The 55,488-nt window shown below is 62.9% G+C and carries 58 protein-coding genes (2 of these 58 cut by a window edge); 18 read left to right on the top strand and 40 right to left on the bottom strand.

Going from position 1 to position 55,488, the window contains the following annotated elements:
* Both NKI17_RS06300 and NKI17_RS06295 read right to left on the bottom strand, forming a co-directional pair.
* Nucleotides 1–192 carry the beginning of a cytochrome b gene (locus NKI17_RS06300; protein ID WP_352619378.1) on the bottom strand. It extends 387 nt beyond the left edge of the window, so 192 of the gene's 579 nt are visible here — the first part of the coding sequence; its start codon is at nucleotides 190–192; its stop codon lies off the left edge, out of view.
* Nucleotides 193–252: 60 nt separating this feature from the next.
* A complete protein-coding gene (locus NKI17_RS06295) occupies nucleotides 253–1,143 on the bottom strand; it encodes a LysR family transcriptional regulator (RefSeq protein WP_023677581.1) in 891 nt (296 codons plus the stop codon).
* A gap of 105 nt (nucleotides 1,144–1,248) precedes the next feature.
* Between NKI17_RS06295 and NKI17_RS06290 the strand changes: the two genes are divergently transcribed.
* Complete coding sequence (locus NKI17_RS06290; RefSeq protein ID WP_352540001.1) at nucleotides 1,249–2,244, top strand: aldo/keto reductase; 996 nt, start codon at nucleotides 1,249–1,251, stop codon at nucleotides 2,242–2,244.
* A 268-nt stretch (nucleotides 2,245–2,512) separates the two neighbouring features.
* On the opposite strand, the gene NKI17_RS06285 is transcribed toward NKI17_RS06290, so the two are convergent.
* From NKI17_RS06285 to infC, 9 genes are all read right to left on the bottom strand, one after another.
* Nucleotides 2,513–3,115 carry a nucleotidyltransferase family protein gene (locus tag NKI17_RS06285; RefSeq protein WP_352905524.1) on the bottom strand — a complete coding sequence of 201 codons (603 nt, stop codon included), beginning with the start codon at nucleotides 3,113–3,115 and terminating at the stop codon, nucleotides 2,513–2,515.
* 108 nt (nucleotides 3,116–3,223) lie between these two features.
* Complete coding sequence (locus NKI17_RS06280) at nucleotides 3,224–3,595, bottom strand: hypothetical protein (RefSeq protein WP_352568468.1); 372 nt, start codon at nucleotides 3,593–3,595, stop codon at nucleotides 3,224–3,226.
* 28 nt (nucleotides 3,596–3,623) lie between these two features.
* Complete coding sequence (locus NKI17_RS06275) at nucleotides 3,624–4,217, bottom strand: prolyl hydroxylase family protein (RefSeq protein WP_352568469.1); 594 nt, start codon at nucleotides 4,215–4,217, stop codon at nucleotides 3,624–3,626.
* Nucleotides 4,218–4,227: 10 nt separating this feature from the next.
* Complete coding sequence (pheT, locus tag NKI17_RS06270) at nucleotides 4,228–6,636, bottom strand: phenylalanine--tRNA ligase subunit beta (RefSeq protein WP_352576304.1); 2,409 nt, start codon at nucleotides 6,634–6,636, stop codon at nucleotides 4,228–4,230.
* A gap of 106 nt (nucleotides 6,637–6,742) precedes the next feature.
* A complete protein-coding gene (gene pheS / locus NKI17_RS06265; protein ID WP_352451635.1) occupies nucleotides 6,743–7,828 on the bottom strand; it encodes a phenylalanine--tRNA ligase subunit alpha in 1,086 nt (361 codons plus the stop codon).
* Between the two features lie 96 nt (nucleotides 7,829–7,924).
* A complete protein-coding gene (rplT, locus tag NKI17_RS06260; protein WP_006201247.1) occupies nucleotides 7,925–8,326 on the bottom strand; it encodes a 50S ribosomal protein L20 in 402 nt (133 codons plus the stop codon).
* Nucleotides 8,327–8,472: 146 nt separating this feature from the next.
* Nucleotides 8,473–8,676 carry a 50S ribosomal protein L35 gene (gene rpmI / locus NKI17_RS06255; protein WP_006201248.1) on the bottom strand — a complete coding sequence of 68 codons (204 nt, stop codon included), beginning with the start codon at nucleotides 8,674–8,676 and terminating at the stop codon, nucleotides 8,473–8,475.
* A 191-nt stretch (nucleotides 8,677–8,867) separates the two neighbouring features.
* The gene (locus tag NKI17_RS06250; protein ID WP_352795594.1) at nucleotides 8,868–9,509 is read right to left on the bottom strand and encodes a methyltransferase family protein; all 642 of its coding nucleotides are present in this window, start codon (nucleotides 9,507–9,509) and stop codon (nucleotides 8,868–8,870) included.
* A 202-nt stretch (nucleotides 9,510–9,711) separates the two neighbouring features.
* Nucleotides 9,712–10,248 carry a translation initiation factor IF-3 gene (infC, locus tag NKI17_RS06245; protein WP_023677573.1) on the bottom strand — a complete coding sequence of 179 codons (537 nt, stop codon included), beginning with the start codon at nucleotides 10,246–10,248 and terminating at the stop codon, nucleotides 9,712–9,714.
* 215 nt (nucleotides 10,249–10,463) lie between these two features.
* Here infC and NKI17_RS06240 point away from each other — a divergent pair, with 215 nt between their 5' ends.
* The gene (locus NKI17_RS06240) at nucleotides 10,464–11,231 is read left to right on the top strand and encodes an alpha/beta hydrolase (RefSeq protein WP_352472561.1); all 768 of its coding nucleotides are present in this window, start codon (nucleotides 10,464–10,466) and stop codon (nucleotides 11,229–11,231) included.
* 2 nt (nucleotides 11,232–11,233) lie between these two features.
* Here the strand turns inward: NKI17_RS06240 and NKI17_RS06235 are convergent, their stop codons facing one another.
* On the bottom strand, nucleotides 11,234–12,247 hold the full coding sequence (locus NKI17_RS06235) for a 1-aminocyclopropane-1-carboxylate deaminase (protein ID WP_023677571.1): 1,014 nt from the start codon (nucleotides 12,245–12,247) through the stop codon (nucleotides 11,234–11,236).
* Nucleotides 12,248–12,417: 170 nt separating this feature from the next.
* Between NKI17_RS06235 and NKI17_RS06230 the strand changes: the two genes are divergently transcribed.
* The 3 genes from NKI17_RS06230 to NKI17_RS06220 all read left to right on the top strand — a co-directional run bounded on the left by NKI17_RS06230 (nucleotide 12,418) and on the right by NKI17_RS06220 (nucleotide 14,485).
* Complete coding sequence (locus NKI17_RS06230; RefSeq protein ID WP_023677570.1) at nucleotides 12,418–12,882, top strand: Lrp/AsnC ligand binding domain-containing protein; 465 nt, start codon at nucleotides 12,418–12,420, stop codon at nucleotides 12,880–12,882.
* Between the two features lie 258 nt (nucleotides 12,883–13,140).
* On the top strand, nucleotides 13,141–13,629 hold the full coding sequence (locus NKI17_RS06225) for a DUF2852 domain-containing protein (protein WP_352905523.1): 489 nt from the start codon (nucleotides 13,141–13,143) through the stop codon (nucleotides 13,627–13,629).
* Between the two features lie 97 nt (nucleotides 13,630–13,726).
* The gene (locus NKI17_RS06220) at nucleotides 13,727–14,485 is read left to right on the top strand and encodes a M48 family metallopeptidase (RefSeq protein ID WP_352905522.1); all 759 of its coding nucleotides are present in this window, start codon (nucleotides 13,727–13,729) and stop codon (nucleotides 14,483–14,485) included.
* 73 nt (nucleotides 14,486–14,558) lie between these two features.
* Here NKI17_RS06220 and NKI17_RS06215 read toward each other — a convergent pair whose 3' ends face one another.
* Entirely contained in the window at nucleotides 14,559–14,777 is a 219-nt protein-coding gene (locus tag NKI17_RS06215) for a hypothetical protein (RefSeq protein ID WP_023677566.1), read from the bottom strand.
* A gap of 167 nt (nucleotides 14,778–14,944) precedes the next feature.
* On the opposite strand from NKI17_RS06215, the gene NKI17_RS06210 reads away from it, so the two are divergent.
* From NKI17_RS06210 to NKI17_RS06185, 6 genes are all read left to right on the top strand, one after another.
* Nucleotides 14,945–15,604, top strand: a complete 660-nt coding sequence (locus tag NKI17_RS06210; RefSeq protein ID WP_352576379.1) for a phosphoribosylanthranilate isomerase — start codon at nucleotides 14,945–14,947, stop codon at nucleotides 15,602–15,604.
* A 33-nt stretch (nucleotides 15,605–15,637) separates the two neighbouring features.
* The gene (gene trpB / locus NKI17_RS06205) at nucleotides 15,638–16,888 is read left to right on the top strand and encodes a tryptophan synthase subunit beta (RefSeq protein ID WP_352576311.1); all 1,251 of its coding nucleotides are present in this window, start codon (nucleotides 15,638–15,640) and stop codon (nucleotides 16,886–16,888) included.
* Between the two features lie 2 nt (nucleotides 16,889–16,890).
* Nucleotides 16,891–17,730 (top strand): tryptophan synthase subunit alpha, encoded by an 840-nt coding sequence (trpA, locus tag NKI17_RS06200; protein ID WP_023677563.1) that lies wholly within the window; start codon nucleotides 16,891–16,893, stop codon nucleotides 17,728–17,730.
* A 37-nt stretch (nucleotides 17,731–17,767) separates the two neighbouring features.
* The gene (accD, locus tag NKI17_RS06195) at nucleotides 17,768–18,694 is read left to right on the top strand and encodes an acetyl-CoA carboxylase, carboxyltransferase subunit beta (RefSeq protein WP_352576313.1); all 927 of its coding nucleotides are present in this window, start codon (nucleotides 17,768–17,770) and stop codon (nucleotides 18,692–18,694) included.
* A 55-nt stretch (nucleotides 18,695–18,749) separates the two neighbouring features.
* Nucleotides 18,750–20,075 carry a bifunctional folylpolyglutamate synthase/dihydrofolate synthase gene (locus NKI17_RS06190; protein ID WP_352472565.1) on the top strand — a complete coding sequence of 442 codons (1,326 nt, stop codon included), beginning with the start codon at nucleotides 18,750–18,752 and terminating at the stop codon, nucleotides 20,073–20,075.
* A gap of 61 nt (nucleotides 20,076–20,136) precedes the next feature.
* Complete coding sequence (locus NKI17_RS06185) at nucleotides 20,137–20,556, top strand: VOC family protein (protein WP_352576315.1); 420 nt, start codon at nucleotides 20,137–20,139, stop codon at nucleotides 20,554–20,556.
* 47 nt (nucleotides 20,557–20,603) lie between these two features.
* Here the strand turns inward: NKI17_RS06185 and NKI17_RS06180 are convergent, their stop codons facing one another.
* The 13 genes from NKI17_RS06180 to NKI17_RS06120 all read right to left on the bottom strand — a co-directional run bounded on the left by NKI17_RS06180 (nucleotide 20,604) and on the right by NKI17_RS06120 (nucleotide 38,530).
* Nucleotides 20,604–20,885, bottom strand: a complete 282-nt coding sequence (locus NKI17_RS06180; RefSeq protein ID WP_023718287.1) for a cupin domain-containing protein — start codon at nucleotides 20,883–20,885, stop codon at nucleotides 20,604–20,606.
* Nucleotides 20,886–21,017: 132 nt separating this feature from the next.
* On the bottom strand, nucleotides 21,018–21,341 hold the full coding sequence (trxA, locus tag NKI17_RS06175; RefSeq protein WP_023677558.1) for a thioredoxin: 324 nt from the start codon (nucleotides 21,339–21,341) through the stop codon (nucleotides 21,018–21,020).
* Between the two features lie 73 nt (nucleotides 21,342–21,414).
* On the bottom strand, nucleotides 21,415–24,927 hold the full coding sequence (gene addA, locus NKI17_RS06170) for a double-strand break repair helicase AddA (protein ID WP_352905521.1): 3,513 nt from the start codon (nucleotides 24,925–24,927) through the stop codon (nucleotides 21,415–21,417).
* Entirely contained in the window at nucleotides 24,924–28,061 is a 3,138-nt protein-coding gene (addB, locus tag NKI17_RS06165; RefSeq protein WP_352905520.1) for a double-strand break repair protein AddB, read from the bottom strand. Before addB ends, addA begins: the two co-directional genes overlap by 4 nt.
* Complete coding sequence (locus NKI17_RS06160) at nucleotides 28,058–28,801, bottom strand: nucleotidyltransferase family protein (RefSeq protein ID WP_352635048.1); 744 nt, start codon at nucleotides 28,799–28,801, stop codon at nucleotides 28,058–28,060. Before NKI17_RS06160 ends, addB begins: the two co-directional genes overlap by 4 nt.
* A 56-nt stretch (nucleotides 28,802–28,857) precedes the next feature.
* Nucleotides 28,858–30,369, bottom strand: a complete 1,512-nt coding sequence (gene tsaE, locus NKI17_RS06155) for a tRNA (adenosine(37)-N6)-threonylcarbamoyltransferase complex ATPase subunit type 1 TsaE (RefSeq protein WP_352576322.1) — start codon at nucleotides 30,367–30,369, stop codon at nucleotides 28,858–28,860.
* 8 nt (nucleotides 30,370–30,377) lie between these two features.
* Nucleotides 30,378–32,939: a sensor histidine kinase gene (locus NKI17_RS06150; protein WP_352905519.1), complete on the bottom strand. Its 2,562-nt coding sequence runs from the start codon at nucleotides 32,937–32,939 to the stop codon at nucleotides 30,378–30,380.
* Nucleotides 32,940–33,127: 188 nt separating this feature from the next.
* Nucleotides 33,128–34,528: an adenosylhomocysteinase gene (gene ahcY, locus NKI17_RS06145; protein ID WP_023677552.1), complete on the bottom strand. Its 1,401-nt coding sequence runs from the start codon at nucleotides 34,526–34,528 to the stop codon at nucleotides 33,128–33,130.
* A 156-nt stretch (nucleotides 34,529–34,684) separates the two neighbouring features.
* A complete protein-coding gene (locus tag NKI17_RS06140) occupies nucleotides 34,685–34,981 on the bottom strand; it encodes an HPr family phosphocarrier protein (protein ID WP_023677551.1) in 297 nt (98 codons plus the stop codon).
* Entirely contained in the window at nucleotides 34,978–35,379 is a 402-nt protein-coding gene (locus NKI17_RS06135) for a PTS sugar transporter subunit IIA (RefSeq protein WP_023677550.1), read from the bottom strand. The genes NKI17_RS06140 and NKI17_RS06135 overlap by 4 nt, the downstream gene beginning before the upstream one ends.
* Nucleotides 35,380–35,543: 164 nt before the next feature.
* Nucleotides 35,544–35,990, bottom strand: coding sequence for an HPr kinase/phosphorylase (locus tag NKI17_RS06130; protein ID WP_023677549.1), 447 nt, complete (start codon nucleotides 35,988–35,990; stop codon nucleotides 35,544–35,546).
* A gap of 31 nt (nucleotides 35,991–36,021) precedes the next feature.
* Nucleotides 36,022–37,806: a sensor histidine kinase gene (locus NKI17_RS06125; protein WP_023677548.1), complete on the bottom strand. Its 1,785-nt coding sequence runs from the start codon at nucleotides 37,804–37,806 to the stop codon at nucleotides 36,022–36,024.
* A gap of 22 nt (nucleotides 37,807–37,828) precedes the next feature.
* Nucleotides 37,829–38,530 carry a response regulator transcription factor gene (locus tag NKI17_RS06120; RefSeq protein ID WP_023677547.1) on the bottom strand — a complete coding sequence of 234 codons (702 nt, stop codon included), beginning with the start codon at nucleotides 38,528–38,530 and terminating at the stop codon, nucleotides 37,829–37,831.
* A gap of 342 nt (nucleotides 38,531–38,872) precedes the next feature.
* Between NKI17_RS06120 and NKI17_RS06115 the strand changes: the two genes are divergently transcribed.
* The 3 genes from NKI17_RS06115 to NKI17_RS06105 all read left to right on the top strand — a co-directional run bounded on the left by NKI17_RS06115 (nucleotide 38,873) and on the right by NKI17_RS06105 (nucleotide 41,749).
* Nucleotides 38,873–40,483, top strand: a complete 1,611-nt coding sequence (locus NKI17_RS06115; RefSeq protein ID WP_352568486.1) for a phosphoenolpyruvate carboxykinase — start codon at nucleotides 38,873–38,875, stop codon at nucleotides 40,481–40,483.
* 79 nt (nucleotides 40,484–40,562) lie between these two features.
* Complete coding sequence (gene arfB / locus NKI17_RS06110; protein WP_023677545.1) at nucleotides 40,563–41,000, top strand: alternative ribosome rescue aminoacyl-tRNA hydrolase ArfB; 438 nt, start codon at nucleotides 40,563–40,565, stop codon at nucleotides 40,998–41,000.
* Between the two features lie 131 nt (nucleotides 41,001–41,131).
* The gene (locus NKI17_RS06105; RefSeq protein WP_352905518.1) at nucleotides 41,132–41,749 is read left to right on the top strand and encodes an alpha-ketoglutarate-dependent dioxygenase AlkB family protein; all 618 of its coding nucleotides are present in this window, start codon (nucleotides 41,132–41,134) and stop codon (nucleotides 41,747–41,749) included.
* Here NKI17_RS06105 and NKI17_RS06100 read toward each other — a convergent pair.
* From NKI17_RS06100 to hisB, 14 genes are all read right to left on the bottom strand, one after another.
* Nucleotides 41,712–43,325: a hypothetical protein gene (locus NKI17_RS06100; protein ID WP_352576332.1), complete on the bottom strand. Its 1,614-nt coding sequence runs from the start codon at nucleotides 43,323–43,325 to the stop codon at nucleotides 41,712–41,714. The genes NKI17_RS06105 and NKI17_RS06100 overlap by 38 nt on opposite strands.
* Nucleotides 43,326–43,416: 91 nt before the next feature.
* The gene (locus NKI17_RS06095; RefSeq protein WP_352576333.1) at nucleotides 43,417–44,991 is read right to left on the bottom strand and encodes a hypothetical protein; all 1,575 of its coding nucleotides are present in this window, start codon (nucleotides 44,989–44,991) and stop codon (nucleotides 43,417–43,419) included.
* The gene (locus NKI17_RS06090) at nucleotides 44,981–45,376 is read right to left on the bottom strand and encodes a GtrA family protein (protein WP_023677541.1); all 396 of its coding nucleotides are present in this window, start codon (nucleotides 45,374–45,376) and stop codon (nucleotides 44,981–44,983) included. The genes NKI17_RS06095 and NKI17_RS06090 overlap by 11 nt, the downstream gene beginning before the upstream one ends.
* Before the next feature lie 7 nt (nucleotides 45,377–45,383).
* On the bottom strand, nucleotides 45,384–46,154 hold the full coding sequence (locus NKI17_RS06085) for a class I SAM-dependent methyltransferase (RefSeq protein WP_352576335.1): 771 nt from the start codon (nucleotides 46,152–46,154) through the stop codon (nucleotides 45,384–45,386).
* The gene (locus NKI17_RS06080) at nucleotides 46,154–47,161 is read right to left on the bottom strand and encodes a glycosyltransferase family 2 protein (RefSeq protein ID WP_352454814.1); all 1,008 of its coding nucleotides are present in this window, start codon (nucleotides 47,159–47,161) and stop codon (nucleotides 46,154–46,156) included. Before NKI17_RS06080 ends, NKI17_RS06085 begins: the two co-directional genes overlap by 1 nt.
* 77 nt (nucleotides 47,162–47,238) lie before the next feature.
* Complete coding sequence (gene coaA, locus NKI17_RS06075; RefSeq protein WP_023677538.1) at nucleotides 47,239–48,198, bottom strand: type I pantothenate kinase; 960 nt, start codon at nucleotides 48,196–48,198, stop codon at nucleotides 47,239–47,241.
* 18 nt (nucleotides 48,199–48,216) lie between these two features.
* Nucleotides 48,217–48,543, bottom strand: a complete 327-nt coding sequence (locus tag NKI17_RS06070) for a phosphoribosyl-ATP diphosphatase (RefSeq protein WP_352576337.1) — start codon at nucleotides 48,541–48,543, stop codon at nucleotides 48,217–48,219.
* Nucleotides 48,544–48,579: 36 nt separating this feature from the next.
* A complete protein-coding gene (gene hisF / locus NKI17_RS06065) occupies nucleotides 48,580–49,374 on the bottom strand; it encodes an imidazole glycerol phosphate synthase subunit HisF (RefSeq protein ID WP_023677537.1) in 795 nt (264 codons plus the stop codon).
* Nucleotides 49,371–50,207, bottom strand: coding sequence for an arginase family protein (locus tag NKI17_RS06060; RefSeq protein WP_352905517.1), 837 nt, complete (start codon nucleotides 50,205–50,207; stop codon nucleotides 49,371–49,373). Before NKI17_RS06060 ends, hisF begins: the two co-directional genes overlap by 4 nt.
* A 3-nt stretch (nucleotides 50,208–50,210) precedes the next feature.
* Nucleotides 50,211–50,954, bottom strand: a complete 744-nt coding sequence (gene hisA / locus NKI17_RS06055) for a 1-(5-phosphoribosyl)-5-[(5-phosphoribosylamino)methylideneamino]imidazole-4-carboxamide isomerase (protein ID WP_352454816.1) — start codon at nucleotides 50,952–50,954, stop codon at nucleotides 50,211–50,213.
* A 2-nt stretch (nucleotides 50,955–50,956) separates the two neighbouring features.
* Nucleotides 50,957–51,247, bottom strand: a complete 291-nt coding sequence (locus NKI17_RS06050; protein WP_023677534.1) for a DUF1330 domain-containing protein — start codon at nucleotides 51,245–51,247, stop codon at nucleotides 50,957–50,959.
* Between the two features lie 3 nt (nucleotides 51,248–51,250).
* The gene (hisH, locus tag NKI17_RS06045) at nucleotides 51,251–51,901 is read right to left on the bottom strand and encodes an imidazole glycerol phosphate synthase subunit HisH (RefSeq protein ID WP_352576343.1); all 651 of its coding nucleotides are present in this window, start codon (nucleotides 51,899–51,901) and stop codon (nucleotides 51,251–51,253) included.
* A gap of 1 nt (nucleotide 51,902) precedes the next feature.
* Nucleotides 51,903–52,376 (bottom strand): DUF2628 domain-containing protein, encoded by a 474-nt coding sequence (locus tag NKI17_RS06040; RefSeq protein ID WP_352576345.1) that lies wholly within the window; start codon nucleotides 52,374–52,376, stop codon nucleotides 51,903–51,905.
* Nucleotides 52,377–52,380: 4 nt separating this feature from the next.
* Entirely contained in the window at nucleotides 52,381–52,980 is a 600-nt protein-coding gene (hisB, locus tag NKI17_RS06035; protein WP_352576346.1) for an imidazoleglycerol-phosphate dehydratase HisB, read from the bottom strand.
* A gap of 226 nt (nucleotides 52,981–53,206) precedes the next feature.
* Between hisB and hslV the strand changes: the two genes are divergently transcribed.
* The 4 genes in view from hslV to hslU are tightly spaced (at most 38 nt apart) and all read left to right on the top strand, a layout consistent with a single transcriptional unit that may run on beyond the window.
* Entirely contained in the window at nucleotides 53,207–53,758 is a 552-nt protein-coding gene (hslV, locus tag NKI17_RS06030; RefSeq protein WP_023677530.1) for an ATP-dependent protease subunit HslV, read from the top strand.
* Nucleotides 53,748–54,257, top strand: coding sequence for a GNAT family N-acetyltransferase (locus NKI17_RS06025; RefSeq protein ID WP_352576348.1), 510 nt, complete (start codon nucleotides 53,748–53,750; stop codon nucleotides 54,255–54,257). The genes hslV and NKI17_RS06025 overlap by 11 nt, the downstream gene beginning before the upstream one ends.
* Nucleotides 54,258–54,295: 38 nt before the next feature.
* Nucleotides 54,296–54,892 carry a DUF2585 domain-containing protein gene (locus NKI17_RS06020; protein WP_023677528.1) on the top strand — a complete coding sequence of 199 codons (597 nt, stop codon included), beginning with the start codon at nucleotides 54,296–54,298 and terminating at the stop codon, nucleotides 54,890–54,892.
* A 4-nt stretch (nucleotides 54,893–54,896) separates the two neighbouring features.
* A protein-coding gene (gene hslU, locus NKI17_RS06015; protein ID WP_352454824.1) for an ATP-dependent protease ATPase subunit HslU crosses the window boundary here: on the top strand, nucleotides 54,897–55,488 show its beginning. The gene runs 722 nt beyond the window's last position; the window shows 592 of its 1,314 coding nt (coding positions 1–592); its start codon is at nucleotides 54,897–54,899; its stop codon lies beyond the right edge, outside the window.

Raw genomic sequence — 55,488 nt, 5'->3', positions numbered from 1 at the left:
GACCAGTCCAAGCAGCAGGAAGCCGAAGGATTTATGCAGCTGGATCAGCTCGAAGGCGGTGCGCTGGCTGGACAGCCGCACCATGACGAAGCCGAGCACGAACTGGCCGATAAAGAGCGCCGCGATCAGCCAGTGAAGGATGATCGCCGTCCAGCCGTAGCCGGCCGTCTGGTTTTTGGGCAGTGCTGACATGGTCGGTGAACGAATGCCAGGTCGGCTTTCTTCCACCTCTCCCTTGTGGGGAGGGTTGGCTTACTCGCCGACCTTGAAAAAATCGACAAAGGCCCTGAGCGCCGGCCGCATCTGGCGGCGGCTGGGGTAATAGACGAAGAAGCCGTCGAAGCGCGGGCACCAGTCCTCCAGCACGCGAACGAGCTTGCCGGCGGCGAGCGCGGCGCGGACATAGTCCTCGAACACGAAGGCGAGCCCGGCGCCGTCAACCGCGGCATTGGCAATCAGATGGTCCTCGTCGAGGATCAGCGGCCCTTGCACCGCTATCTCGATCTCCTCGCCGTTTTGCTCGAATTCCCAGCGGTAGAGAATGCCGCTGGAGAAGCGGAAGCGGATGCAGCGGTAAGCGGCGAGATCGCGCGGATGCTGCGGCTTGGGCACGGTCTCGAAGTAGGCTGGCGCGCCGACCACGGCGCCGCGAAGGTCTGGTCCGATGCGCACCGCGATCATGTCGCGCTGCAGGCTCTCGCCCAGTCGCACACCGGCATCGAAGCCGCCCTCGACGACGTCGGTGAAGCGGTCCTCGATGACGATCTCCAGCACGATGTCGGGATAGGCAGCCGCAAAGGCGCTGAGCCTCGGCGTCAGCGCCAGGTGGGCCGCGGTGCGCGGCACGGTCAGCCGGAGATTGCCGGCCGGCCGGTCGCGCGCCTCGATCGCCGATTCCAGCGCCAGGTCGATTTCCGACAGCGCCGGCCTGAGGCGCTCGAGCAGTTGCGCGCCCTCCTCGGTCGGAGCGACGCTGCGCGTGCTGCGCGCCAGCAGGCGAACGCCAAGACACGCTTCCAGGCTGGACACCGCATAGCTGACCGCCGATGGCGCGATCGCCAGCTCCTTGGCGGCGCCGCGAAAACTGCCGCATTGGGCGACCGTTGCCAGTACCGCGAGCTGTGAAAGATGGGTTCGCTTCATTGATCTATTTCTTGGAACAGCCCGTGCAAATGAGAGCCGATTATCGAACGCAGGGCAAGACGCTATCTCTGCGGCATCACAACCATCACAACAAGGAGACACGTGATGCAAACCCGCAAGCTTGGCAATGAACTTGACGTCTACCCGGTCGGCCTCGGCTGCATGGGGATGAGCTTTGCCTATGGTGGCCAGCCGGAGGCGGAGGCGATTGCCACGCTGCGCCATGCCGTCGAGATCGGGGTCAATTTCTTCGACACGGCCGAGGTCTATGGCCCTTACGAGAACGAAATCCTGGTCGGCAAGGCGCTGAAGCCGGTGCGTGACAAGGTGACGATCGCAACCAAATTCGGCTTCAAGATCCTCGAAGAAGGCAGCGGCATGGAGCGCATGGCCGGTGTCGATAGCCGCCCGGAGCATGTCAAGGCGGTGGCCGAAGCGTCATTGAAGCGGCTGGATACGGAGGTGATCGATCTCTATTACCAGCACCGCGTCGACCCCAACGTGCCGATCGAGGATACGGTCGGCGCCATGGCCGAGCTGGTGCGCGAGGGCAAGGTGCGGGCGCTCGGCCTGTCGGAGGCGAGTGCGGCGACCATTCGTCGGGCGCATGCCGTGCATCCGATCGCCGCCGTGCAGAGCGAGTATTCACTGTGGAGCCGCGATCCGGAGGAGGAGGTGTTTGCTGTCTGCCGTGAGCTCGGCATCGGCTTTGTCCCCTATAGCCCGCTCGGCCGCGGCCTGCTCACCGGCACGATCGCCAAGCCCGATGTTCTCGGCGCCGACGACTGGCGCCGCGGGTTGCCGCGCTTCCAGGCCGACGCCATGGCGGCCAATGCGGCGGTCGTCGCCGTGCTGGAAAAGATGGCCGCCGGGAAGGGCGTGACGCCGGCGCAGCTGGCGCTCGCCTGGGTGCTGCATCAGGGCGACTTCATTGTCCCGATCCCTGGTGCGCGAAAAATGCGCCATCTGGAGCAGAATACGGCGGCAGCCGATATCGTGCTGAGCCAGGCCGAGGTGGCATCCATCGGCGACGCCCTGTCGCCGGAAAAGGTGGTCGGCAAGCGCTATACCGAGGAGCTGCTGGCGCTGGTTAACGGGTGAACGGCAATCGACGGCCTAATCGAAACGGGGCGTTTCGGCACCCCTTTTTGACTAATACGGTGCGATGCAAAGCGTTGTGGGACCTCGGCGCGAGGCACCCCCCTCTGTCCTGCCGGACATCTCCCCCTTAAGGGGAGATTGGCAGTTCCCGCGCCCTGCCCGCCCTTCCGGCGCCTGTGATTGGCGAAAGCCGAGGCGACATCCGATCTCCCCCCTTGAGGGGGAGATGCCCGGCAGGGCAGAGGGGGGTGCTTCGCGCCGACATTTCCTACCAAGGCACGACACTGATCTCCGGCCAGTTCTCCCTGGCACGCGCGCCCTTCATCTCGTGCGTCTGCCGATTATCCAGTGCACGGTTCGGGGTAACGCGAAACGAGAAGATGTCGTCGAGCCCGAACGGCGCCACGAGCGCGAGTTGCCCATCGATGCCGAATCTAACGCCGACCGCATGGGTTTTCGAAGCGAAATAGGACAGCGCCTCGGCGGACGACGACAGTCTGGGATAGGAACCGCCAAAGCGCGCCTCAAACCACAGAGGCACCCGCGCCTGGTTGCGCACTTCGACCGGCAGCGTCAGTCCTTCGAACTGCTTCGCCGCCCGGCGGATGACCGTGTCCTCGGCTTCATAGGACAGATCGCTCTCATCGAAATAGAACAGGTCGACATCCCGGATGCCGTACCCCGAGGGCTTTCCGGTCAGGTGATTCCAGACGCTGTTGTAAAGCGCGCCGGACACGACCAGCCAGTCCCGCAGGTCAAGCGCCCGCACTCGCGACAGCGTCTCGCCAATCAGCGGATCGGCCGAGACGATATCGAGAAAGGCTGCACGCTGTTCCTCAAAGGGCAGCCCTGAATAGCGCAAATGGTCCATCGCCCTTTGGACGGCGATTCGTCACCTGCCGGCAACCCCTCTAGGTCCTCAGCGCGCCATGCGTTGTGCAATTATCGGAAAGGGCGTCGTGACGCCCATTTCTGCAGGCTAGTTTCCCTCCCGCCCAAGGCTCATTGTTCGGTCGGTCTCGGACCAGAAGACTGGCTCCTCGATTGACGGCCATTCTTCGCCATACACAAAGCCTTCGATCGCATCTAGCTTTCCTTCAATCTCATCGAAGAACAGCACCATGCCGCAAAGAAGCTGGTCAGGTCCAACGCACGCTACCCGAAGCGAACTGAACACTCGACTCTCAAAGCGCAATTCCGGGGGAACCGATGAGGGAGTGACTCTGGTCATGAATCCTACAGGATCGCGGCTGCGTACTTTGACTTTCAGCGCACGCATCATGTCAGGAGAAACGCCGGCGGAACGGCAGAACTCCTTGACGAAAAACACTTCCAGCGGGGTCAGGTGCATTTAGCTCAGCGGCAGAACGGACAGCGTTTCATTGGCGCTTGTACATCACGTCCGTCCGGATGACGTACTTGCGCCCCGACAGCACCTCGTCGCCGCGATGCTCGATCGGATGGTAGAACGCCAGTGCCATTCCTTTCTTCGGCTTCACCAGAAGACTGCTACCGGCATAGCCCGGCATCTCGCCGCGAAACGAGGTTCCTCCCCCTTCAAATCCATCTGATAGATAAATCATGAACGTGAACTGACTGCGCTCCAAGGCGTGGCGCTCGAAATAGCCGTCATGGTGCCAATCGAACTTCTGGCCCGGCCCATAGCGATAGAAACGGAAACGCTCATTCAGCCCGGTCAAGCGCCAGTCGCCGAGACCACGATAGAGCAGAGGCCGCGCCCGTGCGAAGAGCAAATCCGCAAGGTCCTCGTCATCGAAGACAACCCGGTCGTTATTGCGAAGCTCCTTCAGGACGGTGGCGCCGCCGGAGCTGTTCACCTTGGCCGCCTCGAAACCGCGCCGTTCACTGTCAGCGATCAGATCGGCGCATTCCTGGTCATCCAAGAAGCCGTCGATCGTCCCGATGTGAGTTGCCAGCCAGGTGATGGAGAGTTTGCTGGTGTGAACCATCATCGCATCCGTTCTAGGTTCTGAGCACGCCGCCGGTCTGCTTGCCGACATTCTCGACGATGCGCTTGGCCAGCGCCTCGAAATCGTCGTCGGTCAGCGTCTTTTCGACCGGCTGGATCGACACTTCAATGGCGATCGATTTTTTCGCCGCGCCGAGCGCTGCACCCTCGAAAACATCGAACACCGAGACGCCGGAAATCAGCTTTCGGTCGGCGGCAAGGGCGGCGCGAACGAGTGTGCCGGCTTCGACCGCCTTGTCGACAACGAAGGCGAAATCGCGCTTGACCGCCTGGAAGGCGGACAGATCAAGCCTCGGCTTCGTCCGCGTCGGCTTGGCCTTCGGCTCGGGCACCGCATCGATGAACACTTCGAAGCCGCAGAGCGGGCCGGAGACGTCCAGCCCCTCCAGTGTCTTCGGGTGGAACTCGCCAAACGTGCCAAGGATTACCTTCGGCCCAAGCTTGATCGTGCCGGAGCGGCCGGGATGATACCAGGCCGGGCCGCCAGCCTCGATCTGCAGCCGCTCGACCGGCGCGCCGCAGGCTTCGAGTGCTGCGATCGCATCGGCCTTGGCATCGAAGACGCCGACGGCGCCGGCGTTGCCGGCCCAATGGCGGCCGGAGCCCTCGAGCTTGGCGGTGCCGCGCCGCACGCCGGCGGCAACGCGCCGCTGCTGGTCGGCGCCGTCGCCCTCGTAAGTGCCCGACACTTCGAAAAGCGCGATATCGCCGATGCCCCTGTCGGCATTGCGCTGTGCTGCCGCAATCAGCCCCGGCAGCAGCGACGGCCGCATGTCCGACATATCGGCGGCGATCGGGTTGGCAAGCTTCAGCGCCTGCTGGCCGCCGCCGAACAATTCGGCGTGTTTTGCCGGAATGAACGACCAGGTGACGGCCTCCATCATGCCGCGCACGGCAAGTGCCCGCTTGGCGGCGCGGGTGCGGATCTGCAGCACAGTCAGGATCCTGGCGTTGACCGCATCGTGCGAACCGAGCGGCTGCGGCGCGATGTTGTCGACGCCGTGGATGCGCATGACCTCCTCGACCAGGTCGGCCTTGCCGTCGACATCCGGCCGCCAGGACGGGACCGCCACATTGACGACATCGCCCGTGCCCTCCGGCCTGAAGCCGAGGCGGGCAAGAATGTCGAGGCTTGTCGAGCGCGGCACTTCGATGCCGGTCAGCCGCTTCACTTCCGACAATGGGAACGAGACGATCTTCGGCTGATGGCCGGCATAGCCGACGACTCGGGTTTGGGCCGGCGTACCACCGCAGAAATCGAGCACCAGCTTCGTTGCCAGCTCCAAGCCGGGAACCATCATTTCCGGGTCGACGCCACGCTCAAACCGATAGCGCGCGTCGGTGATGATGCCGAGTGTGCGGCCGGTGCGGGCGGTGGTGATCGGGTCCCAAAGCGCCGACTCGATCAGCACGTCTGACGTGTTCTCGTCGCAGCCGGAATGCTCGCCGCCCATGATGCCGGCAATCGATTCGATGCCGTCCTGGTCGGCGATGACGCACATCTCCGGCGTCAGCGTGTATTCGCGGCCGTCGAGCGCCAGCACCTTTTCGCCGTCATGCGCCCGGCGCACGGTGAGATTGCCGGTGACCTTCGCAGCGTCAAAAACATGCAGCGGCCGACCGCGGTCGAAGGTGACGTAATTGGTGATATCGACGAGCGCGCTGATCGGCCTCAAGCCGATGGCGAGAAGCCTTTGCTGCAGCCATTTCGGCGACGGTCCGTTCTTGACGCCGCGTACCAGGCGCAGCGCAAAGCCGGGACAGAGCTCCGGCGCTTCGATCGTCACCTTGACCGGCGTCTCGCCCTTGCCGGGGATCGGCTCTATCGGCGCGATCTTCAGCGTGCCGAGCCCGCTCGCCGCCAGATCGCGGGCGATGCCATGGACACTGGTCGCATCCGGCCGGTTCGGCGTCAGATTGATCTCGATCAGCGGGTCGTCGAGATGGGCATAGGCGGCGAAGCTGGTACCGACCGGCGCATCGGCCGGAAGGTCGATGATGCCGTCATGCTCCTCGGACAATTCGAGCTCGCGCTCGGAGCACATCATGCCGTGGCTTTCAACGCCGCGGATCTTGCCGACGGTCAGCGTCACGTCGATGCCGGGAATATAGGTGCCCGGTGCTGCAAAGGCGCCGATCAGGCCCGCGCGGGCGTTCGGCGCTCCACACACGACCTGCACCGGCGGCTTGCCGTCGCCGGTGTCGACGGTCAGCACGCGAAGCCGGTCGGCGTCGGGATGCTGGACCGCCGTCAGCACCTTGGCGATGACGAAGGGGGCCAGGCTCGCCCGGTCGTCGACATGCTCGACCTCGAGGCCGATCGAGGTGAGACGCTCGACGATTTCCGCCAGCGAGGCGTCGGTGTCGAGATGATCCTTGAGCCAGGAGAGGGTGAGTTTCATGACTGTGTTCCGTCTGGTCTGGGCACGCTGCACTTGAAGCTATGCGTCCGCGCGTCGCACATGTGCAGGAAGGCGAGCTGCCCGCGGATTTGCTGCGGCCCGGTCGTCACGCGCTCAAGCCCCCGAACAGCGTCGGCATGTCAAGCGGCCTAAAACCGTAATGCGACAGCCAGCGCACATCGGCGTCGAAGAAGGCGCGCAGATCCGGCATGCCGTATTTCAGCATGGCGATGCGGTCGATGCCCATGCCCCAGGCGAAGCCCTGGTATTCGTCGGGATCGAGCCCGCCGTAACGGAGCACATTGGGGTGGACCATGCCGCAGCCGAGGATCTCCATCCAGTCCGAGCCCTCGCCGAAGCGCACCTCGCCGGGCCGCGAACGGTCGCACTGGATGTCGACCTCGAGGCTGGGCTCGGTGAACGGGAAGAAGGACGGCCGGAAGCGCATCTTGACGCTCGGCACTTCGAAGAAGGCCTTGCAGAACTCCTCCAGCACCCATTTCATGTTGGCGACGTTGGCCGATTTGTCGATCACCAGCCCCTCGACCTGATGGAACATCGGCGAGTGGGTGGCATCGGAATCCTGCCGGTAGGTCTTGCCGGGAATGACGATGCGGATCGGCGGCTTCTGCATCTCCATGGTGCGGATCTGCACCGGCGAGGTGTGGGTGCGCAAAAGCTTGCGCTCCCCCTGCTCGTCCGGCTGGAAGAAGAACGTGTCGTGCATCTCGCGCGCCGGGTGGCCTTCCGGGAAGTTCAGCGAGGTGAAATTGTAATAGTCGGTCTCGATGTCCGGACCTTCGGCGATGGCAAAGCCGAGATCGCCGAAAATCGCCGCGATCTCGTCGATAACCTGGCTGATCGGATGGATGCGGCCGCGCTCGGCCGGCGATTGCCTGACCGGCAAGCTGACGTCGACCTTCTCGGCGGCAAGCCGTGCCGTGATCGCCACATCTTTCAGCTCGGCGCGGCGCGCCGAAAGTGCCTCGGTGACGCGGTTCTTGAGGCCGTTGATTGCCGGGCCTTTGACCTGTCGCTCCTCGGCGCTCATCGAGCCGAGCGTCTTCAGCATCTCGGAAACCGAGCCCTTCTTGCCAAGGGCAGAGACACGCACCGCCTCGATCGCCTGCTCGTCGGCGGCCGAGGCGATCTCGGCCATCAGGGAATTTTCGAGAGTTTCCATGTCACTCATGTTCCAGATCCGATTGGAAGCAAAGAAAAACCCGCGCCAGCCCTGCCAGCGCGGGTTTCCCAAATCAAGTGTCGAATAGCTTGGGAAGCGCTGGTCTTAAGCGACAGCGCTTTCAAAAGCATTCGGCGTGGTGTTCTTCAGGTATTCGAGCGCGACCTTGGCCTTGGCCACGAGTGCGGCGAAGGCCTGCGGCTCGTGGATGGCCATGTCCGACAGGATCTTGCGATCGATCTCGATCCCGGCCTTGTTGAGACCGTCGATGAAACGGCCATAGGTCAGGCCATGCTCATGCGTCGCCGCATTGATGCGCTGGATCCACAGCGCGCGGAACGAGCGCTTGCGGTTCTTGCGGTCGCGATAGGCGTACTGCAGCGACTTTTCCACCGCCTGCTTGGCGATGCGGATGGTGTTCTTGCGACGGCCGTAAAAACCCTTGGCGGCTTTCAGGACCTTCTTGTGCTTGGCGTGCGAGGTGACGCCTCTCTTTACGCGTGCCATGTCATGATCTCCTTAAAAGCAATTCCAGGAAAGTGCCTGGCGGTTTTCCGTTCGGAATTGCGTAAAACAAATGCGTGCCCAGACCGAATGCTCTTATTTTGGCGCATGATGTTTCCAAAAAGTCTGCAACTTTTTGGCATCATGCCCTAGAGGCCGTTCGGCAGAAAATTCTTGATGACCTTCTTGCCATCCGGTTCAGCCAGAACCATCGTGCCGCGGGCATTTCGAATGAACTTGTTGGAACGCTTGATCATGCCGTGACGCTTGCCGGCCGCAGCCGACAGAACTTTACCCGTACCTGTGATCTTGAACCGCTTCTTGGCGGCCGATTTGGTCTTCATCTTGGGCATTTTGCTACTCCGTTTATATGCGCACCAATGCGCTTTTTGTTCGCTTCAGGCCGACCAAAGCCCGAAAAGCAAATGAAACCGCCACGGCATGCCCTGCCGGGCGGTTTTTTGGGAACGGCGGTCCTATACGTCAAAGCGGGCTGGCGCGCAACACCCCGTGCTCAGCAACACTGTATTCAGCAACACTGTACTCAGGGGAAACGGAACAGCACCGGCAATATGCCGGACTGCTGGGCGCCGTCGATCAGTTCGAAAGCCGGCAAGGCAACGAGGAAGACCAGCCCGTCCAGCAGCGTGGTTCGCAGCAGGCGCGGCTTGAAGCTGCCGGTGTCGCCTTCCTGATACAGCGACAGTTTCGGGAAGAAGCGCGGCACTTTCGCCAGGTAGGCCTGGTATTGCGCGCCGAGAGCCTGCTTGAGGAATTTCTCCTCGCGCAGGATAACGATGTAAAAGGCACCCGCGCAGAGCGCTCCAAAGCCGATCGTGGCGGTGATGGAGCCGATCTGTGCGCCGACACCGGCGGCAGCTAAAGTAGAGAAGACATAGAGCGGGTTGCGGGTGATCGAATAGGGTCCGCCGGTCACCACTTCGGAGGATTTGCGACCGCCGATATAGAGCGTCGACCACAAGCGTCCGACGATGCCGAGAAAGATCAGCACGACGCCAACCATTTCGATCGTTTCATGCACAGGCGTATCGGGCGGAAAAACCGACTGCCCGAACAAAAGCATCGCGAACAGGACGACGACGACGACGGCAAGCACCATCCTGCGCGTGTGCTGGTAGCTGCCCAGCCCATATCTGGCTTCCGAATGCTTGACGTCATTGACCATGTCGGGAATCCGATCGTCGAGGGAACCAGAGCGTCTTTGCTCTCGCCGGCGATCGCAGCGTCTGGCCAAGAAAACAGGCGCCCCGCCGATCGCCGGGACGCCTTGCAACATGATTCAGGCGGATTTTATGCACGTCGCCCAAAAGTGCGCAGCGGTTTTGCGACAACGACATGCACAAAACAGAACTAAAGCGCAACGCGCTTTAGCGGGGCGCCAGCACCATCATCATCTGACGGCCTTCGAGCTTCGGTTCGGCTTCGACCTTGGCGATGGGCGCCACTTCCTCGCGAACCTTGTTCAGAAGCTGCATGCCGAGTTCCATATGCGCCATCTCGCGACCGCGGAAGCGCAATGTCAGCTTGACCTTGTCGCCTTCCTCGAAAAAGCGCCGGACGGCCTTCATCTTGGTCTCATAGTCGTGGCTGTCGATGTTCGGGCGCATCTTGATCTCCTTGATCTCGATGACCTTCTGGTTCTTGCGCGCCTCGGCCGCCTTCTTCTGGTTGGCGTATTTCAGCTTGCCGAGATCGAGGATCTTTACGACGGGCGGCACTGCATTGGGCGATATCTCGACCAGATCGAGCCCCGCCTCTTCGGCGAGCAGCAATGCATCGTTGATGGAGACATCGCCGCGGTTCTGGCCTTCGGCGTCGATTAGCTGGACCCGGGGAACCCGGATGTCACGGTTGGAGCGCGGGCCTTCCTTGGTGGGCGCCGCTGCTTTGAAAGGTCTGCGAATGGTCGTGGTCTCCTTGAGCCGTTTCGTTAAGGGGTTCTTCAGTTCAGAATTGCGAACGCGCAATGTGGTGAGCGCGCGGTCGGAGTCAATAGCACAGCATTCTCAGGAAATCACCTGCTCGATGGAATGCTCCTCTGCACCAAGCGAAGAAAGTGGCGGAGCACTTTTCGTTGAATGCCTTGCTGTGTCAAAAGACCGGCGTGAGGGAATACACCATGACCACCACCCCGATCTTTCTGGACGTCGACGGGACGAGCATCGCCGTCAGGCATGCTACAGGTGCGGAGCCCGGCATCGTCTGGCTCGGCGGCTACAAATCGGACATGCTGGGCACCAAGGCCGAAACGTTGTCGGAATGGGCGCGCAAAGAAGGTCGCGCCTTTCTGCGCCACGATTATTCCGGCCACGGCGAATCGGGTGGCGCCTTTGCCGACGGCACCATCTCGAAATGGCTGGGCGAGAGCCTGGCGGTTTTCCGCCGCTTCACCCAGGGCAGGCAGATCCTGGTCGGCTCCTCGATGGGCGCCTGGATCGCGCTGCGCATGGTGCAGGAATTGCGCAAGGCGGGCGAAAACAGCATCGCAGGTCTTGTGCTGCTGGCCCCGGCGCCCGATTTCACATTCGAACTGGTGGAGCCGGTGCTGACCGGGGCGCAGAAGCGCAACCTCAGGAAAAAGGGCTTTTTCGAGGAGCCGTCGGACTATTCCGCCGAACCGTACATCTACACGCGCGCACTGATCGAGGACGGCCGCAACAACCGGGTGATGACCGGGCCGATCGACACGCACTGTCCGGTCCACATCCTGCAAGGCCTTGCCGATCCCGACGTGCCGTCGAGCCATGCGTTGAAGCTGGTCAGCCTGCTGCCGGCCGACGACGTCACGCTGTCGCTCATTCCCGACGGCGACCACCGCCTGTCGCGGCCGCAGGATCTCGACATGCTGGTGCGGGCGGTGGACGCCATGGTGCGGCAGGCGGGATAGATTCAGCCGTTGCGGAACGCATAAGCATATCCGTTGATGGCCGGAGCGCCGCCAAGGTGGGCGTAGAGCACTTTCGATCCCTTGGGAAAATAACCCTTGCTCACGAGATCGATCATGCCCTGCATGGATTTTCCCTCATAGACCGGATCCGTGATCATGCCTTCAAGACGCGCGCAGAGACGGATTGCTTCCTTCGTCTCCTGCGAGGGGACGCCGTAGACCGGATAGGCATAATCTTCGATCAGGACGACATCGTTCTCATCGAGCTCCTTGCCGAGTTCGACCAGCGTCGCGGTGCTCTGCGCGATCTTGAGCACTTGCGCCTTGGTCTGCGCCGGGGTGCAGGATGCGTCGATGCCGATCACCTTGCGCTCGCGGCCGTCCTTGGCGAAGCCGACCAGCATGCCGGCGTGAGTCGAACCGGTGACGGTACAAACGACGATGTAGTCGAAGGCAAAGCCGAGCTCCTTCTCCTGCGCGCGGACCTCCTCGGCAAAGCCGACATAGCCCAGGCCGCCATATTTGTGTACCGAAGCCCCGGCCGGAATTGGATAGGGTTTGCCACCCTTGGCCTTCACATCCGCGATTGCCTGTTCCCAGCTTTCCCTAATCCCGATGTCGAAACCCTCATCGACCATCTGGACATCAGCGCCCATGATCCGGCTCAAAAGGATATTGCCGACGCGATCGTAGACGGCGTCCTCGTGGGGCACCCAGCTTTCCTGCACGAGGCGGCACTTCATGCCGATCTTCGCCGCGACGGCCGCCACCATGCGCGTATGGTTGGATTGGACGCCGCCGATCGACACCAGTGTGTCGGCGTTTGAGGCGATCGCGTCCGGGACGATATATTCGAGCTTGCGCAGTTTATTGCCACCGAAGGCAAGGCCGGAATTGCAATCCTCCCGCTTGGCATAGAGATCGACCTTCCCGCCGAGATGACCACCAAGCCGCTCCAGTTTCTCGATATGGGTCGGCCCGAATGTGAGCGGATAACGTTCGAATTTCTCGAGCATGAGAGTGCCCTCGCTTGTTCCATTCATTGCGGTGTGGTGCGATGAACACTATCAGCTCTGCCTTGAAATGTGCTCTCAAAGATCGAGCCCAGAATATCCAAAATATCGCTTCATGGCATTGAAATGTCATATATATTCGATTCTTAATCCGAATAACGGAAGAATCTTTCATGCGCGCAGCGCTCGACCGGATCGACCTGAAAATGTTGCGCCTGCTCCAGGGCAATGGGCGACTGACCAATGCGGAGCTGGCGCAGTCGGTCGCTGTTAGCCCGGCGACGTGCCACCGCCGGACGCAACGCCTGTTCGATGAAGGCTACATCAGCCATGTCAGGTCGATGGTGACCCCGCAGAAGGTCGACAGAGGCGCGTTGGTGATGGTTGGCGTCGTACTCGACCGTTCGACCCCGGAGAGTTTCGCGGAATTCGAAAAGGCCGTCGCCAAGCTGAAATTCATTCTCGACTGCCATCTGGTGGCAGGCGACTTCGATTATTTTCTGAAGATCAGGGTTGGTGACATGGCGGATTTCAACCGAATCCACGGGGACCAATTGATCGCACTGCCTGGCGTTCGCCAGACCAGAACCTTCTTCGTGATGAAAGAGGTCGTCGACAATGCGCCTCTGGATTTTTGAACGGACGGCTTCGAAGCGTCAAACCATTGCACTCAGCCAGCAGACGCGATCGGCGCTGGATTTTCACTGCAGAACCGTCGGCGACATTGCCCCCTTACGGGGCCTGGCTGCTCTTTTCCTCGAAAAGCTCAAAAAGCGATAATCATTTCAGCCGCTTGTCCGGTTTTGACGGCTGCTGTCTTGAATCGCCGTTTTCTTCATCCCATTTCGATTCCACGCAGCCGGATTTGGCTGTCTCCAACTGAAGGATTGGAAGAAATGAACACATCTGCATTGATCCGTCCGGCCTGGACGCCGGCGACCATCGCGTTGATGGTGATCGGGTTCATGGTGTTCTGGCCGCTCGGCTTAGCCATGCTCGCCTACATCATCTGGGGCGATCGGCTCGAGGGCTTCAAGCGCGACGTCAACCGCGCGACCGACGGCATCTTCGCCGGCTGCCGCCGCGGCTCCGACAAGGCCGCGCGCTGGGGCCATGGCTCCGCCCGCACCGGCAACGTCGCTTTCGACGACTGGCGCGAAAAGGAACTCGAGCGGCTTGCCGAGGAACGCCGCAAGCTCGACGAGATGCTGAGCGAGTTCGACGAATATGCCCGCGAATTGCGCCGCGCCAAGGACCAGGAAGAGTTCGATCGCTTCATGGCCAACCGCAACAAGTCGACGTCGCCCACGACGGGTGGGTCAACCGGCTCGACGACGAACAACAAACGCGGCGGCAACTCCACGCCAGGCCTGCTCGACGAGTAAGGTCCCGTGCCCAGATAGATAATCCAACGGCGTCGCGTCAGCGGCGCCGTTTCTTTTTTGTTCTAGTCGTTTCCCTCGAATCACGTATCGTCCCGGAATGTCCTTCGGCTTCTTCCGCACCCCGACGAAACCCAAGCCCACGCCCGTCGTGGAGCGCGAGCATTGCGTTGCCGGCCGCACGCTGCCGCTCAAGATCGTCGAGAACGACCGCGCCCGCCGCCTGACGCTGCGCATCGACTCCGGCGGCCGCGGCCTGCGCATCACCGTGCCGCCGGGGCTGCGCCGCGGCGAGGTGGAAAAATTCCTCGACCGCCATCAGGACTGGCTGGAGCAAAGGCTGGCCAAGGTGCCCAACCGGCCACAGGTGCGGCCCGGCATCAAGATACCGGTGCGCGGTGTGCCGCATCGCATCGCCCATGAACCGTCGAAACGCGGCACCGTCACGCTATCGCGCGACGAGCGCGGGCCGCTGATGATCGTGCATGGCGAACGCGTGCATCTGCCGCGCCGCATCGCCGATTTCCTGAAGCGCGAAGCCAAGCGGGAGATCGAGGCGCTGGTGACGAAGCACAGCGCCGCGATTGGCAAGCGGGCCAAGGCGATCCGCTTCAAGGATACGTCGAGCCGCTGGGGGTCCTGCACGTCGGACGGCAATCTGTCGTTTTCCTGGCGCATCATGATGGCGCCGCGGCCGGTGATAAACTACCTCGTCGCGCATGAGGTGGCGCACCTCAAGGAGATGAACCACGGCCCGAAATTCTGGAAATTATGCGAGCAGCTTTGCCCGGACACCGAGCGCTGCAAGGACTGGCTCAAGCGCAATGGCGGCGCGCTGCAGGCGATCGCGTTCGAGTAGGATGCTTGTAGGGGCACGAAATGGAAACTGTAGCGATCCTTCGCGCCGGCCTCACTCGATTCTGCACTGCCGATCAATCGTCATTCGCCGCGTTCAACTCCTCCGGCCGCAGCCCCTCGTCGGCGTGGCGCGGCCAGGGCAGGAAATCCTTCTCGAAGCCATCGTTGCTGAAATAAGCCAGCGCCCGGTGCGCCTCGGCGCCGTTGAAGGCTGCCTTGTCCATCAAATGAGCGATGACCTCATGGGCCTGCGCCAGCTTTTGCCTGAGTTCCGCGACGGTCTTTTCCGGCATGATCTTTGTTCTCCCGCCTTTGTGCCTGAGCAAGGCAGCGCGTTGCGTTCTTAGATTAGCAAGGTAGCGCGTTGCGCTCTTACATTAGCAAGGTAGCGCGTTCCGCGCTGGCGGCAAACAGGATGCTTTTTCTCGACTCTTTGGCCGTTTCGTGCCAATCCCGCGCCATGGCGCTCGACATCAAGATATGCGGGTTGAAGACCGACAAGGCACTGGCCGCGGCATTGGCCGGCGGCGCCAGCCATGTCGGCTTCATTTTCTTTGCCAAAAGCCCGCGCTATGTCGAGCCGGCGGAAGCTGGCCGCCTGCGCGAAGCGGCGCGCGGCAGGGCCAAGGCGGTTGCGGTGACGGTCGACGCCGGCGACGCGTTTCTGGATGAGATCGTCGAAAAAATGCAGCCCGACATGCTGCAGCTTCACGGCGCCGAAACCCCTGAGCGGGTGGCCGAGGTGAAGGCGCGCTACGGCTTGCCGGTGATGAAGGCGCTGCCGGTCAGCGAGGCTGCCGATCTCGAGCAGGTAAAACCCTTCGTCGGCATTGCCGACCGCTTTCTGTTCGATGCCAAGCCGCCTAGGAATTCGGAATTGCCGGGCGGCAACGGTCTTGCCTTCGACTGGCGCATTCTTGCCGGCCTTGACGCCGGCGTCGATTACATGCTTTCCGGTGGGCTCAATGCTGGAAATATCGGCGACGCCGTTCGGCTCGTGAACCCGCCCGGAATAGATATTTCTTCGGGCGTGGAAAACGCGCCGGGCGTCAAGGAACCGGCGCTGATCGAACAATTTTTCCGGGCCGTCGGGGCAGCACGCGACAACCGCGCCGCCTGACCACGCTTCAAACCGCAGACCAGGAGATCGGCGATGGATAAGCCGGCGATACCGAATTCCTTCCGCACCGGCCCCGACGAGCAGGGCATGTTCGGCATTTTTGGCGGTCGTTTCGTTGCCGAAACGCTGATGCCGCTGATCCTCGAGCTGGAGCGGCACTGGAACGAGGTCAAGAACGACCCGGATTTCAAGGCCGAGCTGACCGATCTCTCGACGCATTACGCCGGGCGGCCTTCGAAGCTCTATTTCGCCGAAGGCCTTACCCGGCATCTTCGCGGGGTTTCCGCGGCTAAGGGCCTCGGGGGCGGCGCAAAAGTCTATTTCAAGCGCGAGGACCTGAACCACACTGGCTCGCACAAGATCAACAACTGCCTCGGCCAGATCCTGCTCGCCAAGCGCATGGGCAAGACGCGGATCATCGCCGAGACCGGCGCCGGCCAGCATGGCGTCGCGTCCGCTACAGTGGCGGCGCGCTTCGGGCTTCCTTGTATCGTCTATATGGGTGCAACCGATGTCGCCCGGCAAAGCCCCAACGTCTTTCGCATGAAGCTTCTGGGCGCCGAGGTGCGGCCGGTGACCGCCGGCCACGGCACGCTGAAGGACGCCATGAACGAGGCGCTGCGCGATTGGGTGACCAATGTCGAGGATACCTATTACCTGATCGGCACCGCCGCCGGCCCGCACCCCTATCCGGAGCTGGTGCGCGACTTCCAGTCGGTGATCGGCACCGAGGCGCGTGCCCAGATCCTCGAGCAGGAAGGCCGGCTGCCGGACACCATCATCGCTTGTGTCGGCGGCGGCTCGAACGCCATCGGCCTGTTCCATCCCTTCCTGGATGACAGGCAGGTGCGCATCATCGGCGTCGAAGCCGGCGGCCGCGGGCTCGACGGCATCGAGCATTGCGCCTCGATGAGTGCCGGCGCGCCCGGCGTGCTGCATGGCAACCGCACCTACCTCTTGCAGAACGCCGACGGCCAGATCATGGACGGCCACTCGATCTCGGCCGGCCTCGACTATCCCGGCGTCGGGCCGGAGCACTCATGGCTGCGCGATTCCGGCCGCGTCGACTATGTGCCGATCCTCGACGACGAGGCGCTGGAGGCGTTCCAGCTGACGACACGCGTCGAGGGCATCATTCCGGCGCTGGAATCGGCCCATGCCATCGCGCAGGCGGTGAAGATCGTGCCTGATATGGACAAGGACCAGATCGTCATCGTCAACCTGTCCGGCCGTGGCGACAAGGACGTGCACACAGTGGCCAATATGCTGGGCATGGAGATCTGATCATGGCCACTCGCATCGACCGCCGCATGGCAAAGCTGAAGGCCGAAGGTCGACCGGCACTCGTCACCTATTTCATGGGCGGCGACCCGGACTACGACACCTCCCTGTCGATCATGAAGGCGCTGCCCGGCGCCGGCAGCGACATCATCGAGCTCGGCATGCCGTTTTCCGATCCAATGGCCGACGGCCCGGCGATCCAGGCGGCCGGCCTGCGGGCGCTGAAGGGCGGCCAGACACTGGTCAAAACGCTGAAGATGGCCTCGGAATTCCGCGCCGGCGACAGTGAAACCCCGATCGTCTTGATGGGCTATTACAATCCGATCTACATCTACGGCGTCGAGCGCTTCCTGAGCGATGCGCTGGCCAGCGGGATAGACGGGCTGATCGTCGTCGACCTGCCGCCTGAGATGGACGAGGAGCTTTGCATCCCGGCACTCAAGGCCGGCATCAATTTCATCCGGCTGGCGACGCCGACCACCGACGACAAGCGCCTGCCCAAGGTGCTGCAGAACACGTCGGGTTTCGTCTACTACGTCTCGATGACCGGCATTACCGGTTCGGCGCTGGCCGACACCGGCAAGGTGGCGGCAGCGGTCAAGCGCATCAAGAGCCATACCGACCTGCCGGTCTGCGTCGGCTTCGGCGTCAAGACCGCCGAGCAGGCGCGCACCATCGGCGCGTCGGCCGACGGCGTCGTTGTCGGCACCGCGATTGTCAATGCCGTCGCCAACGTGCTCGGGCCGAAGGGCGAAAAGACCGCCGATCCGGCCGAGGCCGTCGCCACGCTGGTCAGCGGGCTTTCGCAAGGGGTTCGCGCGGCTCGCCTTGCTGCCGCCGAATAATCTTCCTACGTCTTCTTAAGGGACAGGAGCCGAAGCGATGAACTGGATCACCAATTACGTCCGTCCGAAGATCAATTCGATGCTCGGCCGCCGCACCGACATGCCGGAAAACCTGTGGATCAAGGATCCCGAGACCGGCGAAATGGTGTTCCACAAGGATCTGGAGCAGAACCAGTTCGTCATCCCGTCCTCCGGACACCATATGAAGATCTCGGCCAAGGAACGGCTGAAATTCTTCCTCGACGACGGCAAATACGAGACGCTGGAAAACCCCAAGGTGGTGCAGGATCCACTGAAGTTCCGCGACGAGAAGCGCTATGTGGACCGGCTGAAGGATGCCAAGGCCAAGACCGGCCTAGAAGATGCCATCATCAATGCGCTGGGTACGGTCGAAGGCCTGCCGGTGGTGGTGACGGTGCAGGATTTTGCCTTCATGGGCGGCTCGCTCGGCATGGCGGCCGGTGATGCCATCGTGCATGGTTTCGAGGTCGCCTTGCAGCGCAAGCGGCCGCTGATCCTGTTTGCGGCCTCCGGCGGCGCCCGCATGCAGGAAGGCATCCTGTCGCTGATGCAGCTGCCACGGACCACGATCGGCGTTGACAGGCTGAAGGAGGCCGGCCTGCCCTACATCGTCGTCCTGACCAACCCGACGACCGGCGGCGTCACCGCCTCCTACGCCATGCTGGGTGACGTGCATATTGCCGAGCCTGGGGCCCTGATCGGCTTTGCCGGACCGCGCGTCATCGAGCAGACCATCAGGGAAAAGCTGCCCGACGGCTTCCAGCGCGCCGAATATCTGATGGAACACGGCATGGTCGACATGGTGGTGTCACGGCTGGAGATGCGCCAGACGATTGCGCGGCTGCTGAGAATGCTGCTCAAGCTGCCGGAAGAGCAAAAACCGCAGGAGCCGGAAATCCTGCCGCCGTCGGTGATCCCGGTCGAAGCCCGGCCGCACGCCTGACGCATTCGCCACGAACTGCGATTGCGCGCCGTCCGTGGCGCGCCTAGGATTCGCCATGACCACGCTTGCCGCCGACCGCGAAATCGAAAGCCTGATGGCGCTTCACCCGAAGGGCTTCGACCTTTCGCTCGACCGCATTTCGCGGCTGCTCGAGCGGCTCGGCAATCCGCAGGACCAGCTGCCGCCGGTCATCCACATCGCCGGCACCAACGGCAAGGGCTCCTGTGCTGCTTTTTCACGGGCGCTGCTCGAAGCCGCCGGCTACCGCGTCCACGTCCACACCTCGCCACATCTGGTGAACTGGCACGAGCGCTACCGGCTGGCCGCAGATGGCGGCGGCAGGCTGGTGGACGACAAGGTCTTCGCCGAAGCCATCGCCCGCGTCGCCAAAGCCAATCAAGGCCAGAAGATCACCGTCTTCGAAATCCTCACCGCCGTCACCTTCCTGCTGTTTTCCGAACATCCGGCCGATGCCGTCATCCTCGAGGTTGGCCTTGGCGGCCGCTTCGACGCCACCAATGTCATCGCCGAGCCGGCCGTGTCGGTGATCATGCCGGTGTCGCTCGACCACGAAGCCTATCTCGGCGACCGCGTCGAGCTGATCGCCGCCGAAAAGGCCGGCATCATCAAGCGCGGATGCCCGGTCGTCATCGGCGCGCAGGAAAGCGAGACGGCCCAGCAGGTGCTCATCGAAACCGCCGAGCGGCTCGACTGCCCCGCCTTCGTCTATGGCCAGGATTTCCTTGCCTATGAGGAAAACGGCCGCATGGTCTATCAGGACGAAGACGGATTGATGGACCTGCCGCCGCCGCGCCTGCCGGGGCGCCATCAATTCGCCAATGCGGCGGCGGCGATCGCGGCGGTCAAGGCGGCCGGCTTCGAGATCAGCCACCGCGCTGCCGAGAAGGCGATGGCGAACGTCGCCTGGCCGGGCCGCATGCAAAAGCTGCCGCAAGGACGGCTGAGCGAACTGGCGCCGAAGGGCGCCGACATCTGGCTCGACGGCGGCCACAATCCCGGCGCCGGCGTGGTCGTCGCTGAGGCCCTGGCCGAGCAGGAGGAAAAGAACCCGCGGCCGCTGTTCCTGATCTCGGGCATGATCAACACCAAGGACCAAAGCGGCTATTTCCGCGCCTTCAAAGGGCTGGTGCGGCACGTCTACACCGTGCCGGTGAGCCTGAGCGACGCCGGCGTGCCGAACGACGAACTGGCGACCCGCGCCATTGAGGCAGGCTTGTCGGCCGAACCGGTTAGTTCCGTTGCAAACGCACTGATGCTGCTGCGCGACACATGGGACGGACCGCCGCCGCGCATCCTGATTGGCGGGTCACTTTACCTGGCCGGCGCGGTATTGGCCGAAAACGGCACGCCGCCGGTTTGAGGCGTGCTTCAGCCGGGCCACGATGACGCCACACCTGTCAGACCACCGCGAGGAGCCAATCATGATCAAGGTAAAGCAGCTCGCTCACGTTTGCATTTTCGCGAATGACCTGGAGATGACGCGAAGCTTCTATCGGGACGTCCTCGGCATGGACACTCAGTTCAATTTCCTGCGCGACGGGAAGATTTTCGGCTTCTACCTCAATTGCGGCAGCCGTAGCCATGTCGAGGTGTTCCAGAAAGACGGCGCAAGCTATAGCGACTTGAACCAGATCAACCACTTCTGCCTCGAAGTGGAAAACATCGACGCCGCGATCGCCCATCTGAGGTCAAAGGGGGTTGATGTCACTTCAAAGAAACTCGCGTGCGATGACACCTACCAGGCTTGGATCCGCGACCCCAACGGCGTGAAGATCGAACTGTTTGAATATACTGAGAAAAGCGCACAATTCGTCGGTGGCGATCGTATCGCGGATTGGTGATCGCGCCTCGCCGGACAATTGTAGCGGCGCAGCCGATAGTTGGTGGACTACTTCAGCTCGACCTCGATGAAGGCGAATTCGCCATCGTTTGCGCTGATGACGTCATGTTCGACGCCCTCGTTGCGGAAATACGGCGCGCCCTTCTTCATCTCGGCAAAGGATTCGCCATCCTTGGTCAGGAGCTTCACCTTGCCGTCGGTCAATGGCACGATCACATAGTCGTGGCCATGGCGATGCCAGCCGGTGTTGTCTCCCGGGGCGAAGCGGTATTCGGTGACGATGACGCGCTCATTGTCGATGAAGACGGTGGCCTTGGCGGATCCGGTCATATCGCTTCTCCTTTGAATTGAGAAGAGAAGAATACCGGGCGGCAAACCGCGAGTGCCAGAGCGGTCCACCAATGACGCCAGCAAAAAAAGGCCCGGCGCGAGGCCGGGCTTTTCTGCAAAATTTTGATCGGATCAGGCGAGGCTGCCGTTGATCCAGTGCGACAATGCCGTTTTCGGCGCAGCACCGACCTTCATGTCGGCGACTTCACCGCCCTTGAAGATCATCAGCGTCGGGATCGAGCGTACGCCGAACTGCGCGGCCAGCTCAGGATTCTCGTCGATGTTGAGCTTGGCGATCTTTATCTTGCTGCCGAGTTCGATGGCGATGTCCTCGAGCGCCGGGGCGATCATCTTGCACGGGCCGCACCATTCCGCCCAGAAATCGACCACGACCGGCTCCTTGGCGTTGAGCACGTCGGCCTGGAAATTGCTCTTGTCGACCTTGACGGTGGCCATGCTGAGATCCTTTCGATTTGTTCGTCGCACCAAATGTGGTGGTGATCGCGTCCGTCTTCAAGCAAGTGTTGTGTCACGCTCCCGTGAGTCTAGCAAGCGCATCGTCCATGGCCGCCGCCGGCAGCTCGATCAGCCGCGGCACCTCGGTGAACAGCAGCGCCGCCGAGACCTCGCGTCCCGGATAGAGCGGCTGAAGCAGCGCGCGATAAAGTGCGAGCTGCAGAACATAGGCTTGCGGCACTTCGGCGAGCGTAGCTGGCGCTGGCCGATTGGTCTTGTAGTCGACGATCGAAACCTTGTCCGGCGTTGCTGCCAACCGGTCGATCTTGCCGGAAATCGAGCGCAGTTTGCCCCATACCTCCAGGCTGCCCATGATGGCGACTTCGGCGCGCGAGTTTGGCGCAAACAGCGGCGCGAAGCGGCTGTCGGCAAGAATTCTGAAAACGCCAGCCACGGCCTTGTCGTGCTCGTCGTCGGGCCATTCCGCGCCGGCTCTTGCCAGATAGCGTTCGGCGGCATCCCGGCGTTTTCCCTCGGCGATGCCGGGCAGCATCTGCAGCAATTTGTGCAGCGCCAGCCCGCGCATGACGGCAAAGCCGGGCTCGGCTTCGGCATCCAGTACCGGCGAACGCGTGTCGGCCACCGCTTGCCGCGCCTCATCGATCAGCACCGAGGCGCCGGACGGTGAGAGCGGCCGCGGCAATTCCTCGAAGGGCGGCAGAGGCCGGAACAGGGTTTCAGGCAGTGGTGCAAAGCGTTCCGCCTGTCGTGCCTCGTTCACTGCCGCCAGTGGCATGGGCGGCAGTTTCGTCACCTGGAAACGATGCACGGTCTCGCCAGTGGCGGGATGCCGGCGTTCTTCGCTCTCCGCGGCACCGACCAGTGCGCGGCTGACGATCGAATGCCAGGTGCCGGTATTCGGCGCCCGCTTGCCATGGTAGCCGCAGACGATCAGCCGATCCTCGGCGCGGGTCATGCCGACATAGAGCAGCCGGCGGTATTCGTCGTCGGCGAGTTCGCGGGCGCGGGCCGATGCGGCGCGTGAAAACCCATTGGCGACATCGCTGGCCGAACGCCAGAGATAGCCCTTGCCCTCCCAGCAGTCGCCCGAGCCTTCGAACGGCATCAATCTCGGCAGATGCTGGTCGCTGAACGGCGCGGAGCCGCCATCGACAAGGAATACCACCGGCGCTTCCAGGCCTTTGGCGGCATGCACGGTCATGACGCGAACCTCGTCGCGGGTCTGGTCCATTTCGCGCTTGATCTCGGGGCCGGCGTTTTCCAGCGTCGACAGGAAGGATTCCAGCCCTGGCAGGCCGGTTCGCTCCTCGGCCAGGCAGAAATTCAGGAATTCGTCGAGGATATCGCCGGCCTCCGGACCGAGCCGCGCGATCATCTTCTTGCGCAGGCCGTCGCGGGCGAGAGCTGCGGCATAGAATTCGAACACCGGCTTGAATGCGGCCTCGTTCGACCATGTGTCGAGTCGGCTGACGACGGCGGCCAACGCCTCGCTTTCGCCGGCATGCCGGCGCAGCGAGGCGATCAGCGAGACGCCCGACGGCCTCTCGGCAGCAAGCGCGAAAAGCTGCTCTTCCGAAACATCGAAGATCGGGCTGCGCAGCACGGCAGCCAGCGACAGATCGTCCTCGGGCTGGATGAGAAAATGACCGAGTGCGATCAGGTCCTTCACCGCGATATGGCCAGGCAGGCTGAGCCGGTCGGCGCCGGCCACCGGAATGTCGCGGCGCTTCAGCGCCCGCGTCAGCGCATGGACGAAGCGATCGCGCTTGCGCACCAGCACCAGCACGTCGCCGGGGCGGAGTTTCTTGCCGCGGCCTTCGATGACCTCACCGTTGCCGATCCAGCCGGCAATCGTTGCGGCGACGTTTTCAGCGACGCGGACTGCCGGCGCGTGGGCATGGTCGACCGCTTGCGTCCAATCGTCTGGTTCGTCGACGACGTCGGCGCCGATCGAGGGCCAGACCTCGACATGACCCGGCGCATCGGTGCGGATCGCCTTGTGGTCGAGCGGATCAGGATCGTGGCTGATGCCGCGCCGCACGTTCGGGTCGGCAAAGACCCGGTCGACGGCGGCAAGAACATCTTCGGTCGAGCGGAACGACCAGGTCAGCTTGAGATCGGCGAAGGCGGCGGCGGCGGATCTAACTTTGCCGGCAAACAAAAGCCGGGTGTCGGCAAAGGAATCCGGGGCGGCTCCCTGGAAGGAATAGATCGACTGCTTTTCGTCGCCGACAGCAAAGATGGTGCGGTGGACCGCGTCGCGTGCGCCGAGCCCGGCAAAGAACTCCTCTGCCAGCCGCTTGACCACCTCCCACTGGTCGGGACTGGTGTCCTGCGCCTCGTCGAGCAGGATGTGGTCGATGCCCTGGTCGAGCTTGTACTGCACCCAAGGGCCGGCATCGGGCCGTGCCAAAAGGTTGACCGTACGGGTGATCAGGTCGTTGAAGTCGAGGAAGCCGCGGGCGCGCTTCAATTGCTCGTAACGGGCGATCAGCCAGTCGGCGATGGTCAGCGCCGCACGCGTGCCTTCCAGCATCCTGAACAAGGCCAGCCGGTCGGAGATTTCGAGAATGGCGTCGACCGCCGCCAGATAACGTTCGGCAAGATCGGGCAGCCGGTCAAGCAATGCCCTTTTAAATGTCTTTGCCGGATCGTAAGGCTCGCCGTCGGCCCTCAGGAAAGCCTTGGAGAGCAAATTCAGGCGACGTACCGGATCCTCCTCGGCAAAGGCAAGGCGGGCGTATGGCAGCAGATTGTTCAGCACGATGCGCGCATCGGCGGCCTCGGCCGCCCGTGAAAAGGTGACGAGATAATCCGGCAGGAAGCCGGGCAGCGGCCAGACCGAGGCGGCTATACCTTCGGCCGTCTGGCCGGCGCGGAAATGGAACTCGTCGAACAGCGCCTGAAAACCATCGCCGCCGGCCGCGGCGATGAACGCACGCAAACCATCGCGCTTGCGCACGATCTCGGCCAGCAGTGCGTCGAGCCCATGCTCGCCGCCGCGCTCCAGCACGGTGGCGAAGGCCTCGGACAATGCCGCATCGCCTGCAACGCCGCCCGAAATCATGTCGCGGCGGGCGGCGGCAAACAGCGAAGCCTCCATTTGCGGATCGAGCATTTCGAAATGCGCAGGGATATTGGCTTCCAGCGGGAACTGATGCAGCACCGATTCGCAGAAGGCGTGGATGGTCTGGATCTTCAGCCCGCCCGGTGTTTCCAGCGCCTCGGCAAACAACCGCCGCGCCCGGCGCATGGTTTCGCGGTCGGGCTGGCGGCCGTCTAGCGCCTCTATCCGTGTCGAGAGCTCGGTATCGCCCAGGGCCGTCCATTGCGACAGGGTCGAAAACACCCGGTTGGACATGTTGGCGGCGGCGGCACGCGTATAGGTCAGGCACAGGATCTTGGACGGATCGGTGCCGCGCAGCAGAAGCCGGATGACGCGCTGGGCGAGCACATGGGTCTTGCCCGATCCGGCATTGGCCGACACCCAGGCGGAATTGCGCGGGTCGGAGGCGCTTGCCTGGCTGGCGGCAGTGTCGCTTGGAATGGGGTAGGCCTTTTTCATGCCTCTCCTCCCTCGTCGTCGGCATCGCCGCCGGCCGACCATTCTAGCACGCGGGCGAGATGGTCGTAGTCGCCGTCGGTCTCGCCCTCGCGGAACGGCAGCGCCCGCGACAGATAGCCGGTCGCCGGGTCGGCGTAGTGGATCAGCAGTTTTTCCAGCCGCGCCCACGCTTCTTCGGCGAGATCGGCGGCGGTTCGCGGCTTGCGGTTGTATTCGAGGATGGATTCCTCGAATACTTCGCCATTCGGCTTCAGCCGCACGAAGGCCAGTTGCGACGGCTCACACGCGCCAAGCTCCGCAAAAGCGCCGCGCCTGAGCAGCGCGCCCTCCAGCGCCAGTTGCGGCGCGAGCAGCGTGTGCGCCTGTGCTTTGGATGGCGAGGAGCCGGTCTTGTAGTCGAGGATATCGGCCATGCCGCCGGCCAGCAGATCGATGCGATCGGCATAGCCGGACAGCGTTACACCGGATCGGCCCACACCGGTCTTTTCGGCGCGTTCCTCGGCGTGCCGCCGTGCCACGGCTGCGGCCCGGCCGCGCTCCCATTCGATGATGCCGGCGGCAAGCTTTTCAAAACGCGGCCACCACACCGCCTCGACATCGGCGGGCAGGGCCGCGTCGGCAAAGCAGGAGCGGCCTGCGGCGATGAGCCCGTCCAGCGCCTCCGGCGCGCGCGGGTCGGCCACCCTCGCCGAGAAGAGGTGCAGAATGGCGTGAAACAGTGTGCCACGCTCGGCGGCGCCCGGATCGCGAATGACCGGATCGAGCGGCATCAGGCCGAGTATCCTTCTGGCATAGACCGCATAGGGATCGCGGCGTAGCGTTTCGATCTCGGTGACCGAGAAGTGGTGCGGCCGCGCGGCGAGCGGCGGTTTCGGCTGCGGCCTCGGCGCAAAGTCCTGCTTTTCGCCGGCATCGAGCGCACGCGCCCAGGCAAGCAGTTCGTCGCCGCGCCGGCGAAGTGCAGCAGCGTGGTCCTCGCCGACGAATGTAAGGATGCGCTGCAGCCAGCGCGAAGGTACCGACGGTGCGTCGCCGGAGCGGCCGGAGCGAGCCAGCACCACTTTTTTGGCGCCCATGGCCATCTGGAAATCATGGGCGGCAAGGCCGATGCGCCGCTCGGGCGGTTCAAGATCGATACCGGTCTTCATCAGCCGCGACATGAAGCGGTCGCTCTCCGGCTTGCGCGGCCACACGCCTTCGTTGAGCCCGCCGACGACCAGCGTGTCGACATCCTGAAGCCGCGCTTCCAGCACACCCCAGATGGCGATGTTCCTGTCGGTGCCCTGCGCCGGCTTGACCGTCTCGGGCGCGATCAGCGCCTCCATCACGTCAGGCCATTCGTCAGCGGCGAAGGAGAACGACACCGAGGCCGCGACCAGCCCGCGCAAGAGCTCGGCGAGCTTTTCGCCGGCATCGCCCGCATAGAGTTCGCTCAGGCTGCCGTCAGCGGCGCGGCCGAGACTTTCGAGCGCAACGACGCTGGCGCGCACAAGGGTGGCAAGATCGGCATTCTCGTCGCCGCGAAAAGCAACCAGCGGCGCCAGCGCGGCCGTTAGCCGGATCAGCAGGTCGCGCGCCTGTTCGATGCGCCTGACCGAAAGCCGCGGCCACCAGAAGGGTGGGCGGCGATTGCGGCCGCCGTCGAATTCGAGGAGCCGGGTGTCGAAGAGCTGCGGCAGCGACGCCACGTCCGGACGCCCTGTGCCGCCGCGCAGCCCCACGAGTTCGACGATTTCGGCCGCATAGCGCACGCTTGCCCGCTCCAGGCCGAGGCCAAGCAGGGGATGCTTGAGCAGCGACAGCAGGGCGACGGGGTCGCCCGGGCGGAAGGCTGCCTGAAGCGCCAGCCTGAGCCGGCGGGCGGCTGGTGTGTTGATCAGCGGCGTGCCGCCGGAATCGTCGGCGGCAACGCCGAAGCGCAGCAGCTCGACTGAGACGCGCCGCGCCAGGGCGCGGTCGCCGGTGACGAGTGCGGCGCGCTGGCCGGGCCGTTCGACGGCCTGTTTGAGCGCGACGGCGATCGCCACGGCTTCGTCGCGTTCGCTGGCGGCTTCGAGAAGCGTCACATCGGCGAAGGCCTCGGCAATATCGCCGGCCCTAAAGCGGGCGCGCGTCTCGGCCCAGAGCTCGGTGGTCTCCGCCGGGCGCAGCGCTTCGCCGACAAGTGCGGCGCGCAGCGCAAGCGGTCGCGGCGCAACAGCAATCTCCTCGACATCGGCGCGCGGCACGCCGATCTTGCCGATCAACTTTGCCAGGCCGTATTGCGGGTGGCCAAGCACGGCTGGGCGCGCGCCCGGTGTGGTGATCGCGGCAAAGGACGGCTCGTCCAACGCCCGGTCGAGCCCGGGCAGCACAACGGCGCCATTGGGCAGACCGGCGATCACGGCAAGCAGCTCGGCCGTGGCGGGAATGGAGCCGGTGGAACCGGCGGCGATCACCTGTCCGGCTGGCGGATTACGCTTCAGCCGCGCCGCCTCCAGCCTTATCAGGGCATTACGATGCGCGGCCGGATTGGAACGATGGCGTTCCTCGAGCAGGTTCGGCCAGTTCTCCGTCACGATGGTCAGGAAGTCGAGTGTCACCTGCCACCAGCCTGCAAGATTGCCGGTTACAAGGTCGGCGAGCCTTGCCCAATCCGTGCCTTCGGTGTCGATCTCATCCATCAGGCGTGCAAGGTCGCGTGCCAGCCAGATGGCGTCGGCGGCGGAGGCCGGTATGACGATCTCCTCGTCGAACAATGCCGCGACATGTGCCGGCAGGCGGCGTTTCCACGCCCGCACCAGCGGCGCAAGCAGCAGAAGACGCTCGACCGCGGCGATCGGCGGCGCAAGGTCGATGGCGGCCGAAGCTCCTGCCTCGAAGGCGGCTTCATCTTCATCGAACTCACCAAGCGGGCGGATGACCGGCAGGATCGCCGAGCGGCCTCCCGAGCGCGAGAGAGCATCGACGAAGACGCCGCGAAGCGCCCGCGCTGCACGGCGCGTCGGCACATAGATGGTGAGATCGGCCAGCGCCAGCGGATCGCCGTCATAGGCGAAGCCGGGAACCAAGCGCCCCGCAAGCAGCGCCTCGGCCAGCGTCGGCAGGAACGGCGCTCCGGGCGGGATCGAGAAAACGCGGCGGGAGCCGCTCATTTCGCCTCGGTAAAAGCGCCGGGTGCCTCAGCAACAGCATTGGGCGTGCCGGCAAGCGCGGCGGCGACGGCCGCTTCCGCAAGCGGAATGGCGTCGGGCGTGCCGACAGTAATCCAGTGACCCTGCATTTTCATGCCGAACAGGCGCCCAGTAGCGATGGCCGCATCGAAATAGGCATTGAGCGAGTGCGGCCCGGTCGGAGCGTCCTTGAAAAGGCGCGGATGGGCGATTGCGGCGCCGGCATAGATCAGACCGGCGGGATCGTTGTTCGCACGCCGCAAGGCGCCGCCCGGCGCCATCAGGAAGTCGGTGCCGCCGCTATGTCCGGTTGCCGACTGGAGATCCGCAAGCATCAGCAGAATGTCCATTGTCGCGCCCTCCCATGCAAGGGCAAGTCGCCTGAGATTGGAGACGCCGCTGTCGATCCAGAAGGTGTCGGCGTTGAGCACATAGAAGGGCGCCCCTAACCTGGGCAATGCCTTGACGATACCACCGGCGGAGTCAAGCAAGCCCCTGCTCTCATCCGAGATGACGATTCTCGGCGCACTGCGGCGGGCTACATGGTCCACGATCTGTTGCGGGAGGTAATGGACGTTGACGACGGCCGTGGCGACGCCGGCTTCGGCTAGGCAGTCCAGCCCCCAGTCGAGCAATGTCTTGCCGGCGACCTTGACCAGCGGCTTCGGCATGGTGTCGGTGATCGGCCGCATGCGCTTGCCGAGCCCGGCGGCGAGCACCATGGCGGTCGTCGGCATCGACTGCTCATCCGACGCCTTCAGGCCCAAATCCTTAGCCGTCAAATCGAGCGTTCCTCCAGCAAGTCGTGGGCGATGTAGAAATCCTGCAGCCCGGCCAGCGCCGGATGCGCCAGTGCCCGGCGAAGATAGTCGCGGATGCGCGGCAGATGCTTCAGATAATAAGGCTTGCCGTCGCGTTTTTCGAGCCGCACGAAGATGCCGAGGATCTTGGAATTGCGCTGTGCGGCCATGATTGCATAGGTTTCGCGGAATTCGTTCTCATCGAAGGCACCGGCAGCGCGTCGCGCGGCGATGTAGGCGGCGAGCGTGTGCTTTTCGATTTCGGGTGAGATAGTGACGCGCGCGTCCATGGCTAGCGAGGCGACGTCGTAGGCGGACGGCCCGATCAGCGCGTCCTGGACATCGACGACGCCGAGGCGATCGTGACCGGAACGGTCAGCGCGCCAGATCAGGTTGGGTGAATGGAAATCGCGCAGCATCAGCGTGTATTCGCGTCCCTCCAGCCGATCGAGCACCGCACTCCATTCGCTGCGGTAACCGGCGCGCAGCGCCTCTCTAGGCGGAGCGCCTGATATCGCCGGGACATACCAGTCGACCAACAATTCGGCCTCGATCATCATGGCGTCGCGGTCGAAAGGCGGCACCTCATGGAAGACGCCGGGGCCGGCCTGCATGCGGGTCGGCCATGTTTTGCCGTGCATCATGGCAAGCAGTCCGGCCGCCGCAGCGTAGCGCTCGGCCACCGGCTGGCCGCGCTTGTCGAGAAACCCTTGGGAACCGAGATGCTCCAGCAGGAGAAAACCCTGGTCGAGATCCTGGGCATAGATTTCCGGGACGCTGACGCCGCCGGCCCGCAAGGCCCGGTCGATGGCGACGAACGCCGAAACGGATTGCGCGGTGTGAGCGATCTCGGCATAGGGTTTGCCGTCGCGGACTGGCGGTCCGAGCACCAGCCTTGGCGAGTTCATCAGCACCCGCGGCGGAAATCTGGCGAGCGTGACGATCTCGTAGGAGCGAGCCGAGGCATCACCGATGAAATATCGTCGCTGCGCTTCGCCCCAACCGGCCTGCCCGAGAAAATCGCGCATTGCCAGCGATCGCGCCGCGCGCTCGAAGGCGGCGCCCTCTCCCGATAGTCTCGCCAATCGGCCGTCGCCCTGCTGGAGAAGTTCGACCAGCACCGAGGTTTTCGGCAGATATGCCTCTGCCCGCTCCGGCCATTCGACCAGCGCGGCGCCTTGCGTCAGCGCCTCGTCGAAGCCCAGCTCATCCAGCTCGGATGCCGTGCCCAAGCGGTAGAGATCGAAATGATGAACCGGCACACGCGTGTCGTAGCTCTGGACCAGCGTGAAGGTCGGGCTCGGCACGTCGAGTCCGGCATCGTCGGCCAGTGCCCTGATCAGCGCCCGTGCCAAGGTCGATTTGCCGGCGCCGAGATCGCCCTTGAGGGCGAGCACGTCGCCAATGCGCAGCGACATGGCGAGATCCTCGCCGAACCTTGCCGTCGCAGCCTCGTCGGCGAGAAAATGCTCCAGCACCAATACCGCCATCGAACGCGCTACTCGGCCGCCGCGCGGATGCCGGACGGCGTGTCGGGAAAGGTGCAAACAACCGTGGTGCCCTTATCCCTGCCGGTCTCGATGCGGACGCTGCCGCCATGCAGTTCGACAAAGCTCTTGACGATCGACAGGCCGAGCCCGGCGCCACGGCGGCGGCCGCCATTGGTGCGCGGCTCGAAGCGCCGGAACACTGAGTCAAGCAGGTCCGGCGGCATGCCGGGGCCGTCATCGTGAACGGAAAATTCCACGCCGTCGGGAAGTTGGCGGCAGGCGAGCGTTATGGTGCTCGCCTCCGGCGCGTAATTGGCGGCATTGCTGAGCAGATTGTAGAGGATCTGGCGGACGCGGATCTCGTCGCCGTGGAAGGTTTTCGGCGCGGCCGCCGCGTCGATCCTAAGCTTGATCGCATGTTCCTCCAGCCGGTCGGCGACCAGTTCGGCGGCAGCCGTAATGGTTCGATCGATGTGAACTTCGGAAATGTCGAGTTCCATGATGCCGGCATCCACCGTCGCCAGGTCGAGGATGTCGTTGACGATGGTGAGCAGGACCGAGGAGGACGAGCCGACATGCCCGATATATTCGCGTTGCTTCTGGTTCAGCGGACCAGTCGACGGCAGTGAAAGAAGCTCGGTAAAGCCGATGATGTTGGTGAGTGGCGAGCGCAGCTCATAGGAGACGTGCTGCACGAATTCGTTCTTGATCTGGTCGGACTTTTGCAGCGCCTCATTCTTGTCCTTCAGCGCCCGCTCGACATTGACGCTGTCGGTAACGTCGACGAAGGTCATCATCACCTGGCCGTTGGGCAAAGGGATGACGGCGTAGCGCAAAACGGTGCCGTTGTTCAATTCGGTTTGGCCGTGGCGGTCGCGGCGCTCGTCGTCGAAGCCGGTGATGGCGGCAACGAACCCGCCCCACGGACTGTCGACGGCACGGCGGTCGCAAAGGTCGCGGATCGTCGAGACATGGACGTTGGGTTTTGAGGCATCGGCATCCAGCCCCCACAATGCCGCGAACGCCGGGTTCGACAGTCTCAGCCTGCCGTCGGGGCCGAACACAGCGACGCCTTCGGCGAGGTTGTCGAGCGTCTCGCCCTGGACCCGGACGGCGGTCTGGTAGCGGCTTTCAAGGTCCATCTTCTCGGTCAGGTTCTCGAACACCCAGGTGACGCCGCCCTTGGGCTGCGGATTGGCGACGACGCGAATGGTCTTGCCGTCCGGCAGATGCCACCAATGCTCCTGCGATTCAACCGCGCGGTAAGCGCCGAGCAGGCTCTCTTTCCAGCGCCGCCATTCGGGCTGCTCGGCGATCTTGCCTTCGCTGCGCAGGCGGTCGAGCAGCAAGGCGTTGTCCGGCGCGCTGTGCAGGAAGCCGCTGTCGAGGCCCCATAGTTTCTGGAACGCCTGATTGAAAAACCGCAATTTCTCGTCGGTGTCGAAAATCGCCACGGCGGTGTTGAGCTGATCGAGCGTGTCGGCGTGGCTCTGCATGGTCCGCTCATATTCGGCGCGAATGGCCTCGATAGCGCTGATGTCGCAGGCAAGACCAGCCGAACCATCCGCCCCGGCAAAATCGGTCACGGCAAACATACGGCGGTCGCCTTCGATGACCGTGGAGAGCGTCTGTTCAAAGACCGCGCGCGACTTGTGCTGCGCAGCGATCGTGTCGCGCGCCTGGCCGCCGAGGAATTCCTTGCCATCGCGGACCGCCGCTTCGGCATTCTCGGCCTCGACCGCTTCGGCGTAGGCGCGGTTGACCCATTTCAGCCGCCCGTCGACAGTACGCAGCCATGACGGCATCTTGAGCGCATCCAGAAGACCGATCAGCGTCTCATGGTCGGCGGCTAAGCGCTGGTTCTCGATCTTCAGCCTGGCCTGGCTTCGCTGTGTCTCCGAAAGCGAGACGAAGCGAACCAGCCCATGCGCCGCACTCTTGCGGCCGTGAACCTCGAGCGGCTGGCCGGCCTGCGATTCGATGACCAGATCGAACGGCTTTGCCTTGTCCCGCAGTGCCGCGACGGCATGTTCGAGTGCGGCCGCCGAACGCGGCATCAGCCAGCGGCCGAAAGCCAGGAAGGCCGCCCGGTCCTCCGGCGCGCCGCTCTCGATCGGCAATGTCCCGACAAGCTCGGGCTTCTTGTTCTCGGCCGCCCATACCACCACGCGCTGATCGCGGGAATGGAGCAGCGCCTCCGAGCGCTGCAGCGCGGCATTGACGTCGGCGATACGGGTCCTGAGCTCGGCATTTTCCGCCGCGGTGCGCGCCCGTTCGCGGATCAGAAAGATGGCCGACAGCAATGCCGCCCCCATGACGCCGACGAACATGGCGAGTTGCATGACCTCGACCGTGCTGACCGACAGCCCGGCCTTTTGCGCCACGCGGGTTTGGGCATGTGCAGTAAAGCCAAGCAGCGGACTAACCAGCGCGGAAGAAGCAAGCAGCACCCCGACACGGCTGCCGGCGCGCCATAGAAGGCTGCCGCCTCTGGCAGCGGAGCCCGTGATCGAATCGTTATGGCCGCCGGAAACGGCCTGTCCCGCGCAAGGCGGGTTATCCCCCGGCATGTCTTGGTCCTCTTCGCCGCCTGAATGCAAGACCGCCCTGATGCGTGCGCCCGGGCCTCGTCCCCGGACCGCGAATCAGCACCATAGCGCTTGCGCGAATCGGCGTGAAGAATCAATCAGCGCAAAAATAAAGCCGGGCGAAAAGTCAATCGCCCGGCTTCAATATCTAGTGGCAAGTTTCGCCGTGGTTAATAGCGGTAGTGTTCCGGCTTGAACGGTCCCTGCGGAGTGACGCCGATATAGGCGGCCTGTTCGCCTGACAATTCGGTCAGGCGGGCACCGAGCTTGTCGAGATGCAGGCGCGCGACCTTTTCGTCGAGATGCTTCGGCAGGACATAGACCTGGTTCTCGTACTGGCCGGGCTTGGTGTACAGCTCGATCTGGGCCAACACTTGGTTGGTGAAGGACGCCGACATGACGAAGCTCGGGTGGCCGGTAGCGTTGCCGAGGTTGAGCAGGCGGCCTTCCGACAAAAGGATCATCCGCTTGCCGTCCGGAAAGGTGATCATATCCACCTGAGGCTTGATGTTGGTCCATTTCAGGTTGCGCAGCGAGGCCACCTGGATCTCGTTGTCGAAGTGACCGATGTTGCCGACGATCACCATGTCCTTCATCAGGCGCATGTGGTCGAGGGTAACAACGTCCTTGTTGCCGGTGGTGGTGATAACGATGTCGGCCGTCGGCGCTGCGTCTTCGAGCGTGACCACCTCGAAACCGTCCATCGCCGCCTGCAGCGCGCAGATCGGATCGACCTCGGTGACCTTGACGCGGGCGCCGGCCCCCTTGAGCGAAGCCGACGAGCCCTTGCCGACGTCGCCATAGCCGCAGACAACCGCGACCTTGCCGGCCATCATCGTGTCGGTGCCGCGGCGAATGCCGTCGACAAGCGATTCCTTGCAGCCATATTTGTTGTCGAATTTCGACTTGGTGACGGAATCATTGACGTTGATCGCCGGGAACGGCAGCAGGCCTTTTTTCTGCAATTGATAGAGCCGGTTGACGCCGGTCGTCGTCTCTTCGGTGACGCCGCGGATCGCTTCCTTCTGCTTGGTGAAGAAGCCGGGCGATGCCTGCATGCGCTTCTTGATCTGGGCAAACAGGATCTCTTCCTCTTCGCTGCCCGGATTGGACAGCACATCCTCGCCGGCCTCGGCGCGGGCGCCGATCAGGATGTACATGGTGGCATCGCCACCGTCGTCGAGGATCATGTTGGAGGTGCCGCCATCGGCCCACTGGAATATCTTGTCGGTGTAGACCCAATAATCCTCAAGCGTCTCGCCCTTGACGGCAAACACCGGAATTCCGGCCTCGGCAATGGCCGCGGCAGCGTGGTCCTGGGTCGAGAAGATATTGCAGGAAGCCCAGCGGATATCGGCGCCGAGCGCCTTAAGCGTTTCGATCAGCACCGCCGTCTGGATGGTCATGTGCAGCGAGCCGGTGATGCGCGCGCCCTTGAGCGGCTTCTTGTCGCCGAATTCTTCGCGGCAGGCCATCAGGCCCGGCATTTCGGTTTCGGCGATCTCGATCTCCTTGCGGCCCCAGCCGGCAAGCGCGATGTCTGCGACCACATAGTCCTTGCTACCCGTCATGGCAGTGCTCCGATGCGAATTGATTGCGGGACGCGCCCGCCCCGAAAGCGTGTCGGAGGGCGCGAGGTGCCGGCCTGACTAGCAGATCGGGAGTCGGACGACAATGGGATATAAAGAAATCTTTATCCGTGCATGTCTTCAGAAGCGATCAGCACGTCAGCATTCCTCGCCAAAACGGGAAGCAACCAGTTGCTCCAGCGCATCGATGACCTCTTCGGCCTCCGGGCCGGTGGCGGTGACGCGGATCGAATAACCGGGGCTCGCCGCCAGCATCATCAGGCCCATGATCGAGGTGCCGCCGACCTTGACGCCGTCCTTCTCGACCTGGACCGTGGCGTTGAAGCCGCTGGCGATTTGAACGAACTTGGCCGAGGCGCGTGCGTGCAGGCCGCGCTGGTTGACGATCGGAAAGTCGCGAACGATCTTGTCCTTTTCCGGCAACAGCGCGCTCATTTGCTGCTCAGGAGTTGACTGGCGACATTGATGTATTTACGGCCGGCAGCCTGCGCCTCATCCAGCGCGGCCGTCATGTTGTCGCCCTTGCGAACGCTGGACAGCTTGATCAGCATCGGCAGGTTCATGCCGGCAATGACCTCGATACGCCCGGATTCCATCACGGAAATGGCGAGGTTAGAGGGCGTGCCGCCGAACATGTCGGTCAAAACGATGACGCCTGATCCCGTATCGACGCGGCCGACTGCCTCGATAATGTCGCGGCGGCGCTGTTCCATATCGTCGTCGGCACCGATCGCCACGGTCTCGAAATTGTCTTGTGGCCCAACGACATGTTCCACGGCATTGCGGAACTCGGCGGCCAGTTGACCGTGCGTTACAAGCACGAGTCCGATCATTCTTTGGTGGCTCCCGTCATCGCCGCTTCACAGGCGCATTTTATGCTCGCCGACCGTTCCAGGTGGCGGGAGCGCTATCTTGTCGACGCAAGGCCCGTTGACAAGCCCAAAATTGCGCCGGCCCAAGCCAATTTGACGCATTGCAGCAAAAAATCGAAATCGGATCACAGGAAAGGCGCAATCGACAGGCGCGACATCAATGCCGGCAAGGCCGCCGCTACATTGCGCTCGGCAAGATCGATGCGCGGCACTGGTACGCCGACAACGAGTTCGCTGCAGTCTTCCTGGAAGCGGGCCATTTTGCCGGCTGGCACCAGCCGGATAATGAGGTCGATCACACAGCTTGGCTCGAACTGTATCGGTTTGGGGCCGAATCCCGGCACCTCGACGAGGCCGGCTATGCTGGCTGGTGCGCGGCAGACCAGCCGCCCGTCGCAATCTGCAGCATAGAGCTGGTCATCGCCGATCAGCCGGGAAAACAGCCCACGCTGGCTGCAATGATCGATCAAGGCGAGCGCCAGCGTCGTCTTGCCCAAGCCGGACGGTCCGGTGATGAGAATGCCGCGATCACCTATCAGGATCGCGGTGCCGTGAATATTTTCAGGCTGCACAATAGGACCAGGCGTGATTGGAATTCATCCGTCAGCCTTCCGCCGGCAGCGTCACCACGAAGCGCGCGCCCTTGATCTCGCCAGGCTTGGTGCCCGGGATGTTCTCGGCGCTCAGCGTGCCGCCATGGGCTTCAACGATCTGCCTGGATATCGACAGGCCAAGGCCCGAGTTCTGACCGAACGCCTCGCCGGCCGGCCGATCGGTATAGAACCGCTCGAAAATGCGATCGATGTTATCGGCCCGGATACCGGGTCCATTGTCGTCGATGGTGACGATGTTGAACTTGCCGGCGCGCGCCAGCGATATGGTGATGTGGCCACGTTCCTCGGGAACGAACGAGCGGGCATTCTCGATCAGGTTGGTGATCACCTGGCCGATCCTCAGATCATGACCGACGACGAAGTAGCCTTTCACGCCCTGTGGCAGTTTGGCGACCTTGAATTCGATCTCGACCGCCTTCTTGTTGCGCGTGGCCTCGCGCGAGACGGCGACCAGATCGGTGATGAACTTCTTGAGGTCGACGGTTCCCGCATCTTCCCGCGCCAGCTCGGCATCGAGACGGGAGGCATCGGAAATATCGGTGATGAGACGGTCAAGCCGCCTCACATCGTGCTGAATGATATCCATCAGCCGGCTGCGCGAATTGTCGTTCCTGGCCAGCGGCAATGTCTCCACCGCGCTGCGCAGCGAGGTAAGCGGGTTCTTCAACTCGTGCGAGACATCCGCGGCAAAACTTTCGATCGCCTCGATGCGGGCGTACAGCGCATTGGTCATGTCGCGCACGGCGATCGACAGATTGCCGATCTCGTCCTGCCGATCGGAGAAGTCGGGGATTTCCTCGCGGTTCTTGACACCGCGGCGAACCCTGACGGCTGCCGCGGAAAGCCGGCGCAGCGGATTGGCGATGGTGGAGGCCAGCAGCATCGACAGGATGGCGGTAACCAGGGCGGCAATGCCGAACACGCGCAGGATGGCCTTCCGCTCGGCCGCGACGATCTTGTCGATGTCGCCGCCTTCGGTCGACAGCATCAGCACGCCGAGAACGGCACGGAAGCGCTGGATCGGCACCGCCACAGAAACGATCTGCTCGCCTTGCTCCGAGATCCGCACGATCGTCGACGGGCTGCCGGTAAGCGCCTTGACCACTTCCGGAAACGCGGCGCCGTTGCCACCCGGCTGCTCGCGATAGACGGGCAGCTGCTTGTTGCGGAAGAAATCGAAGACGAATTTCTGGATGCGCTCCAGAAGGTCCGGCTGTTCCTCTTCGACCGGCGGCAGGTCGTAGCGAAGGATCTGGCCGCGCGAATAGAGATGGCGGGAATCGAGCAGCAGGTTGGCGTCGCGGTCGTAAATGCGGGCGCGGGTCCGCGTCGGCGAGATCAACCGCCTGAGCACCGGCGCCACGCGCTCCGGATTGATCGGGAAATCGAGGTTATCGAGCTGATCGGAGCCCGGGCCGAGGCTTTCGCCGGCCTGCAACTCGAGCAGCTTCTCCGGATCGATGCTGATCGAATCGGTCTCGACCGTCGCCGAGGCGGCGATCGCGCCGGCGATGATCTCGCCTTGAGTCATCAGGCTCTCGACACGGGCGTCGATCAGCCCGTCGCGAAAGGTATTGAGATAGAGAATGCCGGTGACCAGGACGGCAAGGCCGGCAAGGTTGAGAAAGAGGATACGCCGCGTCAGGCTGGAAAAGATGTGATGGCCGAGAAACCGGCGCATCGGCACCGTAATTTTCGACACGAAGGCGGGCAGAATCCGCGGCGGGCGCCTGGCGGCGCCCGACCGTCTCACTCGCTCTACTTGCACTGCCATCGAATAGCAGCTCCCGCTCGACTCAAGCTTCGCGGAACCGATATCCGACTCCGTAAAGGGTTTCGATCATTTCGAAGTCATCATCGACGGCCTTGAACTTTTTGCGTAGCCGCTTGATGTGACTGTCGATGGTGCGGTCATCGACATAAACCTGCTCATCATAAGCCGAATCCATCAGCGCATCACGGCTTTTTACAACGCCCGGACGCTGGGCCAGCGAATGCAGGATGAGGAACTCGGTGACGGTCAGCGTCACCGGCTCGCCCTTCCAGGTGCAGGTGTGGCGCTCCTGGTCCATGACAAGCTGGCCGCGCTCAAGCGACCGGGCCTGCTGGTTGGGCGCCTTGGCAGCCGCCTCGCGGGTGCTGGCGCGTCGCAGCACGGCGCGGACGCGTTCGACAAGAAGACGCTGCGAGAAGGGTTTGCGGATGAAGTCGTCGGCGCCCATCTTGAGGCCGAACAGTTCATCGATCTCATCGTCCTTGGAGGTCAGGAAGATCACCGGCAGGTCGGATTTCTGACGCATCCGGCGCAGCAACTCCATGCCGTCCATGCGCGGCATCTTGATGTCGAGGATGGCGAGGTTCGGCGGGCGCGCCGCCAGTCCCTCCAGCGCCGATGCCCCATCCGTGTAGGTTTCGACCCGATAACCCTCGGATTCGAGGGCGATCGAAACCGAAGTCAGAATGTTGCGATCGTCGTCGACAAGCGCGATTGTTGCCATTTCAAGCGGCTCCCTCATGAGCTGTCCCTTCTTTCGTCGAGAAGGGGCTTTTGCAGGACAAATTAGGTACAAAATGTGGCATAGGCTGTATCCGCTGTCACGCGCGGCATGTCGACGGCCACAATTGTACCTCGATATGGATTGGACGAATGAACATCGCCAATCCTTTGGGCAACCATCAGTGTTTTTGCACATATAAACGATTTAAACAACTTTCAAAATATTTAAATCGATTAATGATTTGATATCATTCGCCTTTTCTGGTTTTGACGTTTTTAGCTCCTGCAATGGGAGTTCCGGAATTCGCCGGTAAAGACGCGGTAAATCGAAGAAGGGACACCCATGTCGGAAGCCGGCAAACGCAATCCTGCATGTGCAATCGATCGGATCGGCCTAAGAACCACGGGCGTGGTGCGCTATAATTTCGGCGCGGCCGCGCTCTACGAGGAGGCAATCCGCCGTGGCGAGGCCCGACTCACCGCGCATGGCGCGCTTGCCGCCGAGACCGGGCAGCACACCGGCCGCTCGCCCAGGGACAAATTCGTGGTGCGCGACGAAAGCACCGCGCCGCATGTATGGTGGGACAACAACAAAGCGATTTCGCCGATCCAGTTCGATACGCTGCTTGGCGATTTTCGCGCCCACGCGGCTGGAAAGGACCTTTATGTGCAGGACCTGGTCGGCGGCGCCGACGAGGAGCTGAAGCTGCCGACCAGGGTGATCACGGAGCTTGCCTGGCACTCCTTGTTCATCCGCAATCTGCTCATCCGACCGGCCGCCGCCGAACTCGAGCATTTCATGCCCGATTTGACGATCATCGACCTGCCGTCGTTCCGCGCCGATCCCGCCCGCCACGGCACGCGCGGCGAAACGGTGATTGCCGTCGATCTTTCGCACATGATCGTGTTGATCGGCGGTACCTCGTATGCCGGCGAGATGAAGAAGTCGGTGTTCACCGTGCTCAACTATCTGCTGCCGGCAAAAGGTGTGATGCCGATGCACTGCTCGGCCAATGAAGGGCCCGTCGGCGACGCGGCCGTTTTCTTCGGCCTTTCCGGGACCGGCAAGACGACGTTGTCGGCCGACCCGTCGCGCACGCTGGTCGGCGACGACGAGCATGGCTGGGGACCGCACGGCATCTTCAATTTCGAGGGCGGCTGCTATGCCAAGACGATCAAGCTTTCGGCCGAAGCCGAGCCGGAGATCTTCGCCACCACCCAGCGCTTCGGCACGGTGCTGGAGAATGTGGCGCTCGACGCAGGCCGCGTGCCGGATTTCGACGACGGCGGGCTGACCGAAAACACACGCTGCGCCTACCCGCTCCACTTCATCCCCAACGCCAGCAAGACGGGGCGCGCCAGCCACCCGAAGAACATCATCATGCTGACCGCCGACGCATTCGGTGTGATGCCGCCGATCGCGCGGCTGACCCCGGCGCAGGCCATGTACCATTTCCTCTCCGGCTATACCGCCAAGGTGGCGGGGACCGAGAAGGGCGTTACGGAACCCGAAGCGACATTTTCGACATGCTTCGGCGCACCGTTCATGCCGCGGCATCCGTCGGAATACGGCAATCTGTTGCGCGAGCTCATCGCCCGCCAAGGCGTCGATTGCTGGCTGGTCAACACCGGCTGGACCGGCGGCGCCTACGGCACCGGCAAGCGAATGCCGATCAAAGCAACGCGGGCGCTGCTTGCGGCGGCGCTCGACGGCTCGCTGAAAGCGGCCGACTTCCGCACCGACGCCAATTTCGGTTTCGACGTACCGGTGACGGTTGCCGGCGTCGACCGCGCCATTCTCGACCCTAGATCGACCTGGATCGACAAGCCCGCCTACGACCGGCAGGCGGCAAGGCTGGTCGGCATGTTCGTCGACAATTTCGAAAAGTTCGAAGCCCATGTCGACGCCACCGTGCTCGGCGCCGCACCACGCATGCAGGTAGCGGCTGAATAGCCGTCGCCCCGGGTGATGCTTCAAGGCCCGGCTTCGATCGGGCCTTTTCTTTTTTCGCCTGCCGCGCCATGAGTGCGGCATGAACGCCGACGACAAGATCATCATTACCGACGATGCGGTGATTAATCCGGGCGACCTGCACGAGGACTTCATTCGTTCGTCCGGCCCGGGCGGCCAGAACGTCAACAAGGTGGCGACGGCAGTGCAATTGCGCTTCGATGCCGCCAATGCGGCTGGCCTGTCGGAGCGGGTGCGCGAACGGACCATCAAGCTTGCCGGCCAGCGCGCCACCAAGGACGGCGTCATCGTCATCGAAGCTGGACGCTTCCGCACCCAGGAGCAGAACCGGGCGGACGCCCGGGCGCGGCTGACGGCACTGGTCGCCAAGGCCGCCGAACCACCACCACCGCCGCGCAAGAAGACCAGGCCGTCCAAAGGCGCGGTCGAAAGACGACTCAAGAGCAAGGCCGGGCGCGGCTCGATCAAGAAACTGCGCGGCCGGGTCGGGGATGAGTGACAGCCGAAGCGGCTTCGGATCTCAGATCGCCGGTTAAAGCGCGCAGCCACCGTCGGAGGCGGCTTTCGGGTCGCCGTTTTCATTTGACGGTGGCATTCTGATTTCTCCAGACCAACGGATTAAGCGACGCGATGCTCGTACTGCCCAAAGGCGTCCGCCATATGCCCGGCTACCTGTCGCGCGCCATGCAGGAAGTGCTGGTGGAAGATATCAGGCAGGTCGTGCAGAAGGCGCCGCTGTTCGTGCCGGCGATGCCGCGTACCGGCAAGGAGATGAGCGTGCGCATGACCAATTGCGGTCCGCTGGGCTGGGTCACCGACAAGGAGCACGGCTATCGCTACCAGCCGACCCACCCGGTGACCGGAAGGCTTTGGCCGCCGATCCCGGAGATGCTGCTCGAACTGTGGCGGGATGTATCTGCCTATGCGCACCCGCCGGAAGCCTGCCTGGTCAATTTCTATTCGCAGGATGCCAAGATGGGTCTTCACCAGGACCGCGACGAGAGCGATTTCTCCGCGCCTGTCGTCTCGGTGTCGCTCGGCGACGATTGCCTGTTCCGGGTCGGCCAGACGACGCGCGACGGCGCCACCAAATCGTTCAGGCTGAGGAGCGGCGACGTCGTCGTGCTTGGCGGCGAAGGGCGGCTCTGCTTTCACGGCGTCGACCGTATCTACCCGTCGACCTCGGCATTGCTCAGGAGTGGCGGCCGCATCAATCTGACGCTGCGACGGGTGACGATGCCGAAATAGGCTGTTCGGGTGGCCGGTGGCCCGGGCGGACATAATCGTCGCGCAAATAGATGCGCTCGGTCTCGTCCTCGATAAGAATGCGGTAGTGCGCCAGGATGGCGTCAAAGCCAAAACGCCCCATCAGTTGGCTTGTCCACATTGTGTTGTTTTTCTTGAAGACGACGATATCCGGGCGCAGACGCGCGAACTCTTCGCGTTTGCTTTCGACGTAGCGCGCCATGATGGCCTGGTAACGCGTGGCTTCGGCGGTGTCACCCGAGAGGGCTGCGTGCCGGGACAGGGAAAGTGCGAACGCTCCAAGCCAATCGCTGACGTGGGTCGAAACGAACTGCCCATCGATCATACGGTTCAACGGATGTCCCGAGGAAATATCCGAACTGACCAACGCTACGGTCGGCCGATCGGTGGCGGCGCGAATTGCGGCAACCAGCGCCGGCCCTGGTTTCTGGGTGCTCCAGTACGGCAAGAAAGCGATTGCCACCGCCGCCAATGCCCAAGCTCGCGAAGGAGCCGTCACGAACGTCAACAGCTTCGACGGCTGCTGCACGATCCTGGGCAGTGCCAGCAGGCAGAAAATGGCTGCCACAGCGCAAAAGATCGCGGGATAGGCATGATAAGACCAGCCTTTGGCTTGGTAGAACAGGGGAAACATGCCAGCGATCGATGCCGCCAACGCTACCGCCGCCAGCTCTGGAAACCGCCTGGCAGGCCACAGCCACCAGATCAGGAAGACAAGGAAACACCACGAGAAACCGTAGCCGATCACAATCGGCCAAAAGATGCCGATCTTTGCATAAACGTCCGCCAAGAGGGGATAGATGTCGCGCATGAATTCCGGATGGATCAGCGTGACCGTGCTGAGATAGACAACGCAGATGCCGCCAATGACCCAGTGTTCCAGGGCGAAGATCGATTTCAGACTGCGCCGGCGCACTGCAACGACCAGTGCCGGCGCCAACACCATGATCGCATAGTAGGGCTTGACCAGCAGCAGAATGCTGCCCGACAGGCCGGCGAGTACGGCGAGCCCGGGGTCTGGTTGGGCAGCTGCATCTCTGCGCGCGCGCCAGGCATGAAGCGCAAGCAGCGGCATGAAAAGTGCCATGCCGATATGCTCCCGCTCGCTGAAGGCATTTCCGGGGAAGACCACCAACATTGCGCAAAACGCTGGCCCCAGTGCAAACAATGATGCAGTTTCGGTGAAACCCGCACGCTTGACGATCACGCCCGAGAGCGAAAGTCCGATAAGCACGGCAAGGTATGTCCAGGCCTCAACCAGGATTTCCGGGGCGGTGCCCAGCAATCTGGCCGCAGCCACTGGCGGCAGATAGAGCCAGACGCTGAATGGGGGATTGGTCTCATAGATTTGCGAGTAAAGCCGCTCACCGGACAGCATACGCTCGCAGACCGTGATCAGCCAGCTAGTGTCGGGAACAGTCCCCCAACGTCGCTGCCAGAAGATCGAGAAGACGGTGACTGCGGCAATGGCCAGGACATTGCGGCTAGGAAGCAGCGACGCCGCAATATCCCGGTCGCGCCAGCGGCTCAAGCCGCCAATGTCGTTCGAGACGCTCATGCTGTTGCACCGAGGCTCTCGAGATCGAGCCATATGTCGTCCAGCGGAGCGATTGGATCCAGCCGTGTCATGGGTTTCCGGGGGCTCCTGCTCAATCGGTTTGGAGCGGCGCAGGCGCCGTGTAACGCAGATAGACAGTGATTTCCGGCTCGGCGTGCAGCAGACGATAGTCGGCCAAGGCAACCTGGATCCGCTTGTCCTGCAGCATCAGGGCAGTCCACGCGGGCGAGCCTGACAGCACGATATCGGGCTTCTTCGCTGATATCTCGGCGGCGTTTTCGCCGATCACCCGATCGCGGATGCTTTCAAGTTCCGGTCTCCGTTCGAGATCGCCGGTGACGCGGGCGAGCGTGTCCGCGTTGGAGACCGCCCAGGCGCTCGGATGGCGTGATATGAACCTGCCGCCGACCAGCCTGGCGAGGGGATGGGCAACCTGCATCTGGTCGGCAATAGACATGATGGTCGGGGTTTCGACCGTTGCGCGGATCGCGGCGACAGACCGGGCGATCGGGCCGTTATCCGTCGTCAGCGCCGCGTACTGTGCCCTGACCGCTATTTGCAGCACCAGCACGCAGCCGAAGATCAGGGCGGCCTTGCGAACGAAGCCTGCACTGCCGAATGTGCCGAACCGCACAAGCTGGATGCCAAATGCAAGTGTCGCAACAACGACCATCGGCAGCGCGTGATTGGGCCAACCCTTGCCCATGACGATGAAGGCCGGAATGAACCCCAGGGCGGTCAGGAGCGGAATCCTGACGTCCCAGTTCGTCTTTCTCAGGCCGCCGGCCGCAAGCACGGTGGCGGCGGCCAGAAGCAGCACCACTTTCGGCCAGTTTGCCAGCATATCGGCGGCAGAGGCCCTCAACGGAAGATAGACCTCCCTGACCAAGGGCAGGACGTCGCTGACGTAAGCGCGGTCGAAGAGCGCGATGGACGCGATATAGGCGGCCACGATCGCAGCGCCCACCAGGTTCTCTGCGACGAAGAGCGGTTTCAGCGACCGCCTTTCAAGCGCAAGACAGAGCGACGGCAACATGAAGGCCAGCACAAAATAGGGCGGCTTGACCATGACCACGACCGCCGCGCCGAAGCCCGCGACCATGTGCTCCAGGCGCGAGCCCGCGCTGAAATCCAGGTTCCGCTGACGTGTGCATTGCAACGCCACCCAAGGCAGAATGGCAATCAATGCGAAGTGCTCGCGTTGGCCGAATTGATCCGGCATGAAACACAGGATCAAAAACAGGGCCGCCGCTGCCGCCCACAGCGCATGGGGCTGCCGGTAGACCGGTTCATCGCGCGCGAGAATGCGGACGGAAACGAAAAGACTGGCCAGGCTCAGGCAAACGACGCCAAGCGTCAGCCAGAATTCCGCACGCATGCCAGTGAGCTTTTCCAGGAGCATGAACGGCATGTAGAGCCAGATCGAGAAAGGGGGGTTGGTCTCCACGATGTCGGTGTTGAGCCGCTCTCCGCCAAGCAGGCGGTCGCAGACGACCAGAAGCCACGACACGTCAACATTGGTCGGAATTGCAACGGTCGATAGCCAGACGGCGTATGTGACGACCAGACTGGCCAGCAGCAACGGAGCACCCGCTACGCCCACAAAGGGCGAGAAGCGGTTGGCGCCGGGCAGCAGTTCACTGAGGGATCGCGCGCTAGAGACCACGAAACACCCACCGCCCGAGGACGACATAGTTGATGACCGGCACGGCAATGCAGGTGAGCAGGATCGGGATTGCGGCAGGGACGCCGAGCATCTGGGTCAAAAGCCCCGGCAGGGCGATCGCGACGGCGAGGCCGGAAGCGGTGAGCAGGAGGAAGCGGGGCAATTCCATAGCGTGGCTGCCGCCCGAGGTGAACGTGAAATATTTATGCCCGGTGTAGGAGAACAGCGCGGCGACGGCGTAGGCCGCAAACGATGTGAGCGCCGCCGGCAGGGCCGCCGTTGCCTGTCCACGCGACAGCAGAAAAGCGCAAACTGCGTAGATCAGCGTCGACGCGATGCCAATCAGCGCAAAGCGCGATAGTCGACGATACGAGCCGGTGCCCATGACGCGGTCAAGCTGCCAATTTCTCGTCGAGGCGAGCGGTTTCGACGGCGCTGTCCTTGCGGAATACCGCCAGCAGCGAAACCCCGAAGGGCAAGCTTGCATTTGGTATGATGCGGCCTTCCGCCGAAAACACTGCCTTCATCGCCGCATTCAGTGGTTTTGGCGGCGTGGCATGGCCGGCTGGCAAGGCCGACTTGCGCAACCTGTCCACCAGTCTTGCCAGCGCCGCTACCGGGAAGAGCGCGGCATTTGTGTAGCTCAGCCGGTCGATCGCGAAACCAGCCCTTTCGATTCGTTCACGCAGCAGATTGCGTGAATAGCGCCGCATATGATGCAGCCCCACATCATGCGTGCTCCACAACCATTGGTGTGCGGGCACAGTGAGGACCACGCTGCCGCCCGGTTTCAGCACTTGGCGGATCGCGGCAAGCGACGCCTCGTCTTCGGCGACATGCTCCAGCACGTCGAACAGGCAGACGAGGTCGCAGCTTTGCGGCGCGACAGGAATGTTGTCCGGCAGATGTCCGGCGAGGAAGTCGCGGCCGGTCTTTTCCCAGGCAATCCTGCGCGCGAGATCGCTCATCTCGACTGCCGTCACTGCGCCGAACTGCTCCAGCATCCGGATGTTGCCGCCGGTGCCGGCGCCGATCTCGACGATGCGCGCGTTTTCAGGCAGGCCGATGCTGCGAATGACCGCCTCGGCGATGGCGCGACGCCCGCAGAACCACCAATGCTCGTCTTCGGTGGCGGCCATCTGTCGGTAGGCGTCGATCTCCATCAGCTCATTCCCTCATATTTGCGGCGCACGATGTAGATCGGACGCTGCTTGATCTCGGCGTAGACCCTGCCGAGGTATTGTCCGATGATGCCGATGCCGAGTAACTGGATGCCGCCAAGGAAAAGAACACTGACCAGCAGGGAGGCGTAGCCGGGCACATCAACGCCAAAGATCATTGTCTTGGCGACGATCAGCAGGCCGTAGAGGAACGACAGCGCGGAAATCGTCGCGCCGACATAGGTCCAGATTTCAAGCGGAGCGGTGGAGAAGCTGGTGATGCCTTCGAGCGCGAAGTTCCACAGCTTCCAGCCGGAGAATTTCGACTGGCCGGCGATGCGCTGATCGCGGACATATTCGACGCTTGCGGTGCGGAACCCGACCCAGGCGAACAGGCCCTTCATGAAACGACGGCGTTCGGGCAAAGACCGCAGCGCCTGGATGACCTGGCGGTCGATCAAACGGAAGTCGCCGACATCGTGCGGGATCTTCTGCTGCGCGATCCAGTTGTGAACGCGGTAGAACATCGAGGCGGAGCGCTGCTTGAGAAAGCTGTCGCTCGACCGATTGGCTCGCTTGGCCAGAACAACCTCAAAACCCTCGCGCCACTTTTCCACAAGCAGCGGAATGACATGCGGCGGATCCTGCATATCGACATCCATCGGAATCGCTGCATCGGCATCGCAGCTGTCGAGCCCCGCGGTCATCGCGGCTTCCTTGCCGAAATTGCGTGAAAGGTCGATTACGTGGATGCGTGGATCGGTTTGTTGGGCTTCGATCAGCTTTTCGAGCGTCGTATCGCTGCTGCCGTCGTTGACGAAGATGAACTCGAGGGCAACGCCTTTGTCCTTCAGCGGCGCGGTGCTTTCGCATACCGCCTTCAGGAATGGAGCAATTGCGCCTTCCTCATTGTGGACAGGCACGATCAGGGCAATCGTTGCGCCGCCGCTGCCCGGACGTGCGATGCGGTCAGCTGCCGGCCGATCGATGTTTAGGAATGGCGCATTCATTTGTTTGCCGAGCCCGCAGATCAGGCCCGACAATAGAAAGACTGGGTTAAGATGACTTTAAGGAATGTCCCGGGATTTCACAGTTTCCTGAGCGCCACTTCCTCGACCAGATGGTTGGCGCCCTTGCGCAGGATGAGATCGGCACGGGCGCGGGTCGGCAATATATTCTCGCGCAGATTCTTCAGGTTGATGTTGGTCCACAGGCCCTCGGCGATGGCGCGGGCCGCATCCTCGGAAAGTTGCGAATAGCGGTGGAAGAAGGAGGCCGGGTCGCGGAAGGCGGTTTCGCGCAGCCGCATGAAGCGGGCGATATACCAGTGATGGATCAGCGCCTCCTCGGCATCGATATAGATGGCGAAGTCGAAGAAATCCGACAGGAAAGGCACGATCTTGCCGTCCTTGGGCAGCTTGCCCGGCTGCAGGACATTAATGCCTTCGAAGATCAGGATGTCGGGCCGGTCGATGGTCTGGAACTCGCCCGGAATGACGTCATAGGTCAGGTGCGAATAGACCGGCGCGCGGACGTTGCGCTGCGCCGATTTGATGCCAGACAGGAAGCGCAGCAGCGCGCCGACGTCGTAGCTGTCCGGAAAGCCCTTGCGCTCCATCAAATTGTTGCGGCGCAGGATTTCGTTCGGCAGCAGGAAACCGTCGGTGGTGACCAGGTCGACCTTGGGACTCGACGGCCAGCGCGCCAGCAGCTCCTTTAGCACGCGCGCCGTGGTCGATTTGCCGACCGCCACGGAACCTGCAATGCCGATGATGAACGGTGTCTTGGCCGCGTCCAGCGCGTTGAAGAAGGCCTGGCGTTGCCTGAACAGGAGTTGACTGGCTTCGACATGAGCCGACAACAGCCGTGACATCGAAAGATAGATGCGCTCGACCTCGTGGAGATCGACCGGATCGTTCAGCGACCGCAGACGACGGACCTCGTCCTCGGTGAGCGTCATCGGCGTATCGGCGCGGAACCGCGACCATTGCTCGGCCGAGAAGAAACGATAGGGTGAATACTTCTCGGTAGGAGCGAGCTGGTCCATCGAGTTCCTCCGCAGCGATCAGCCCCGGTCCAGCCGAGACGCCTTTTCGGCGATGCCCGAACGACCGGTGCGGCGTTCAAGCTCGTTGAGCACATCGCTCAGCGGAATGTCCGCTATGCCGAGAACGACAAGCCAATGATAAATGAGATCGGCGCTTTCCGAAACAAGCGCGGCCCTATCGGCGCTGACGGCTGCGATCACCGTTTCGACTGCCTCTTCGCCGAGTTTCTGCGCTGCCTTGCTCATGCCACGCTGAAAGAGCTTGGCCGTCCACGAATCCGGATCGCCGGAACGTGCGCGTTCGCCAATAATCTTCTCCAGATCGGAGAGCGAGAACTCGGTCATGACGGCGTTTACAGCCTCTTCTTAGCCGGAAAGGCTCTAGGACCGATTACCCGGCGAGTCCAGCCGCATCGGCAGTCCGGCCTGAGCCATGTGCAGCTTGGCTTCGGCGATGCTGTAGGTGCCGAAATGGAAGATCGACGCCGCCAGCACCGCGCCGGCATGGCCGTCGCGAATGCCTTCGACAAGGTGGTCGAGCGTGCCGACGCCACCGGAAGCGATGACCGGCACGCGTACGGCATCGGCGACCGCGCGGGTAAGGGCTATGTCGTAGCCGGCCTTGGTGCCGTCGCGGTCCATCGATGTTAGCAGGATCTCGCCGGCGCCGAGATCGACCACTCGCCGAGCGAACTCGACGGCGTCGATGCCGGTCTTCTCGCGGCCGCCATGGGTGAATATCTCCCAGCGATCAGCCTCGCTCGCAGCGGACACTTTCTTGGCATCGATGGCGACGACGATGCACTGGTTGCCGAATTTGTCGGCAGCCTCGGCGACAAAATTTGGGGTCTTCACCGCCGCCGTGTTGATCGACACCTTGTCGGCGCCGGCCAGTAGCAGCTTCCTGATGTCGGCGACCTGACGGACGCCACCGCCAACGGTCAGCGGCATGAAACATTGTTCGGCGGTGCGGGCGATGACATCGAAAATGGTCTCGCGGTTTTCCGACGAGGCGGTGATGTCGAGAAAGCAGAGCTCGTCGGCGCCGGCCGCGTCATAGGCTTTTGCCGCTTCGACGGGATCGCCGGCATCGACCAGGTCGACGAAATTGACGCCCTTGACGACACGGCCGTTCTTGACGTCGAGACAGGGGATGACGCGGGCTTTCAGCATCAGATCCTCTCGATCGCCGCACGAAAGTCGACAAGCAGCTGGCCGACGACGGGCGGAACTTCGGACTGGGAATCAAAGGCCGGGTCGTAGGCCGAGAGCGTCACGCCGACGATTGGGATTGACCTGGCCAGTCCGCAGGCAAGCTGCCGTAGCTGTTCCGGACTCGGGCCGCCCGGGTGCGCGTAGCGGTTCACCTGCAACACATCCGGATCGAGGACATCCAGGTCGAGATGCAGATGCGCCCGCACAGTCCCTGTCGCCGTGAGCTTTCCGATCATATCGAGTGCACCGGCACATTCGGTGCGCACGATCGGCAAAGTTTCCAGCAGTCGCTTTTCGTCGGGATCGAGGTCGCGGGCATCAACCAGCATGCAGCGCGCAGGGTCTATCGGCCGGAACCCCGGAATTGCTGCCGCCATCGGATGCCAGCAGAGCCCGAGCGTCGCCGCCAGCGCCATGCCGTCGAGAAAGCCGTAGGAGGACGTCTCCGGCGTGTTGAGATCGCCATGCTGGTCGATCCAGATGATCGAATCCGCAACTTCACCGGCGACCGCACCGGCGGCGGTCAGGCAATTTCCAGCAAGGATAATGGGGAAGCGTCCTCCATCGCGGGCGAGGTTAACCTTGGTCGCGACGGCGTTGCAGACGGCGAAGCCGGTTGCAATTTCGCGCCCCTGCTCGTCTCCGACCTTGCCGATATCTTCGACGGCGACGTCATGGCCAGCCACGGTCAGGGCTTCGACCAGCCCACCGCCGATGATGGCGTCCGGCCCCTGGCCGCACCCTTCGTGATAGTGCCCGCTGTCGTAGGGAGCAACGATAATCGAGACCTTCACGTTTCACACCCCTGCCATCGGTTTGCCACGCAGGATCGCCAATGCCTCGGCCGGGTCGATGCGGCCGTCGTAGAGGGCGCGTCCGGAGATCGCGCCTTCGAGCTTGCGGGCATCGGGCATGGTCATGCGCACGATGTCGGCGATCGAGGCGAGCCCGCCCGAGGCGATAACCGGGATCGACACCGCGTCGGCGAGATCGATGGTGGCGTCCCAGTTGATGCCGGTCAGCACACCGTCGCGGTCGATATCGGTGTAGATGATGGCGGCGACGCCGGCACCCTCGAATTTCCTCGCCAGTTCAATGACGCCGAGGCTCGAGGCTTCAGCCCAGCCTTCGACCGCGACCTTGCCGCCCTTGGCGTCGATGCCGACGGCGATCTTGCCCGGGAATGCCTTGCAGGCCTGCCTGACCAGATCCGGATCGCGCACCGCCACGGTGCCAAGAATGACGCGGGCCAGCCCACGGTCGAGCCAGTCCTCGATCTGCGCCAGGGTGCGGATGCCGCCGCCGAGCTGCACCGGATTGCTCGTCGCCTTCAGGATGGCGCCGACCGCGGCGCTGTTGACGCTCTGGCCCTTGAAGGCGCCGTTGAGGTCGACGACGTGCAACCATTCGAAGCCCTGCTCTTCGAAGGCGCGCGCCTGAGCGGCGGGATCGTCATTGTAGATGGTGGCGGTCGCCATGTCGCCATGCCTGAGGCGCACGCATTTGCCGTCCTTGAGGTCTATCGCCGGAAACAGAAACACCTTCAGGCGCCTTCGACGATGACAAAGTGGCCGGTCGAGCCGGCGAGCCTGTACTTCAAGGCCTCCTGGTATTCAGGCGAGCCGTAGCATTCCAGCGCCTTTTCATAGGATTCGAATTCCACCAGCACGTGGCGATTGCCTGCCGGTCCTTCCGGGCTGGTGTACCGCCCGGCGCGCACCGGGAACTTCGCGCCGTATTTCGCGAAAGCCGCGGCATTGGCCTCGATGTACTGCTTGTAGATCTCGGGATCGTGGACATCGACCATTGCCATCCAATAGCCCTTCTTGCTCATGGTTCAGGGCCTCCAGCCTAGGAAATTGGTGATCAGCGCCAGGCCCAGCGCCTGGCTCTTCTCGGGGTGGAATTGCGTTCCGGCTAGGTTGTCGCGGGCGACAGCGGCCGTTACCGGGCCGCCATAGTCGGCAACCGCCAGCACCTCATCCTCCTTCCGTGCATCGAGATGGTAGGAGTGGACGAAATAGGCGTGCAGTCCCTTGCCACCCGTCGCAATGCCGGAAAACAGCGGATGCTTGCGCTTCAGATCAATCGTGTTCCAGCCGATCTGCGGGATCTTCAGTGTCGGATCGGCCGGCGTGATCTCCTTGACGTCGCCGGCGACCCAGCCAAAGCCCTTTGTGACGATCTTTTCCAGGCCTCGCTCCGACATCAGCTGCATGCCGACGCAGATGCCGAGGAACGGCCGAGCCTTGGCGATCGCCACCTCCTCGACCGCTTCCCACATGCCGGCGACCGCACGCAGTCCAGCGGCGCAATCGGCATAGGCACCGACGCCGGGCAGGACGATGCGGTCGGCGGTCCTGACCCGCTCGGCATCGGCGGTGAGTTCGATCGCGGCGGCAATGCCGGCTTCATGCGCGGCACGCTCGAAGGCCTTGGTGGCCGAGCGCAGATTGCCCGACCCATAATCGATGATCGCCACCCTCATCTCAGGGCTTTCCCGGAATATGGTTCAGCCCCAGCGCCAGGCCCATCTGCGCCGACCGGGCATGTGCTGCGTCTGGGACGATGCGTTGCACCGTCGGTTGTTCATCCGACTGAGCATCGGCTTCCAATGCATAGCGGACGTCTGCGTCGTCGAGCCTGTCGGCCTCGACCACGCCCCATTCATGCCAGCCGCGACGGCGCAGGCCTGCGATCCGCAAGCCCTGCCCTTCCAGTCCGACAAAGAGCATGACAAGCAGGGATAAAAGCGAGCCGGCTGTTTCCAGGTCCAGCCTTTCGCCCAGCATCGAGAGCAGGCCCATGGCGACAAACGCCAATGCCGCCTCGACCCACAGCCGGTGCCAGGCCAGCCACAGCGGCGGCACCAAGAAGCCGAGCCAGGCAAAGCCGTCACGGATAAAGGTAGTGTCCACGCTTTCGCTGCGGCCTGGCGGCTCCATCACGACATAGATGGCCATGACGCTATCCTTTCAGGGATCCCTTGGTGGAGGGAACCGCGTCCGGCTGGCGCGGGTCGCGCTCAAGCGCCGAACGCAGCGCACGCGCCACGGCCTTGAAGCAGGTCTCGGCGACGTGGTGGTTGTTGGCGCCGTAATGATTGGTGACATGCAGCGTGATGCCGGCATTCTGCGCCAGCGCGTGGAAGAATTCGCGCACCAGCTCGGTGTCGAACGTACCGATCTTCGGCGACGAGAATGAAACATTCCAGACCAGAAAAGGCCGCCCGGAGACATCGATTGCCGCCCGCGTCAGTGTCTCGTCCATGGCGAGATCGATCGAGGCGTAGCGCATGATGCCGCGCCGCTCGCCCAATGCCTTGGCCAGCGCCTGGCCGAGCGCAATGCCCGTATCCTCGACCGTGTGGTGGTCGTCTATGTGCAGGTCGCCCTTGGCCCTCACGGTCATGTCGATCAGCGAATGGCGCGACAACTGGTCCAGCATATGGTCGAAGAAGCCGACGCCCGTCGAAATGTCGGATTTGCCCGAGCCGTCGACCTGAACCGACACGGCGATGTCGGTTTCCCTGGTCTTGCGGCTTATCTCGGCGGAACGGGGCGCCATGACCTCATCCTTGTCTCAGATTTTGCACGATTCAGGCGTTCACATGCCTGAAAACGAAAGCCTTCTAGCAGCATGGTCCGGCGATTGCCAGTTACCGCTGCGGAGCCCGATCCGACCCGGTGGATGGCCGGTTTGCAATCGTCCGGCCTATGCATACATATGGCCGATCAAGTCACTCGTAACGCGCCGATCGCCTCGATGGGATCGGTGCTTATCGGAGCAGAAAATGTCGAATGAACTGACCATGCATGCCACGACCATCCTGACCGTGCGCAAGGGCGGCAAGGTGGTGATCGCCGGCGACGGCCAGGTCAGCCTCGGCCAGACCATCATGAAAGGCAACGCCAAGAAGGTGCGCCGCATCGGCAAGGGCGGCAACGTCATCGCCGGTTTCGCCGGCGCCACCGCCGATGCCTTCACTCTGCTCGAGCGGCTTGAAGCCAAGCTCGAACAATATCCCGACCAGCTGACACGCGCCTGCGTCGAGCTTGCCAAGGACTGGCGCACCGACCGCTATTTGCGGCGGCTGGAAGCGATGATGCTGGTGGCCGACAAGTCGGTGTCGCTGGCGCTGACCGGCACCGGCGACGTGCTGGAGCCCGAATTTGGCGTCATGGCCATCGGCTCGGGCGGCAATTACGCGCTGGCAGCGGCACGCGCGCTGGTGGACAGCGACAAGGGCGCAGAGGAGATCGCCCGCAAGGCGATGCAGATCGCGTCAGACATTTGCGTCTACACCAACAACAACTTCGTCGTCGAAACCCTCGATGCCGCCTGAGCGGAGCCTCCGCTATGGTTTTCGGCCGGTGACCCAGAGGGACCTGCCGATGATCGCCGGCTGGCTTGCCGAGCCGCATGTCGCCGAATGGTGGAACGACCCAGAGACCGAGATTGCGGAGATCCGCGAGCATATCGACAGCATTTCGGTCGAGCCGCTGATTATCGAGCTCGACGGAAAGCCCATCGGCTATTTGCAGAGCTACGATCCGCATCTGGAGGACGGCCATCCCTATAGCGACCAGCCGTTCGGCACGCTCGGCATCGATCTGTCGATCGGCGTGCCGGAGCTTGTCGGGGTCGGCCACGGCTCGGCGATCGTCCGGCAGTTCGTCGAGCAGCTTTTCGAGGAAGGTACGCCGCGCGTCATCATCGACCCGGACCCCGCCAATGCACGGGCTATCCGTGCCTATGAAAAGGCCGGTTTCACGGCTATCGATCGCAGGAAGTCGGAATATGGCGATGCCGTGCTGATGGCGATTGATGCCCCAGAGGGGTGATGCCGGACAGGGTGACGCAGAAGAGGGGCAATAGCAGCATGAGCGTATCCAGCGACAAAACCGTCTCGGCCTACTACGACAGTTGGCGAATGGGGCTTCTGCTGGTTCTCGGCCTGGTCATCTTCCAGGCCGGGGTCCTTTACGGCATGGGGCGGACGCCGATCTGTACCTGCGGCTATGTCAAGCTGTGGCACGGCATCGTGCAAAGCTCGGAGAATTCCCAGCATATTTCCGACTGGTACAGCTTCTCGCACATCATTCACGGTTTCCTGTTCTATGCGCTGGCGTGGTTCCTTTTCCCGCGCTCGCCGATCGGGCTCAGGCTGGCCTTTGCGGTGGTTATAGAGGGCGGCTGGGAGCTGCTCGAGAACAGCCCTTTCATCATCGATCGCTATCGCGCTGGCACGATCTCGCTCGACTATTATGGCGACAGCATCATCAATTCGGTGTCGGACACACTGGCCATGGTGCTGGGGTTTGTCATGGCGCGAAGGCTTCCTATATGGGTGGTCGTAACCCTCGCCCTCATCTTCGAATTCGGTGTCGGCTATCTCATCCGGGACAATCTGACACTCAACGTGATCATGCTGCTGCATCCGTTCGAGTCCATTCGGCAGTGGCAAAGTGGAATTTAGTGACATGAGCACCTTCTCTCCTCGCGAAATCGTTTCGGAACTCGACCGCTTCATCATCGGCCAGAAAGACGCCAAGCGTGCCGTGGCGATTGCCTTGCGCAACCGCTGGCGCCGCCAGCAGCTCGAGGGCCAGATGCGCGAAGAGGTGATGCCGAAGAATATCCTGATGATCGGCCCGACCGGCGTCGGCAAGACCGAGATTTCGCGCCGCCTGGCACGCCTTGCCGGTGCGCCTTTCGTCAAGGTCGAAGCCACCAAGTTCACCGAGGTCGGTTATGTCGGCCGCGATGTCGAGCAGATCATCCGCGACCTGGTCGAGATCGCCATCGGGCTGGTTCGCGAGAAGATGCGCGAGGACGTCAAGGCGCGTGCCCACATCAACGCCGAGGAACGGGTGCTCGAAGCGCTCGTCGGCAAGACGGCGAGCCCGGCCACCCGTGACAGTTTCCGCAAGAAGCTGCGCGACGGCGAGCTCGACGACAAGGAGATTGAGATCGAAGTGGCCGATACCGGCAATGGCGGCATGCCCGGCTTCGAGATCCCCGGCATGCCGGGCGCCAATATCGGCGTGCTCAACATCAACGATATGCTGTCGA

The sequence above is a fragment of the Mesorhizobium sp. M0816 genome (assembly GCF_040320005.1).
Lineage (GTDB): Bacteria > Pseudomonadota > Alphaproteobacteria > Rhizobiales > Rhizobiaceae > Mesorhizobium.
Note: the sequence above shows the minus strand (reverse complement) of the source record. Positions and strands in the feature narration are given on the sequence as shown.

Coding starts and splice junctions, on each gene's coding strand:
- pheT (WP_352576304.1), bottom strand. CDS start 6,636: ATGAAACTCACCCTCTCCTGGCTCAAGGATCATCTCGACACCGACGCC.
- coaA (WP_023677538.1), bottom strand. CDS start 48,198: ATGGACCAGCTCGCTCCTACCGAGAAGTATTCACCCTATCGTTTCTTC.
- NKI17_RS06250 (WP_352795594.1), bottom strand. CDS start 9,509: ATGGTCAATGACGTCAAGCATTCGGAAGCCAGATATGGGCTGGGCAGC.
- trpA (WP_023677563.1), top strand. CDS start 16,891: ATGGCCACTCGCATCGACCGCCGCATGGCAAAGCTGAAGGCCGAAGGT.
- NKI17_RS06125 (WP_023677548.1), bottom strand. CDS start 37,806: ATGGCAGTGCAAGTAGAGCGAGTGAGACGGTCGGGCGCCGCCAGGCGC.
- NKI17_RS06240 (WP_352472561.1), top strand. CDS start 10,464: ATGACCACCACCCCGATCTTTCTGGACGTCGACGGGACGAGCATCGCC.
- pheS (WP_352451635.1), bottom strand. CDS start 7,828: ATGAGTGACATGGAAACTCTCGAAAATTCCCTGATGGCCGAGATCGCC.
- NKI17_RS06100 (WP_352576332.1), bottom strand. CDS start 43,325: ATGAGCGTCTCGAACGACATTGGCGGCTTGAGCCGCTGGCGCGACCGG.
- tsaE (WP_352576322.1), bottom strand. CDS start 30,369: ATGGCGGTATTGGTGCTGGAGCATTTTCTCGCCGACGAGGCTGCGACG.
- NKI17_RS06115 (WP_352568486.1), top strand. CDS start 38,873: ATGTCGGAAGCCGGCAAACGCAATCCTGCATGTGCAATCGATCGGATC.
- NKI17_RS06235 (WP_023677571.1), bottom strand. CDS start 12,247: ATGCTCGAGAAATTCGAACGTTATCCGCTCACATTCGGGCCGACCCAT.
- NKI17_RS06085 (WP_352576335.1), bottom strand. CDS start 46,154: ATGGAGATCGACGCCTACCGACAGATGGCCGCCACCGAAGACGAGCAT.
- hisH (WP_352576343.1), bottom strand. CDS start 51,901: ATGAGGGTGGCGATCATCGATTATGGGTCGGGCAATCTGCGCTCGGCC.
- NKI17_RS06185 (WP_352576315.1), top strand. CDS start 20,137: ATGATCAAGGTAAAGCAGCTCGCTCACGTTTGCATTTTCGCGAATGAC.
- NKI17_RS06180 (WP_023718287.1), bottom strand. CDS start 20,885: ATGACCGGATCCGCCAAGGCCACCGTCTTCATCGACAATGAGCGCGTC.
- NKI17_RS06210 (WP_352576379.1), top strand. CDS start 14,945: ATGGCGCTCGACATCAAGATATGCGGGTTGAAGACCGACAAGGCACTG.
- addB (WP_352905520.1), bottom strand. CDS start 28,061: ATGAGCGGCTCCCGCCGCGTTTTCTCGATCCCGCCCGGAGCGCCGTTC.
- rpmI (WP_006201248.1), bottom strand. CDS start 8,676: ATGCCCAAGATGAAGACCAAATCGGCCGCCAAGAAGCGGTTCAAGATC.
- NKI17_RS06190 (WP_352472565.1), top strand. CDS start 18,750: ATGACCACGCTTGCCGCCGACCGCGAAATCGAAAGCCTGATGGCGCTT.
- NKI17_RS06275 (WP_352568469.1), bottom strand. CDS start 4,217: ATGATGGTTCACACCAGCAAACTCTCCATCACCTGGCTGGCAACTCAC.
- hslV (WP_023677530.1), top strand. CDS start 53,207: ATGTCGAATGAACTGACCATGCATGCCACGACCATCCTGACCGTGCGC.
- NKI17_RS06140 (WP_023677551.1), bottom strand. CDS start 34,981: ATGAGCGCGCTGTTGCCGGAAAAGGACAAGATCGTTCGCGACTTTCCG.
- NKI17_RS06295 (WP_023677581.1), bottom strand. CDS start 1,143: ATGAAGCGAACCCATCTTTCACAGCTCGCGGTACTGGCAACGGTCGCC.
- trxA (WP_023677558.1), bottom strand. CDS start 21,341: ATGGCCACCGTCAAGGTCGACAAGAGCAATTTCCAGGCCGACGTGCTC.
- NKI17_RS06290 (WP_352540001.1), top strand. CDS start 1,249: ATGCAAACCCGCAAGCTTGGCAATGAACTTGACGTCTACCCGGTCGGC.
- hisB (WP_352576346.1), bottom strand. CDS start 52,980: ATGGCGCCCCGTTCCGCCGAGATAAGCCGCAAGACCAGGGAAACCGAC.
- NKI17_RS06070 (WP_352576337.1), bottom strand. CDS start 48,543: ATGACCGAGTTCTCGCTCTCCGATCTGGAGAAGATTATTGGCGAACGC.
- NKI17_RS06225 (WP_352905523.1), top strand. CDS start 13,141: ATGAACACATCTGCATTGATCCGTCCGGCCTGGACGCCGGCGACCATC.
- arfB (WP_023677545.1), top strand. CDS start 40,563: ATGAACGCCGACGACAAGATCATCATTACCGACGATGCGGTGATTAAT.
- NKI17_RS06135 (WP_023677550.1), bottom strand. CDS start 35,379: ATGATCGGACTCGTGCTTGTAACGCACGGTCAACTGGCCGCCGAGTTC.
- rplT (WP_006201247.1), bottom strand. CDS start 8,326: ATGGCACGCGTAAAGAGAGGCGTCACCTCGCACGCCAAGCACAAGAAG.
- NKI17_RS06230 (WP_023677570.1), top strand. CDS start 12,418: ATGCGCGCAGCGCTCGACCGGATCGACCTGAAAATGTTGCGCCTGCTC.
- accD (WP_352576313.1), top strand. CDS start 17,768: ATGAACTGGATCACCAATTACGTCCGTCCGAAGATCAATTCGATGCTC.
- NKI17_RS06105 (WP_352905518.1), top strand. CDS start 41,132: ATGCTCGTACTGCCCAAAGGCGTCCGCCATATGCCCGGCTACCTGTCG.
- trpB (WP_352576311.1), top strand. CDS start 15,638: ATGGATAAGCCGGCGATACCGAATTCCTTCCGCACCGGCCCCGACGAG.
- NKI17_RS06080 (WP_352454814.1), bottom strand. CDS start 47,161: ATGAATGCGCCATTCCTAAACATCGATCGGCCGGCAGCTGACCGCATC.
- NKI17_RS06215 (WP_023677566.1), bottom strand. CDS start 14,777: ATGCCGGAAAAGACCGTCGCGGAACTCAGGCAAAAGCTGGCGCAGGCC.
- NKI17_RS06285 (WP_352905524.1), bottom strand. CDS start 3,115: ATGGACCATTTGCGCTATTCAGGGCTGCCCTTTGAGGAACAGCGTGCA.
- NKI17_RS06280 (WP_352568468.1), bottom strand. CDS start 3,595: ATGCACCTGACCCCGCTGGAAGTGTTTTTCGTCAAGGAGTTCTGCCGT.
- addA (WP_352905521.1), bottom strand. CDS start 24,927: ATGAAAAAGGCCTACCCCATTCCAAGCGACACTGCCGCCAGCCAGGCA.
- NKI17_RS06150 (WP_352905519.1), bottom strand. CDS start 32,939: ATGCCGGGGGATAACCCGCCTTGCGCGGGACAGGCCGTTTCCGGCGGC.
- NKI17_RS06040 (WP_352576345.1), bottom strand. CDS start 52,376: ATGGCCATCTATGTCGTGATGGAGCCGCCAGGCCGCAGCGAAAGCGTG.
- ahcY (WP_023677552.1), bottom strand. CDS start 34,528: ATGACGGGTAGCAAGGACTATGTGGTCGCAGACATCGCGCTTGCCGGC.
- NKI17_RS06090 (WP_023677541.1), bottom strand. CDS start 45,376: ATGGGCACCGGCTCGTATCGTCGACTATCGCGCTTTGCGCTGATTGGC.
- NKI17_RS06050 (WP_023677534.1), bottom strand. CDS start 51,247: ATGAGCAAGAAGGGCTATTGGATGGCAATGGTCGATGTCCACGATCCC.
- NKI17_RS06020 (WP_023677528.1), top strand. CDS start 54,296: ATGAGCGTATCCAGCGACAAAACCGTCTCGGCCTACTACGACAGTTGG.
- NKI17_RS06025 (WP_352576348.1), top strand. CDS start 53,748: ATGCCGCCTGAGCGGAGCCTCCGCTATGGTTTTCGGCCGGTGACCCAG.
- NKI17_RS06220 (WP_352905522.1), top strand. CDS start 13,727: ATGTCCTTCGGCTTCTTCCGCACCCCGACGAAACCCAAGCCCACGCCC.
- NKI17_RS06120 (WP_023677547.1), bottom strand. CDS start 38,530: ATGGCAACAATCGCGCTTGTCGACGACGATCGCAACATTCTGACTTCG.
- NKI17_RS06160 (WP_352635048.1), bottom strand. CDS start 28,801: ATGGTGCTCGCCGCCGGGCTCGGCAAGCGCATGCGGCCGATCACCGAC.